This window comes from Castellaniella sp. S9, from assembly GCF_027257175.1.
Classification (GTDB): domain Bacteria; phylum Pseudomonadota; class Gammaproteobacteria; order Burkholderiales; family Burkholderiaceae_B; genus Castellaniella.
In genome coordinates this window covers 55,125-110,946 of the sequence record NZ_JAPFGD010000007.1, presented here as the reverse complement: position 1 = coordinate 110,946, position 55,822 = coordinate 55,125, and the positions used below count along the sequence as shown (strand labels likewise).

Genomic DNA, 55,822 nt, shown 5'->3' with positions numbered 1-55,822 from the left:
GCTCGCCGCCCTGGGCGTCCAGCAGCGCGATGCCTTCGCCGGACGCGGTGATCGGGAAGGCGCGCACCGGCGTGATGGGGACGATGCACCGCCCGTCGCGCACCATGGCCAGACGCCCGAAGGGATCGCGCTCGAGGCGGTATGCCGGTCGGCAGGGTGGTTCAGGCGCGTCCATGGTCCTCCTCCAGCCAGTCGCCGTCCCCGACGGCGGAGGCCGGCGCCGCATCGCCGCGGGCCTGCGCGTGGTAGAGCCGCGCATAGGCGCCTTTGCGCGCCAGCAGCTCCTCGTGGCGGCCGATCTCGACGATGCGGCCGCGATCCAGCACCACCAGCCTGTCGGCCTGCCGCAAGGTGCTCAGGCGGTGCGCGATCGAAATCGTCGTGCGCCCGCGCACCAGGTTGTCCAATGCCTTCTGGATTTCGTTCTCGGTCGTCGTATCCACCGATGAGGTGGCTTCGTCGAGGATCAGGATGCGGGGATCGATCAACAGCGCCCGGGCGATCGAAATGCGCTGGCGCTCGCCTCCCGACAGGGCCTGGCCGCGTTCGCCGACCAGCGAATCATAGCCGTGCGGCAGTCGCAGGATGAATTCGTGGGCATGGGCCGCGCGTGCCGCCGCGATGATGTCGGCGCGCGTGGCCGAGGGCTTGCCGTAGGCGATGTTCTCGGCGACCGTGCCGAAGAACAGGAAAGGCTCCTGCAGCACCAGGCCGATGTGGCGCCGGTATTCCGCGACCGGCAGCGCGCGGATGTCGACCCCGTCGATCCGGATCGCGCCTTGATATACATCGTAGAAACGGCAAATCAAGTTGACCAGTGTGCTCTTGCCCGATCCGCTATGGCCCACCAGGCCGATCATCTCGCCCGGCGCGATGTCCAGGCTGATGTCCTGGATGACGTGGCGGTTGCCATAGCGAAAGCCCACGTGGCTCAGTTCGATGCGTCCGCGCACCTGCTCGAGGTGTTGCGGCCGCTCGGGCTCGGGCACGCTGGATGTGTGATCGAGGATGTCGAAGATGCGCTTGGCGCCGGCCGCCGCCTGCTGGGTGGAGGACACGATCCGGCTCATCGAGTCCAGCCGGGTGTAGAAGCGGCTGATGTAGGTGAGGAACGCCGTCAGCACGCCCACCGTGATCGATTCGTGGGCGACCAGCCAGATCCCGAAGACCCAGACCACCAGCAGGCCGATCTCGGTCAGCAGGGTCACGCTGGGCGAGAACAAGGACCACAAGGCATTGACGCGGTCGTTGATCGCCAGGTTGCGGTCGTTGGCCTCGCGAAACCGCGCGACCTCGCGGCGTTCCTGGGCGAAGGCCTTGACCACGCGTATGCCGGGGATGGTATCGGCCAGCACGTTGGTGATCTCGGACCAGACGCGGTTGGCTTTTTCGAAACCATGACGCAGGTGGTCGCGCACCAGGTGGATCAGCCAGACGATGAAGGGCAGGGGAGCGAGCGTGGCCACGGCCAGCAGCGGGTTGATCGACAGCAGCACCGCGGCGGTCATGGCGATCATCAGGACGTCGGTGATGAAATCCAGCAGGTGCAGCGACAGGAACAGGCAGATCCGGTCGGATTCCGAGCCGATGCGGGCGATCAGGTCGCCTGTGCGCTTGCCGCCGAAATACTGCAGCGGGAGCTGCTGCAGATGCTGGTAGGTGGCGGTGCGCATGTCGGCGCCGATGCGCTCGCTCACCCACGCGAGGATCACGCTGCGGCCCCAGCCCAGCACCCAGGCCAGCAAGGAGGCGCCCAGCAGCGCGCCCAGGTACCCCGAGACCAGCGCGTAGTCGATGGGCTTGCCGTTCTGGAACGGGATCAGCACGTCGTCCATCAGCGGCATGGTCAGGTAGGGGGGAACCAGCGCGGCCGCCGTCGACGCCATGGTCAGCGCCAGGCCGGCCAGCAGGCGTCCGCGGTATGGGCGTGCGAAGCGCCACAGGCGCAGCAGCGACCCCGCGGAGGGCGGCGTGCGGCCTGCGGCGGGCGGCACCTCGGGGGCGGCGGCACCCGGCGGTCCGGGGCGGCAAAGCGCCTCGTGCCGAGCCGCCAGGCGCATCGCCGCCGGGTGCAGTCCCATGGTATAGCGCCAGAGGGCCAGGCGGGCGTGGGCATCGCGCAGCTCGAGGCTGCCCACGCCCGCATGATCCCGCAAGCGTAATTCGAGGTCCGGCCGCAGGGGCCACGCCCGCCAGTTCGCCTGGTCGCCCAGACGGGCGAGCCAGCGCCGATCCGTCAGGACCACCAGGCCGCTGCCGTACTGCAGTGCCGTGTCCAGGTCGACCTCCATCCAGTCGAGGAGCGTCTCGCCCGGGGCGAGGCAAGCCAGCAAAGCCGTGCGCCATGGTTCTGGCGGCGGGTCTGCGCTGGGAGCAAGGAAGGGGGCGTCGGCGTGGGGACCCTGCATGAACCGTTCCCGTACCAGGGAAGTGGAGGAATCGGGCGGCGTGATGTTCGTCCAGGGTGATTGTGCGGCGCGCCGGAAACGCCCGGCCGGCGCTGTGGCGCCTTTTATACAATTTTCGACGTTTTTTTCGTGCTTCGCAACAGGCGCGAGATTATGATATGCGTGCCACGCGCGACAGAATTCGACTTGCCGAGCGTGCCGGTCGAACGATTGTCAGGTCCTCCTTACGCAGGGTGCCAGGATGAACAGGAAATATATTGATTTCATCAATATGGTGCATCTGCGCGGGCCGAATATCTGGGCCTATCGGCCCGTCATCGAGGCGCTGGTCGATATCGGCGGCCTCGAGGACTGCCCCTCCAACACCATCCCCGGTTTCGCCGAGCGCTTGAGCGCCTGGCTGCCCTCCTTGATCGAGCATCGCTGCAGCATCGGCGAGCGTGGCGGGTTCCTGCAGCGGCTGCGCGAGGGCACCTGGGCGGGCCACATCCTCGAGCACGTGGCCCTCGAGATGCAAAGTCTGGCGGGCATGCCGGGCGGGCTCGGCCGGGCGCGCGAAACGCCCGTGCGCGGGGTCTATAAAGTCATCATCCGCGCCTGGCATGAGCCTCTCGCCCGTGCCGCCCTGTATGCCGCGCGCGATCTGGTCATGGCGGCCATCGAGGATCGCGCGTACGACGTGCAGGGCGCAGTGGATCGGCTGCGCGGACTGGCCGATGGGCTCAATCTGGGTCCCAGCACCGCGTGCATTGTCGATGCGGCCGATGACCGGGACATCCCGGCCATCCGGCTGAGCGAGGCCAATCTGCTGCAATTGGGCTACGGCGCCGGCCAGCGGCGGATATGGACTGCCGAGACCAGTTGCACCAGCGCCATCGCCGAAGACATTTCGCGCAACAAGGATTTGACCCGCCGCTTGCTGTCCGCCTGCGGCGTGCCGGTTCCGCGAGGACGGCTCGTCGGCAGCGCCGGCGAGGCCTGGGAGGCGGCGGAATCGATCGGGCTGCCGGTGGTCCTCAAGCCCTCGGACGGCAATCATGGCCGCGGCGTCTTCACCAACCTGGGTTCCCGTGCCGAAGTCGACGCAGCCTATGCGGTCGCGGTGGACGAGGGCAGCGGTGTGATCGTCGAGCGCTTCGTCTCCGGCGACGAGCATCGTCTGCTGGTGGTGGGCGGGCGGCTGATCGCCGCGGCACGCGGAGAGACGGCCGGGGTGGTCGGGGACGGCCATTCGACCGTGCGCCAGCTGATCGAGTCGCAGATCAACTCCGATCCCCGGCGCGGCAGCGACGAGGATCACCCCTTGAACCCGATCCGTCTGGATTCCGCCGCGCGCCTGGAGCTGGCGCGCCAAGGCATGGACGGCGATACCGTGCCGCCCGCCGGCGCCGAGGTCATGGTCCAGCGCAACGGCAATGTGTCCCACGACGTCACCGACCGCGTCCATCCTCAGGTGGCCGAGCAGGTGTCGCTGGCCGCGCGGGTCGTGGGCTTGGACATTGCGGGGATCGACCTGGTGGCGAGGGACATCTCGCGTCCCTTGGAAGAGCAGGACGGCGCCGTCGTCGAGGTGAATGCCGGCCCCGGCCTGCTCATGCATCTGAAACCGGCCAGTGGCACGCCGCGTCCGGTGGGCCAGGCCATCGTCGAGTATCTATTTCCCGACGGCGGCGACGGGCGCGTGCCGGTCGTCGGCGTCAGCGGCACCCGAGGCAAGACCAGCGTGGCGCGCCTGGTGGCCCATTTGCTGCAACTGGGCGGATGCCCGGTCGGACTGGCCTGCAGCGATGGCCTGTTTTTCGGCCAGCGGCAGGTCGAGCGCGCGGATTGCGCGACCTGGGAGGCCGGCCGTCGCGTGCTGCTCAACCCGGCGGTCCAGGCGGCGGTGATCGAGAACGGCGGCCGGGTCATCCTCGGCGAGGGCCTGTCCTATGACCGTTGCCGGATCGGCGTGGTGACCGCGATCGATCCGGCCGGAACCTGGCCCGAGTTCCATATGACACAGCCGGAGCAACTGTGCCAGGTGTATCGCACCCAGGTGGACGTGGTCCTGCCGGGCGGTGCCGGCGTGCTCAATGCCGATGATCCTTTGGTGGCCGGTCTGGCGCCTTTGTGCGACGGCGCCGTGGTGTTCTACAGCACCGATGAGGCATCGCCGGTCGTGGCGGCGCACCTGGCGGCCGGCGGCCGCGCCGTCGCGGTGCGCGACCGGCACATCGTCCTGGCCGAGGGCGGCATCGAGATCCCGGTCCTGGCCTGTGCCGAGCTTGGGCCGCCGGCCGGCGGCGTCGAAGGCGGACTATCGCACCTGCAGGCCGCGCTGGCGGTCGCCTGGATGCTGGATATCGACGTGGACATGATGCGCGCCGGGGTGCGCGCCTGGTGGGCCGCCAGGCAGCCTCCCGCCCATGAAGCCCGGGGCTCGGCCGTTGCCGTGCAGTCCTGATTCGCCCCCATTCCGATCCAGAAAGGAAAGAGCCCTCATGGAAGTCTCCCGTTTGCGCGCCCTGCGCGGCCCCAACCTGTGGTGCCGGCGAACGGCGATCGAGGCCATCGTGGCCTGTTCCGAGAGCGAACGCGCCATCGGCGACATGGACGCCTTCGAAACCCGCCTGCGCGCCCGTTTTCCCGACATCGACATTCTGCGTCCGGTCGGCCACGATGGGGTCAATTCGCTGGCGCACATCCTGTCCTACGCGGCCTTGCGCCTGCAGTCCCAGGCGGGTTGTCCGGTCGCGTTCAGCCGCACGGCGGCGACCCTCGAGGCGGGCGTCTATCAGGTGGTGATCGAATATACCGAGGAGGCCGTGGGACGGCTCGCCTTCGAGCTTGCACGGGCCCTGTGCATCGCGACGATGCAGGACGAGCCGTTCGATCTGGACCAGGCCCTGGCGCGCCTGGCTGCGCTCAACGAGGACGTTCGCCTGGGGCCCAGCACCGGCGCCATCGTGCAGGCCGCCGAACGTCGCGGCATTCCCTGGCGGCGCTTGACCGCGGGCAGCCTGGTCCAGTTCGGCTGGGGGTGCCGCCAGCGCCGGATCCAGGCGGCTGAAACCGATGCCAGCGGCGCCATCGCCGAGGCCATCGCCCAGGACAAGGCCTTGACAAAGGTCCTGCTGGCGGCGGCCGGCGTATCGGTGCCGGCCGGGCGCTGCGTGCAGGATGCCGAGGACGCGTGGCGCGCGGCGCGAGAGATCGGCGGACCCGTCGTGGTCAAGCCGCGGGACGGCAACCAGGGCCGCGGCGTGACCGTCGACGTCCAGGGCCGGGAGCAGGTGGCGGCCGCCTATGCCGTGGCGCGGGCGCAGGGCGATGGCGTGATCGTGGAGCGCTACTTCCCCGGCCATGACTTTCGCCTGCTGGTCGTGGGCGACCGGCTCGTGGCGGCGGCGCGCCGCGATCCGCCGCAGGTCGTGGGCGACGGTGCGCGCAGCATCGCCCAACTCGTGGACTTGATCAACCAGGATCCCTTGCGCGGAGAGGGGCATGGTTCCTCGCTCACCCGTATCTGCCTGGACGACATCGCCCTGGCGACACTGGCCGCGCAGGGGTGTACGCCGGACTCGGTGCCCGCCCCCGGCGTGTGCGTCGTCCTGCGCAACAACGCCAACCTGAGCACCGGCGGAACCGCCACCGATGTCACCGACCACGTGCATCCGGACCTGGCCGCCAGCGCCGTCGCGGCGGCGCAGATGGTCGGGCTGGATGTCTGCGGCATCGACCTGATCGCCCGCGACGTCTACGAACCGCTGACCGCCGACGGCGGCTGCATCGTCGAAGTGAACGCCGCGCCAGGATTGCGCATGCATCTGAACCCGTCTTTCGGGACGGGGCGCGACGTGGGCGCGGCCATCGTCGACAGCCTGTTCCCGCCGGGCGAGGACGGCCGCATCCCGGTGGTCGCGGTGACCGGCACCAACGGCAAGACCACGACGGTGCGCCTGATCGCGCACCTGTGCGCCGGACAGGGGCTGTGCGTGGGCATGGCCAACTCCGATGGCGTGTACATCGGTGGGCGCCGCATCGACACCGGGGATTGCAGCGGCCCCCGCAGCGCGCGCAACGTCCTGCTGCATCCCGACGTCCAGGCGGCGGTGCTCGAGACCGCGCGCGGCGGTATTTTGCGCGAGGGACTGGGCTTCGACCGCTGCGACGTGGCGGTGGTCACCAATATCGGCGTGGGCGACCACCTGGGGCTGAGCTACATCAGCACCGTCGAGGACCTGGCGATCGTCAAGCGCGTCATCGTCGAAAACGTGGCCCCGGACGGCATGGCCGTCCTGAATGCGGATGATCCCATCGTCGCGGGCATGGCCGGGAACTGTCCGGGACGGGTGACGTTCTTTGCCAGGGACGGCCGCAATCCGGTGATCGCCACCCATAGGGCCCAAGGCGGCCGGACCGTGTGCGTGGATCAAGGCGACATGGTGTTCGCCGAAGGCGGCTTCGAATACCGCATCGAACTCGGCCGCGTGCCGATCACGCGCCTGGGTACGATCGGCTTCCAGGTCGACAATGCGATGGCGGCGGCATCCGCCGCCTGGGCGCTGGAGGTTCCCTGGACCGGGATCGAAGCCGGCCTCGTGTCCTTCGTCAACGATGTGCGGGCCGCGCCCGGGCGCTTCAATGTGTTCGATTACCGTGGTGCGACGCTGATCGCCGATTACGGCCACAATCCGGATGCGATCCTCGCCCTGGTGCAGGCCGTGGAGGCGATGCCGGCGAGGCGGCGCAGCGTGGTGATCAGCGGGGCCGGGGATCGCCGCGATGCGGACATCCGGCGCCAGACCGAGATCCTGGGCGATGCGTTCGATGAGATCATCCTCTATCAGGACCAGTGCCAGCGCGGCCGCGCCGACGGCGAAGTCCTGGCGTTGTTGCGCGAAGGCCTGGCCTGCGCGCGGCGGATGACGGACTTGCGCGAAATCCATGGCGAGTTCCTCGCCATCGACGCCGCCCTCGGGCGGCTGGGCCCGGGCGACCTGTGCCTGGTGCTGATCGATCAGGTGGAGGAATCGCTCGCGCACATCGCGAACCGGATTGCCGAGGCGCGCACGCCCGCGCGTACCGCGGCATGCGCATGAGGCCCGCGGCGCCGTGTTCTGGCGCCCGGCGGGCGCGGCGTCCTGCGGTAATATAGGGGCCATCGATGGATAGCGCAAACCGGATCCGCATTCAGAATGGACATGCCCGCACGCCCGTACGTGTTTTCCCAACGCGCACAACAGCTCACCAGCTCGACGATCCGCGAGATCCTCAAGGTCACCGAGCGGCCGGAGATCATCTCGTTCGCGGGTGGCCTGCCGTCGCCGCAAGGGTTTCCGATCGCCCGGATGCGGGCGGCCTTCGACCATGTGCTCGACACCGCCGGCGCCGCCGCCCTGCAATACGGCCCCACCGAGGGCTATGCGCCCTTGCGGGCCTGGGTGGCCGAGGACATGCGCCGCCATGGCGCCCAGGTCGAGCCCGACGAGGTGCTGATCGTGTCGGGGTCGCAGCAGGCCCTGGACATGCTCGGCAAGCTGTTCATCGACCCGGGCTCGCGCGTGCTGGTCGAGGCGCCCAGCTACCTGGGCGCCTTGCAGTCGTTCTCGCTGTGCGGACCCGAGTTCGCCGCGGTGCCGACCGACGAGGGCGGCCTGATCCCCGAGGCCATCGATGAAAGCCTGGCGGCCGGCGCGCGTTTCGTCTATGTATTGCCGAACTTCCAGAACCCCACCGGGCTGACGCTGGACCTGCCGCGCCGCGTGGCGCTCGTCCAGCGCTGCGCCCAACTGGGCCTGCCCGTCATCGAGGACGATCCGTACGGGGAACTGCGCTATGTCGGCGAGGCGCTGCCCAGCCTGCTGGGCCTGGGCCGTGCCGCCGGCGCCACCGTGATCCGCCTGGGGTCCTTCTCCAAGGTATTGGCGCCCGGCCTGCGCCTGGGATATGTGGTGGCGCCGCGCGAGATCATCGCCAAGCTCGTCCAGATCAAGCAGGCCACGGACTTGCATACCGCCACGCTGACGCAGATGGCCGTCTACGAAACCGTGCGTAGCGGTTTCCTGGACGAACATCTGCCCCGGGTGCGCGAGCTGTATCGCAGGCAGTGCGGCTACATGCTCGAGGCCATGCGCGCGCATTTCCCCGACACGGCGCGCTGGACGCAGCCCGAGGGCGGCATGTTCATCTGGGTGACTCTCGCCTCCGGTGTCGATGCCGGGCGGCTGCTGCAGCAGGCCGTGGCGCGCAACGTGGCGTTCGTGCCGGGGGCGCCTTTCTTTGCCGGGGTGGCGCCATGGGCCAACACCCTGCGCCTGAGCTTCGTGACGGTGCCCGAGCCGAGCATCCGCGCCGGCATCGCCGTGCTGGGCGATCTCATCCGCCATGCCGATGCGGCCTGATACGGCCGATCCCGCGTCGGCGGCCCGGCCCGGCCCGGGCCGCCGCCCCGACCTGTCGGACATGCGCCACGACGACTGGGTGGCGCGCTGGCTGCCGGCTGCCTGGGGGCCGTATGCCCGGCTGTGCCGGCTGGATCGGCCGGTGGGCACCTGGCTGACGCTGTTGCCCGCGCTGGCGGCGCTGGTGCAGGCCGCCGACGGTTGGCCGACGCTCTGGCGGGTCTTCATTTTTTCCTTGGGCGCCTTGCTGATGCGCGGGGTCGGCTGCACGTTCAACGATATTTTCGACCGGAACTTCGACCATCGTGTCGAGCGCACGCGCTTTCGGCCCCTGACCAGCGGCCAGCTCACGCTGCGGGCCGCCTTGTGGTTCGCGTTCGCGCAGTTGCTGGTGGCGGCGACCCTGCTGCTGGCGATCAACAGCATGAGCCGTTGGCTGGCCCTGGCGCTGGTTCCGCTGGTGGTGATCTATCCGCTGTGCAAGCGCTACACGTACTGGCCGCAAGTGGTGCTGGGCATCGCCTTCAACTGGGGCATGCTGATGGCCTGGTCCGATACCCGCGACGTCGTACCCTGGACCGCCGTGGCCATGTGGGTGGGCGCGGTGGTGTGGCAAGTGGGCTATGACGCCATCTATGCCTACATCGACATGCGCGACGATCGCATGCTGGGCCTGCGTTCGGCGGCCATGCGTTTCGGCGACCGGGGCAGGTTCTGGATCGGGCTGCTGTACGCCGTTGCCGTCGCGCTCTGGTTCGCGGCGGGCGCGGGCATGGGCCTGGCCTGGCCCTATCACCTGGTGATGGCCGGGATCGCCGTGCACCTGGCCTGGCAGGTCAAGACATTCGACGTCCATCGCCCCGAGGGCAGCCTCAAGCTGTTCCGCTCCAATATGCAGGTCGGCGTATTGCTGATCGTCGCGGCCCTCGCGGGGACGGTATTGCCGGCGGGCTGAGGGCAATCGTGCGGCCTGCAAACGAATGCGGCTAGAATGAACGCACTAGAAAAATGTGTCGAGGCCCGACGACGGGGCGCCCGGCCGGGAGACATGCATGGCCCAAGGGTCCGCAGCCACAGAGCTGGAATTCGATTATGTCGTGGTCGGCGCCGGCTCCGCCGGCTGCCTGCTGGCCAATCGCCTGTCGCGCGATCATCGCGTGCTGCTGCTCGAGGCCGGCGGCCGCGACGACTGGCGCTGGTTCCGCATTCCCGTCGGCTATCTGTACTGCATCGGCAATCCCCGCAGCGACTGGTGCTATCACACACAGCCAGATCCCGGCCTGAACTATCGTTCGCTGGGGTACCCGCGTGGCCGGGTCCTGGGCGGTTCCTCGTCGATCAACGGCATGCTCTACCTGCGCGGGCAGGCCGCCGACTATGACGGCTGGGCGGCCATGGGCAACACGGGCTGGTCCTGGGACGAGGTGCTGCCGCTGTTTCGCGACGTCGAGGACCATCACGGCGGCGAGACCCCGTTCCACGGCGCCAGCGGGACTTGGCGTGTCGAGCCCCAGCGCCTGCGCTGGGACGTCCTCGACGCTTTCCGCGAGGCGGCGGCGCAGGCGGGTATCCCGCGCATCGATGATTTCAATCGCGGCGACAACGAGGGCTGCAATTACTTCGAGGTCAACCAGCGGCGCGGCGTGCGCTGGAGCGCCGCCAGGGCCTTCCTGCGCCCGGTCGAGTCGCGCACGACGCTGACCGTGCTGACGGGCGCGCGCGCCGAGCGCCTCACGTTTTCGGGGCGGCGCGCCACCGGGGTCGTGTTCGTCCAGGACGGCGTCCAGCGGACGGCGCGCGCACGCCGCGAGCTGATTCTGGCCGGCGGCTCGATCGGCTCGGCCCAGCTGCTGCAGGTCTCGGGGATCGGGCCGGGCCCCCGCCTGCACGCGCTGGGCATCCCCGTGGTGCATGACCTGCCGGGGGTGGGCGAGAACCTCCAGGATCACCTCCAGCTGCGCATGATCTTTCGGGTCCGCGGCGCGCGCACCCTCAATACGCTATCGAATTCCTGGATGGGCAAGGGCTGGATGGGGGCGCAATACGCCTTGTGGCGCAGCGGCCCGCTGTCGATGGCGCCTTCCCAGCTCGGAGCCTTCGCGCGCTCCGACCCCGATCAGGACCGCGCCAACCTCGAATACCACGTGCAGCCCCTGTCGCTGGACAAGTTCGGCGATCCCCTGCACACCTTTCCAGCGATCACCGCCTCGGTCTGCAATTTGCGCCCCACCAGCCGCGGCCACGTGCGCATCACCTCGCCCAATGTGGCCGAGGCGCCGGCGATCCTGTGCAACTACTTGCAGACTCCCGAGGACCGCGCGGTCGCGGCCGACAGCCTGCGCCTGACGCGGCGTATCATGTCGCAGCAGGCCATGGCACGCTACACGCCCGAGGAATACAAGCCTGGTGCCGCCGTGCAATCCCAAGAGGACCTGGAGGCCGCCGCGGCGGATATCGGCACCACCATTTTCCATCCCGTCGGGACTTGTAAAATGGGCGTCGATCCGATGGCGGTGGTCGACCCGGCCCTGCGTGTACACGGCATCGAGGGATTGCGGGTGGTCGATGCCTCCGTCATGCCGACGATCACGTCGGGAAACACCAATTCCCCCACCATCATGATCGCGGAAAAGGGGGCCCGGATGATCCTGGCGTCCGTCGGCACGGGATGAGAGGCTCGTGCTTGAGGTCCCAAGGAATGTCTGATTCGTTCACCAGTTTCGTTCACGAGGTTTTTTGATGCCCAGTCATATCGAGGTCGTGGCGACCGCATTGTTCGCGCTTGCCGTCATCCACACGTTTTCCGTGCCGGTGTTTGCGCGGATGGCCAATCGCGGCGGCACGCATGCGGGCCTGTGGCACATGCTGTCCGAGGTGGAGGCGGTATTCGGGGTCTGGGCCTGCGCGCTGTTCGTCTGGATGTCCATGACCGTGAGCGTCCAGGACGCGGTCGAGTACCTCGATACCCGCAATTTCACCGAGCCGGCCTTCGTGTTCGTCATCATGGTGGTGGCCGCCAGCCGGCCCATCATCGAACTGGTCAAAATCTGCGTCCATGGTTTGGCGGGAATGCTGCCGGTGCGCCGCGAGCTGGCGCAGTTCTTCGTCATCATGTTCCTCGTCCCGCTGGCGGGTTCTCTGGTGACCGAACCGGCCGCCATGACCCTGGCCGCGCTGTTGCTGCGCGATGCCTATTTCCGCCGCCCGGGCCAGGACGGCTTCAAGTACCTCGCCATCGGCGTGTTGTTCGTCAATATCTCGATCGGCGGCGTGCTGACCGCCTACGCGGCGCCCCCCGTGTTGATGGTCGCCCATACCTTCGGTTGGGACTCCGCCTTCATGGCCACCCATTTCGGCTGGCGCGCCGTGCTGGCGGTCCTCATCAACAGCCTGGCTCTGACCTGGATCTGCCGGCCCTTCCTGCTGGACGGCAGCATCGGCGGGCGGCCCGAGGGCACGCCCGAACAAACGCGCCCGCCCGTGCCGGCGGTGGTCATGGCCGTGCATGTGCTGTTCATGCTGGCCATCGTGCTGTCGGCCCACCACATCAAGATCTTCCTCGGGCTGCTGGTGCTGTTCATCGGCTTTGCGCATGCCTACAAGCGCCACCAGTCGCCTCTGCTGATCCGCGAGGGCTTCATGGTGGGCTTCTTCCTGGCGGGGCTGGTGGTGTTGGGGGGGCTGCAGCAGTGGTGGCTGCAGGATCTGCTGGCGGGCCTGTCCCCCTTCGTGCTGTATGTGGGTGCGATGGTGCTGACGGCGATCACGGACAATGCGGCATTGACCTATCTGGGATCGCTGGTCGAGGGCACGGGCGATCTGTGGCGCTACATGCTGGTCGCCGGCGCGGTGACCGGCGGCGGCTTGACGGTCATCGCCAATGCGCCCAACCCGGCGGGCTTCTCCATCCTCAAGGGCTGCTTTTCTGACGGATCGATCTCGCCGTTGCGGCTGCTGGGGGCAGCCAGCATCCCCACGCTGGTGGCGGCGTGCATGTTCCTGCTGCCCAACTCCTTCAGCTGAGGGTGGGCGGACCCTTTTTGCCTGGGGACGGCCTCAGGCAAAAAGGGGCTAAAATCCCGGTGGAACAAGCCTACGGGAATGCGTTGTGCCTATTTATGCCTATCGTTGCAGCGCCTGCGGCCACGCGCAGGATGTGCTGCAGAAACTCTCCGATCCTTTGTTGACGAGCTGCCCGGAATGCGGGCGCGACACCTATGAAAAACAGGTGACCGCCGCGGGATTCCGCCTCAAGGGCTCGGGCTGGTACGAGACCGATTTCCGCGGCAAGCGGCCGGCCGAACCCGCGCAGTCCGCGCCGGCGGCCGAATCGTCCGCGGCCGCTACATCCACTCCGACGCCCTCAGGGACGTCCGCGCCCGCCTCTCCTGGCTGATCGCGCCACCGGCTTCGCGCCCATGCGTTTCTTCAAGCGTTACTTCGTCACCGGCCTGCTGATCTGGATACCCCTGATCGCCACGTTCTGGGTGCTGGCCATGTTGGTCGAGACCCTCGAGGGTCTGGTGCCGGCGTTCCTGTCGCCGCAGGCCCTGTTCGGCATGCACATACCCGGCTTCCAGTTCGTCCTGGTGCTGGGGGTGATCCTGCTGACGGGGGTGCTGTGCGCCAACTTCATCGGCCGCGCGCTGCTGGACCGCTGGGAGCGCCTGCTGGGGCGGATTCCCCTGGTGCGCTCCATTTATAATGCCGTCAAACAGGTCAGCGACACGATGTTCGCACCCAATGGCCAGGCCTTTCGCGAGGCGGTGTTGGTGCAGTATCCGCGGCAGGGCCTGTGGACCATCGGCTTTCTCACGGGCGTGCCCTGCGACGAGGTGGCGGGCATGCTGGGCGAGGACCACGTCAGCGTCTACGTGCCCACGACGCCGAACCCGACGTCGGGGTTCTTCCTGATGCTGCCGCGCGCCGACGTGCGTGTGCTCGAGATGTCGGTCGAGGCCGCACTCAAGCACATCATCTCGATGGGCGTGGTGGCACCGGCCTATCCCCCGCCGCCGACGCAAATGGGCCTGCCGGCCGTCGAGCCGGCCGAGGCGCCGCCGCAGTCCTGACCTTCGATCATTCAAAATCTACGGAGTCATCCTTGATGCGCACTTGCTATACGGGCGAGGTTTCCAGAGCCCACCTCGACCAGACCGTGACCCTGTACGGTTGGGTGCATCGCCGCCGGGACCACGGCGGCGTGATCTTCATCGACCTGCGCGACCGCGCGGGCCTGGCCCAGATCGTCGTCGATCCCGACAATCGCGAGACCTTTGCCACCGCCGAGCGCATCCGCAACGAGTACTGCCTGCGGGTGACGGGCCTGGTGCGGCTGCGGCCCGAGGGCACCGCCAATCCCGACCTGCATTCCGGCGAGATCGAGATCCTCTGCCGCGAGATCGAGATCCTCAACACCTCGGTGACGCCTCCCTTCCAGCTGGACGATGACAACCTGTCCGAGACCACCCGGCTGACCCATCGGGTGCTGGACCTGCGCCGCCCCCAGATGCAGCGCAACCTGCTGCTGCGCCATCGGGTGTCGATGTCGGTGCGCAAGTACCTGGACGCCCTGGGCTTCATCGACATCGAGACGCCGATGCTCACGCGCAGCACGCCCGAGGGCGCCCGCGACTACCTGGTGCCTTCGCGGGTGAATCCCGGGGAATTTTTTGCGCTGCCGCAATCGCCGCAGCTCTTCAAGCAGATGCTGATGGTCTCGGGCTTCGACCGCTATTACCAGATCACCAAGTGCTTCCGCGACGAGGACCTGCGCGCCGACCGGCAGCCCGAGTTCACCCAGATCGATTGTGAGACCTCCTTCCTGGACGAGGCTCAGATCCGCGAGATCTTCGAGGGCATGGTGCGCGAGGTGTTCCGCGAGGTGCAGGGCGTCGAGCTGCCCGATCCCTTCCCCGCCATGAGCTGGAGCGAGGCCATGCGCCGCTTCGGCTCGGACAAGCCCGACTTGCGGGTCAAGCTCGAATTCGTCGACGTGGGCGATCTGATGCGCGACGTGGACTTCAAGGTGTTTTCCGGACCCGCCAACGATCCGGCAAGCCGTGTCGTGGCCCTGCGCGTGCCCGGCGGCGGCAGCCTGCCGCGCAGCGAGATCGACGCCTATACCAAGTTCGTCGGCATCTATGGCGCACGCGGCTTGGCCTATATCAAGGTCAACGACGCCGCCTCGGTGCCCGAGGGGCTGCAGTCGCCCATCGTCAAGAATATCCACGTCGATGCGCTGCGCGCCCTGATCGAGCGCACCGGCGCGGCCGACGGCGACCTGATCTTCTTCGGCGCCGATCGGACCAAAGTGGTCAACGACGCCCTGGGCGCCCTGCGCGTCAAGCTCGGCCTCAGCGATTTCGGCCGCGAACACGGCCTGTTCGAGCCCGGCTGGCAGCCCCTGTGGGTCGTCGATTTTCCCATGTTCGAGTACGACGAGGGCGAGGGCCGCTATACGGCGGCGCACCACCCCTTCACCTGCCCCAAGGCGGGGCACGAGGATCTGCTGGAAACCGATCCCGGCCAAGCCCTGGCGCGTGCCTACGACATGGTGCTCAATGGCTGGGAGATCGGCGGCGGCTCCGAGCGCATCCACCGCGCCGACGTGCAGCGCAAGGTCTTCAAGGCGCTGAACATCGACGAGGACGAGGCGCGCCTGAAATTCGGCTTCCTGCTCGATGCGCTGCAGTACGGCGCGCCGCCTCATGGGGGGCTGGCCTTTGGCCTGGACCGGCTGGTGACGCTGATGTCCGGGGCCGAGTCCATCCGCGACGTCATCGCCTTTCCGAAGACGCAACGCGCCCAATGCCTGTTGACCCATGCGCCCTCGGCCGTGGATGAAAAGCAGTTGCGGGAGCTGCACATCCGCGTGCGTCAGGCGGAGGCCAAGTAGGGCGGGGCCCGGCATGTCGATCATCCGGGTCGTCAGCTACAACATCCACAAGGGACGTTCGGCGACGGGCGGCCGGGAGTCGCTCTCGGACCTGCGCCTGGGCCTCTACGGGCTGCGTCCCGATCTGCTGTTCCTCCAGGAGGTCCAGGGGCGCAACCAGGTGCGTGGCAGCCTGGATGCCCAGCACGAATCGCTGGCGGCGGTGCTGCGCATGGAGGCCGCCTACGGCTGCAATGCCGTGCGCGCGGCCACGGATCACGGCAATGCCCTGCTGTCGCGCTATCCCATCCTGCAGTATGAAAACCAGGATATTTCCGATCACCGGCTGGAGCAGCGAGGCCTGCTGCATGGGGTGGTCGAGGTCGACGGCCAGTCGGTGCATTGCATCGTGGTCCACCTGGGGCTGTTGGCCCGCGGGCGTTCGCGCCAGGTACAGGCCCTGGTAGAGCGCATCGGGCGCCTGGTGCCCGACGACGAACCGTTGTTGATCGCCGGGGATTTCAACGATTGGGGGAATCGCCTGGCGCCCTTGTTCGTGCGGCAGTTGGGCCTGTACGAAGTGTTTGCGGTGGCCCCGCAAGGCGGCGATGAAGTCCACCGCCTGCGGCGGACCGTCGCACGCTTGCGCGCGCAACTGCCCTGGGTGGTCGGGCGCGGCGGCATGCCCACGCCCGAACTCGGTTTCAATGGTGGCGCCCGTCTGACGCCGCCGCCGCGGACCTTTCCCTCGGCATTCCCCTGGCTGCGCCTGGACCGTATCTATCAGCGAGGCTTTGCGGTGCGCAGTGCCCGCGTCCTGTACGGCGCGCCCTGGCGACAGCTCTCGGATCACGCGCCCTTGATGGCCGAGCTCGAGTTGCCTTGAGCCCGGCGGTGGGGCGCACGGCGGGCTATAGGGCCGCGATCAGTGCGCGCAGCGCCTCGGTCTCGTCTTCGTCCATGTCCCGCAATGGGGGGCGCACCGGGCCGCCGGGGTGGCCGACGATGCGGGCGCCTGCCTTGACGATGCTGACGGCGTAGCCGGCCTTGCGGTTGCGGATGTCGAGGAACGGCAGAAAGAATTTGTCCAGCAGTGCGTTGGTCGTGGCCTCGTCGCCGGCCTTCAGGGCCGCGTAGAACGCCATGGCGGTCTCGGGAATGAAGTTGAACACCGCCGACGAATACACCGGCACGCCCAGTGCGCGATAGGCCGCCGCATAGACTTCGGCCGTCGGCAGACCGCCCAGGTACGCCAGGCGGTCGCCCAGCAGGCGGCGCACCCGCACCATGTTCTCGATGTCGCCCACGCCGTCCTTGAAGCCGATCAAGTTGGGACATTCGTCCGCCAGCTGGACCAGCCGATGCGCCTCGAGCCGGCACTGGCCGCGGTTGTAGACGATGACGCCGATGTCGACCGCCTGGCAGACCTCGCGGATGTGCGCGGCGATGCCGTCCTGGGGCGCCTCGGTCATGTAGTGGGGCATCAGCAGCACGCCGGCCGCGCCCAGGCGCTGGGCCTCGCGGGCGTAGTCGATGGCGACCCGCGTGGGTCCGCCGGCGCCCGCCAGGATGGGGGTGTGGTTCCTGCAGGTGTCCACGGCGGTGTGCACCACCTGCGTGTAGTCCTCGGGGGTCAGCGAAAAGTATTCGCCTGTGCCGCCTGCGGCGAACAGGGCGCGGGCGCCGTAGGGAACCAGCCATTCCAGGCGAGCGCGATAGCCGTCGGCGTCGAAGCTGCCGTCCTCATGGAAATCGGTGATGGGGAAAGACATCAGGCCGTCCGAAAGGACGTCCTTGAGTTCCTGCGGCGTGGTGGTGGACATTGGGCTTTCCTTAAAGGAGTGGGGCGGCGGCACGCGCAGCCATCCAGGTCTGGGGTGTAAAGTTATATGTTATCGTATAACATGAGTCGTGAAACTACAAGCAGCCTGGGCGTAATGAGGGATATCCCTTCAAAAGCCCTGTTTAAAAGGGATTGGTCTCGGTGCAAGCGTCGTTCTTGCCTGCGCCTCCAGAGTCATGTTAGTCATATGATGACTAAACAGGGCACAGCACCAAAAGGCCGGTGGGTGCAGCCGGCATCCCTTGCGGTGGCTGGGGTGCCGCTGGATCAGCCCTTGCGGGCGAGCTCCTGTGCCTTGCGCAGCCGCTCGCGGCTGTTGGCCAGGTGGGTGCGCATGGCGGCGCGGGCGGCGTCCGGGTCCTTGCGTGCGATGGCGTTGTAGATGTCCTCGTGTTCGAGGTGGACGCGGTTCAGATAGGTGTCGCGGTCGTTGTCCGCGAGCGCGGCCGAATTGATGCGGGCGCGCGGGATGATGGTTTTGCCCAGCTGCTTGAGGATGTCGTGGAAATAGCGGTTGCCCGTGGCCGTGGCCACCAACAGGTGGAAGGCGATGTCGGACACGACCGCGTTGCCGGTTTTCTTGTGGACATGCTGGGCGAACTCGTCGAGGATGCTGCGCAGCTGCTGTACGTGCGCCTCGGTGCGCCGCTGGGCGGCGAGGCCGGCGGCCTCGGTCTCGAGGCTGATGCGCAGCTCCAGGATCGCCATGAGGTCGAGCATCGTGAGGATGTTCTCGGCGTTGATGCGCAGGTGCTGTTCGCTCTGGGGGTCCAGCAGGAAAGTGCCGATGCCGTGCCGGGTCTCGACCAGGCCGGCCGCCTGCAGCCGCGAGATCGCCTCGCGGATGACGGTGCGGCTGACGCCGAAGGCCTCCATCAGCTCGGATTCGGTGGGGAGCTTTTCACCGACGTGGAATTCGCCGTTGCGGATGCGCTCGGACAGCGCGGCAACGACGTTCTTGGTCAGGTTGCGCGAGCGGCGTTCGGGGATGGCGGCGTGTGTCGGAGTCATGGGCTTTTCTTTTCAGGCGGGCTCGTACATTCATCATACTGCATCCTTTCTTTCAAAATAAGACGTATGACGACGTGAGGGCTAGATACAACAGCACGGCGCCTGTGCTCGCTCTGATCGGCGTGTGCCGGACGGGATTCCGGCGCGGTCTTGATTGCCCCGAGAGCCCAGTGGTTGTAAGATGAATCGCCTCTGCGCAACGATTGCCGGGCCCACTGAACAGCCGGAAATCGTCTTTTCATTTATACGATGACATATAACAACAGGACTCCAGACGTGACCGTCGACAGCGCCTTCATCAAGATTCCACGCCATATCCGCATGCACCAGGACGACAATGTCGCCATCGTCGTCAATGATCGCGGCCTGCCCTCCGGCGCGTGCTTCGAGTCGGGGCTCGTCCTGCGCGAGCACGTGCCGCAGGGGCACAAGGTCGCCCTGGTCGATATCGCCGCGGGGGCGCCGATCCTGCGCTATGGGGTGGTCATCGGCTATGCCGCGCGCGACCTGCCGGCCGGCAGCTGGGTCTATGAAGCCGTGATGCGCATGCCGGAGGCGCCGGGGCTGGACGATCTGCCGGTGGGCACCGCATTGCGTCCGGCGGGCCCGGCTCTGGAAGGCTACACCTTCGAGGGTTATCGCAACGCCGACGGCTCGGTGGGCACGCGCAACATCCTGGCCATCTCCACCACGGTGCAATGCGTGTCCGGGGTGGTCGAGTATGCCCTGGCGCGCATCCGCAAGGATCTGCTGCCTCGCTATCCGAACGTCGACGGCGTGGTGGCGCTGCGCCATGGCTATGGCTGTGGCGTGGCCATCGATGCGCCGGGGGCTTCGGTGCCGGTGCGCACCCTGCGCAATATCGCGCGCAATCCGAACTTCGGCGGCGAGGTGATGCTGGTCAGCCTGGGTTGCGAGAAACTGCAGCCCGAGCGCCTGATGCCCGAGCGCTTCCGGCGCGACGAAGCAGGCCATACCGATCTGGTACGCCTGCAGGACGAGGCGCATGTCGGCTTCCAGGCCATGATCGACTCCATCGTCGAGACCGCCGACCAGCATTTGCGGCGCCTCGACCGGCGGCGCCGCGAAACGTGCCCGGCTGCGGAATTGGTCGTGGGCATGCAATGCGGCGGCAGTGATGCGTTCTCGGGGGTCACCGCCAATCCCGCGCTGGGCGCCGCCGCGGACCTGCTGGTGCGCGCGGGTGCCACGGTGATGTTCTCGGAGGTGACCGAGGTGCGCGACGGGATCGGCCAGTTGACCGCGCGTGCCGCCACCCCCGAAGTGGCCCGCGCGCTGGTGCGCGAGATGGATTGGTTCGACCAGTACCTGCGTGCCGGCCATGCCGACCGTAGCGCCAACACCACGCCGGGCAACAAGCGCGGGGGCCTGTCGAACATCGTGGAAAAGGCGATGGGATCCATCGTCAAGTCCGGCAGCAGCCCCATCCAGAGCGTGATCGGGCCGGGCGAACGCGTCGAGGGCAAGGGTTTGGTCTACGCAGCCACGCCGGCGGGTGATTTCGTCTGCGGCACCTTGCAGTTGGCCGCGGGCATGAACGTGCACATCTTCACCACGGGCCGCGGCACGCCCTACGGTCTGGCCGAAGTGCCGGTCATCAAGGTCGCCACGCGCACCGAGCTGGCACGGCGCTGGCACGACCTGATGGACGTCGATGCCGGGCGCATCGCCACCGGCGAGGCCACGATCGAGGAGGTGGGCATGGAGGTTTTTCGCTTGATCCTGGACGTGGCCAGCGGCCGCCGGACCTGGGCCGAGCACTGGGGCATCGCCAACGACCTGGTGTTGTTCAATCCCGGGCCGGTGACCTGAAAGCGGCGATGCGCAGCGCGCTCGCATCCCGCCCGGGATCACCGCGCCATGCAGGGTCCCCGGGGGATCGGGCACCTCAGAAACGCGGCGGCTTGCCGCTCCAGTCCGGCTGGTACTTGCGCATCTGCGCGCTGTCGTCGCGGGTGCGGATGCCGCAGGTCTGGTATTGCCGGTGCAGCCGCGCCAGCACGTCCTGGTCGATCTCGACTCCCAGCCCGGGGGCGTCGCTGATGCGCACCGCGCCGTTCTCGAAGGGAATGCGGCCGCCGACGAGGAGTTCTTCGTCGTCGGCCAGCCAGGGGTAGTGGGTGTCGCAGGCATAGCTCAGCGTGGGCACGCTGGCGGCCAGGTGGGTCATGGCCATCAGGCTGATGCCCAGGTGCGAATTGGAATGCATGGACAGGCCCAGCCCGAACACCTCGCACATGCGCGCCAGCAACTGCGTGTCGCGCAGGCCGCCCCAATAATGGTGGTCGGACAGGATGATTTGCGCCCCGTTGACGTGCACGTTCTTGCGGAACTGCTCGAGGTCCGTGACGACCATGTTGGTGGCCAGCGGCAGGCCGGTCGCGCGGTGCAATTCGGCCATGTCCTCCATCGTGGGGCTGGGGTCCTCGTAGTACTCCAGGTGACCGTCGAGCTTCTTGCCCATGTCCAGCGCGGTCTGCAGCGACCAATTGCCGTTCGGGTCGATGCGTAACGGCATGTCGGGAAACCGCGAGCGCAGCGCCTCGATGCATTCCACCTCGACGTCGGGCTCCAGCACGCCGCCCTTGAGCTTGATGCTTTGGAAGCCGTAGCGGCCGATCATGGTCGCCGCCTGCGCGACAAGCTGCTCGGCCGTCACGGCCTCGCCCCAGGGGTCGTCCGGGTAGTCCGGGCCGGTGTCGATGTGGCGGGCATACTTGAAGAACAGGTAGGCGCTGAACGGCACGGCATCGCGCACCGCCCCGCCCAGCAGCGTGACCAGGGGAATGCCCAGGTAGCGGGCCTGCATGTCCAGCAGCGCGACTTCCAGCGCGGAATAGAGCTTCTGGAGGTTCTTTTTGGGATCGGTGCCGGGGGCCAGCAAGTATTCCGTATTGCCGCTGATCCGGGTCGAGGACACGACTGCGCGCACGCGCGTGCGCAGGCCATTGAGGTCGAAGGGATCGAGGCCCGCCAGTGCAGGGCGCAGGGCCTCCAGCAGTTCGATGACCGGCGCATCGCCGTAGGTTTCACCCAGTCCTATGGTGCCGTTGTCGCTCTCGAGTTCGATGATGGTGCGCAATGCGAACGGCTCGTGGATCCCGGCCGCGTTCAGCAGTGGAGGATCGCGAAAGGCGATCGGGGTGATCTTGATGGTCTTGAGTTTCATGGAAATTTCCCGATGAATTGACTTATGTTGTCGTATAACATGAGCGAATTTAGGGGAAGCCCTTATCTCGCAGCTACTAGGGAATTCACCTAGAAAATTTTCAGATTTCAATAAATATCCTTTTTATTCAATAATATAAGTAAATAATCGAATTCCGCGAGAGTGGGGGGAATCCCAGGAAAAAGCATGATTGACGATTGTCAAATTCCGGTCCTTAGTTATATGATGACTTATGAAGACGCCGGCCCGCCCGGGTCTGCGGAATCATCGAGAATCACGCGATCCAACAACGCTTACTGAAAGAGCAAGGAGACGACACATGAACGCACTCAAGAGCGCCCGCCACGGCCGGCTGCGCACCTTGGCGAGCGCGCTGGCGGTGGCATGCGCCGCGGCGACCGCACAGGCCGCGCCCGTGGACATCAACGTGGTCGACGTGGCCGGGAACCTGGCCCTCACCCAGAAGGCCATGGAGAACTTCCGCGATGAGAATCCCGACCTGGTGGGCCGCATCACGTTCACCAAGGCGCCGTCGCCCCAGCTGCCGGGCAAGATCAAGGCCATGCAGAACGCCGGCCGCTCGGACATCGACCTGGTCCTGACCGGGACCGACGCCCTGTCCGCCGGGATCGAACAAGACCTGTGGTTGCAGCTGTTTCCCAAGTACGAGACCGAGTTCAAGGGCATCCTGACCCAGTATGACCGCGGCCCGGCCCGCATGCAGGAGCTGGCGCAAGGCTACGGGCTCGAGGTCACTTTCATGCCCGCCGGCCCCTTCCTGGAATACAACCCCGCCAAGGTCGACAATCCGCCCAAGACGCCCGCCGAGTTGCTGGCCTGGTGCCAGGCGAACCCGAACAAGTTCATCTATGCGCGCCCGGCGAACTCCGGCCCGGGGCGCACCTTCCTGATGGGCCTGCCCTATCTGCTGGGCGACAAGGATCCCTACGATCCGGTCAATGGCTGGGACAAGACCTGGGACTACCTCAAGAAGCTCAACGAGTGCGTGCCCTACTATCCGGGCGGCACCGGGGCCGTCATGAAGGAACTGGGCGAGGGCAGCCGCGACATGACGGTGACGGTCACCGGCTGGGATATCAATCCGCGCGCCCTGGGCGTGGTGCCGGCCGAGTTCAAGATCCAGGCCTTCGACAACTTTACCTGGGTGAACGACGCGCACTACATGGTGATTCCCAAGGGGGTGTCCGAGGAAAAGCGCCAGGTCCTGTTCAAGCTGCTCAAGTACATGATGCAGCCCAAGCAGCAGGCCATGACCTATGACGCCGGCTACTTCTATCCCGGCCCGGCGATCCGCGACGTGCCGCTGTCGGCCGCGCCCAAGGAAAGCCAGGAAATCATCGAGAAGTTCGGCCGTCCCGAGTACGCCGAGCTGATCGCCCGCCGCCCGCATGCGGTGCCGCTGGATCCCAAGACCATGGTCGAGGCGTTCCGCAAGTGGGACACTGAAGTCGGCGCGCTCAAGAAGTAAGCGCCACCGGCGCAGCGCGGGCGGCTTGCCGACCGTGCCGCGCCGTGGGGCTGCGCCCCGAAACCAATGGAACCGACAGAATATGAACCAGAATTTCCAGCAGCTGCGCCTGGACGCCGTGGGCCGCAGTTTCGAGACGGCCTCGGGCGGCGCCGTAGCCGCCCTGAGCGGCCTGGACCTGACCATCCGGCGCGGCGAATTCATTGCCCTGCTCGGCCCCTCGGGTTGCGGTAAATCGACCGCGCTCAACTGCCTGGCGGGCCTGACGACCCTGACCTCGGGGGCGATCTGGCTGGACGAGACGCGTATCGACGTGCTGCCCTCCGAGCGCCGCGGCTTTGGCATGGTCTTCCAGAACTATGCCTTGTTCCCCCATATGACCGTGCTCCAGAACGTCGGCTTCGGCCTGCGCATGCGGCGTGTGCCCAAGGCCGAGATCGCGCGCCGCGCCCGCGAGGCCCTGCAGCTGGTGCAGTTGATCGGCCATGAGAACAAGCTGCCCGGGCAGCTGTCGGGCGGCCAGCAGCAGCGCGTGGCCATCGCGCGCGCCATCGTCATCGAGCCGCCGGTCATCCTCATGGACGAACCCCTGTCGAATCTGGATGCCAAGCTGCGCATCGAGATGCGGGCCGAGATCCGCCGGATCCACACCCAGCTCGAACGTGCCACCATCTACGTGACACACGACCAGGACGAGGCCTTGTCGATGGCCGATCGCATCGTGGTGATGCGCGCCGGGACCGTGCAGCAGGTCGGTACGCCGCGCGAGGTCTATGGCCGGCCGCGCAACCTGCACGTGGCGCGCTTCATGGGCTATCGCAATGTCCTGCCGTTTCGCGTCGTCGGCCGCGCGGGCGAACGGTTGACCGTGAACCGCGCGGGCGTACGCCTCGCGGGACAGGCGCTGGACGTCGCCGACGGCCAGGCCGAAGTCTCGGTGGCCATGCGTCCGGACGACTTCGAACTGGCGGGCGAGGCCGACGACAACACCTTCGAGGCCACCGTGCGCACCGTCGAGTTCGGCGGCCGCGATTCGCTCTTGTTCGTGTCCTCGGCGCTGGGCGACCTGTACGTGCGCCTGCCCGGCGCGGCCAGCCCCGGCGACCGGGTCCGGCTGCGCATTCCCGCCGAGCGCGCCCTGGCCTATGCGGAGGCGGCATGAGCGTAGGCGCGCTGACTCTGAAGCCGCCGCGCGACCGGCGCGGCTGGCTGGTGGCGCCCGCGGTCCTGCTGCTGCTGGCGCTGTTCATCTATCCCTTTCTCTACGGGGTGGGGATCTCTTTCCAGCCGCTGGACAATCCCAGCGTCTGGTACAACTATGTGCACTTTTTTACCGACCCCACCCAGTGGGGCACCCTGTGGGTGACGCTCAAGCTCGCGGTTCCGGCCACGATCATCAATGTGGGGGTGTCCGTGCCCGTGGCCTTCGCGCTGCGCCGCAACACGCCCGCCCAGCGTATCGTCACGACCTTGCTGGTGATCCCGATCACCTTGGGCACCGTGCTGATCGCCGACGGCATGTTGACGTTCTACGGCCCCTCGGGCTGGTTCCCGCAGGCCCTGCAAGGCTTGCATTTGTACATGGACGAGGTCCGGCTGACCCATAACTTCTGGGGCGTGCTGATCTCCCTGATCATTTCGGGCTTTCCCTTTGCCTTCCTGCTGACGCTGTCGTATATCTCGGGCATCGATCCGACGCTGGCGCGCGCGGCCGGCACGCTGGGTGCAAATTCCTGGAATCAGTTCCGCCTGATCTACTTTCCCTTGCTGGTGCCGGGGCTCACCATGGCGGCCGCGTTGTCCTTCGTGCAGGCTTTCGCGGTGTTCCCGTCCGCCATCCTGCTGGGCGCGCCGGCGGGGCCCACACGGGTCATTTCAATCGCGGCCTACGAGGCGGCCTTCGAGCAATACGACTACGGGATGGCCTCGGCGATCGCCATCGTCATGGGCTTCGTCCAATTGCTGATCATCTGCGCGATGTTCGCCTTCCGGCGGGCGTTCTACAGCGGCCCGACGACCGGAGGCAAGGGATGAGCGCGCTCGAGCAAACCCTCGAGGGGGAGACGGCCGGCGGGCCGGCCAAGGGGAAAGCAATGACACGAGAAACGACGAACGGCGCGGCGAGCCTCAAGGGCGGGCAGGGCTGGAACCGGGTGTGGCGTTTCACCATCTGGTCCGTGATGGGGTTCTTCCTGCTGAATGTGGTGTTCATGATCGCGACGGTGGCCGTCAATTCGGTGGCCACGCGCTGGTTCGGCACGCCCTTGCCCGAAGGCGTGACGCTGCAGTGGTATGGCCGGGCCTGGGACGAATTCCAGCTGGCCCATGTCTTGTGGGTGACCATCCAGGTGGTGGTGTCGGTGGTGGTCCTGTCCATCGTCCTGGGCGTACCCGCGGCCTATGGGCTGGCGCGCGCGCGATTTCCGGGCAAGCGGCTGGTCATGCTGCTGGTCCTGCTGCCCATGATGGTGCCGCCGGTCACTTACGGCATTCCGATGGCCACGGCCATGTACGAGATCGGCGTCGGCGGGACGCTGGCGGGCGTGATCCTGTCGAACCTGGTGCCCGCGCTGCCTTTTGTGATCCTGGTGATGACGCCCTTCATCGAGCAGATCGATCCGGGACTGGAGTCCGTGGCGCGCATCTTCGGCGCCAATACGGCCCAGTACTTCCGCCACGTGCTGCTGCCGCTGCTGGTGCCCGGCATGCTGGCGGCGGGGCTGCTGGTCCTGGTGCGCACCATCGGCATGTTCGAGTTGACGTTCTTTACCGCGGGGCCGTCCTCACAGACCTTGGTCGTGGCGCTGTACTACGCGGTGTTCTCGACCGGTGTGCGGGCGCCGCAGGCGATCGACGCCATGGCCATGATCTACATGGCCATCACGCTGGTGTGGGTACTGATCGCCCTGCGTTACGTCAGCCCGACCCAGCTCGTGAGCCGCGTCAAGGAGGCGCCGCGTGAGGCCTGAGGCGGGCGGCGGAGCGGCCCGGGGATGATGCCGGGCTGGATGGATGCCCGGGCCGAGGCCCGCATCCGCCTGGATTGCGGGCCGCATTCGGCGGTACTGGCGCCCGATGCGGGCGGCCGCGTCCTCAGCCTGTCCAGCGAGACCTCCGCCGGCCGGCGCGACTGGCTGGTGCCGGTCCAGGCGGACGGCTGGCCGGCGGACGCCTGGCCCAAGGGCGGCATGTTCCCCCTGGCGCCCTTTTCCAATCGCATCCGCGACGGGCGCCTGCATTGGCGGGGACGCGTCCTGCGGCTGGATCGGTATCCCGGCCAGGCACACCCCTTGCACGGTCATGCGCAAGCCGGCCGCTGGCATGTGCTGACGGTCGGTGGGAACCATGTGGACATGCGCTACGAGCATCCGCCGGGCGCCGCGGGCTGGCCCTGGGCGTGGCGGCTGGATCAGGCGGTCCGCCTGGCGGAGTCGGGACTGACGGTGGGCTTGGCGCTCACCAACCAGTCGGCGGAGGCGATGCCGGCGGGCCTGGGCCTGCACCCGTATTTCACCGCCTTGCAGGCTCGGCTGCGGGCCGCGACCCTCTGGGAGCACGAGGAGGAAATCGCCGTGCGTCCGCGTCCGAACACGCAGACCACGTGGGCCCGGGGGGCCGACACCTGGACCGCCTATCTGGCGGATTGGGACGGGACCTGCGAGCTGGCGTGGGAGGCGGGACCGGGGCTGCGGATCGACACCGATCTGCACCAGGCGGTGCTGCATGCGCCTCGGGGACGGTATCTGTGCGTGGAGCCCGTCAGTCACGTCAGCAACGCCTTCAACCTGGCGGCTGCCGGCGCAGCGGGCACCGGATGGCGGATCCTGGAACCGGGCGGGGTCATGAGGGCCCAGGTGACGTTGGCCTGGATGCGCTAGGACCCCGCGGAAGGAAACTTTTCGGCGCCGACGCGGTCTCATGGTATGTCAGGCAGGGATTAGCACTCCTCCCTATAGAGTGCTAACATATCTCTGGGAATCTCCCTTCGAGGACTATCCGAACATGAGCAATTCTTCGCAATCCCTGGCGCTCGCACCGGCCAACCTGGCCGTGGCGATCTCCAATCCGGGTGCGTTGGGCACGATCGAGGCCTATATCAGTGCCGTCAATCGCCTGCCGATGCTGAGCGCCGAGCAGGAAGCCGATCTGGGCCGTCGCCTGCGCGACCAGGACGACCTGGACGCTGCCCGGCAACTCGTCATGTCGCATTTGCGGCTGGTCGTGTCCGTCTCCCGGCAATACCTGGGATACGGCCTGGCGCATGCCGATCTCATCCAGGAGGGCAACATCGGCCTGATGAAGGCCGTGCGGCGCTTCGACCCCAGCCGAGGCGTGCGGCTGGTGTCTTTTGCGGTCCACTGGATCCGTGCCGAGATCCATGAATACGTCGTGCGCAACTGGCGGCTGGTCAAGGTCGCCACCACCAAGGCGCAGCGCAAGCTGTTCTTCAACCTGCGCCGCATGCGCCCGGACGGCCAGACACTGGCCCCGGGTCAGGTCGACGACATTGCCCGCGAACTCAAGGTGCGTCCCGAGGACGTCTCCGAAATGGAGGTCCGTCTGTCGGGCGGCGATTGCGCCCTCGAATCGCCCCAAGGCGACGAGGATGCGTTCACGCCGATTTCCTGGCTCTCGGCCGAGGGGCAGGAGCCCACCCAGGTGTTGGCTCGCCGGGATCGCGACGCCCTCCAGGGGGTCGGCCTGGAACAGGCCATTGAGTCCCTGGATCCGCGTTCACAGCGCATCGTGCGCGCCCGCTGGCTGCGCGATGAGGGCGGCGCCACGCTGCACGAACTGGCCGAGGAATACGGCATTTCTGCCGAACGCGTGCGCCAGATCGAGGCCGCGGCATTCAAAAAACTGCGCGCAGCACTGGCCGAGCAGCACGAGGCACTGGCGGCCTGACCGCCGACGAGCACCCAACAGGCCGGTGACCGGCCCGTTGACGCGCATCTCAGCAACGTCATAATTTTTTGCACTTCAGCGCGGCCCTGGCGGAAACTTTCAGGTCCGCGGGCGGACTAATCCATCATGGACTCACCAGCGGCCCCACGGGCTGCAAGGGTCTTGTCGTCCGCTTCAGCTTCTCCTCTTCCCCTCCCTATCGAAGCGGATGTTCACGGGATACCCGCATGGGTATCCCTTTTTTTTGGTCTGGCCGCGGCTTGGACCAGCCAGAGCGTGATGGCGACCGATGCCGCGAGCGCGATTCCCAACGCCGCCTGCCATGATCCCTGCGTGATCGCGAGCGCCGGCGCTGCCGATGCGCTGGTGGATCGTCACTGCGATCACGGTATAGCTGATCGGAAAGGCCAACAGCAGCCCCGATCCGGCTGCCCCCAGCCGCTGGCTCAGGGTGGTCACGGCGGCCACCAGCACGCCGGCCAGCAGACCCCTCAGGAGCAGCAGGCCCGTACCGCCGACCTTGCCCTTGGCCGTGGGAACCAGGGGCAGGAAGCGTGCGCCGAGAGACCAGCAGGCCCATGTCGTCAGGACGAACAGACCCGCCGCCAGCCAGACCTCGGCGGGCAGGAGGCGCAGCAGGGCCGCCGCCAGCAGCCAGACGGCGAGGGCGCCGGCCAGGGCCGCCCAGGGCCTCGCCCGGTACGCCGCCGCCAGGTAGGCCAGCAAAAAAAGCTGGGTGGCGCACAGCGACAACAGGGCGTATGTGGCGGCCTGGGCGATGAATGGCGCGGAAGCCTGGGCGCCGAGGAAATAAAAGCCGGGACCGAGCACGATCGGCAAACCCGCCAGTGCCCCGCCGATGCGCGGCCCGAACGCGCCCACCGACCAGGTGACGGCGATCACGACGAAGGCCGTCGCGATCATGCGGATGATCAGGGCGCCGATCGAAACGTCCGTTAGCAGCGATGCCGACATCACTTCATATCCAAGCTTCATTCAGAAGCGCCATCGTACGCCAATCACGGGCAAGCCTTCCAACGCATCGCGCCGGTTTTTTTACATCCTCTCCGCCGGACCGACCGCAAAACCGCTATCCTTTTAGGGCATCCCTTCTCATCGACCACCGCTCATGAAAGTAGGCCTCCTGGTATTCGGCCTCGCGGGCCTCTTGGCCCTGGTGTCCTTCATGCCGCCGCTGGCGGGCCGCCTGCGCCTGCCGTATTCGGTGCTGCTGGCCATCGTGGGTTTCATCCTCGGGGTCATCATCCACGTGCACGATTGGGCGCCGGCCGTGATGGTGGATTTCCTCGACACGCTCGAGCACTTCGAGATCTCGTCCGAGACCTTCCTGTACGTGTTCCTGCCGGTGCTGCTGTTCGAGACCGCGCTGTCCATGAACGTGCGCCGTCTGATGGACGACATCAGCCCCATCCTGGTGATGGCGATCGTCGCGGTGGTCGTGTGCACGCTGGCGGTGGGATTTTCGCTGGCGGCGGTTTCGCCGTACAGCCTGGTGGTGTGCCTGATGCTGGGCGCCATCGTGGCGACCACGGACCCGGTTGCCGTGGTCGGCATTTTCCGCGAGGTCGGCGCGCCGCGCCGCCTCATGAATCTGGTCGAGGGCGAGGCGCTGTTCAACGACGCGGCCTCGATCGCCCTGTATTCCGTGCTGCTGACGGTCATGTTCCAGGGCGGCACACCGTCGGCGGCGGCGGTCCTGCAGGGTTTTCTGATCAGTTTCCTGGGCGGCGGCCTGGCAGGATTCGTCATCGGCAAGGTGACGACCAGCCTGTTCATCTGGCTGCGGGGCTGGCCCACCGCCGAGGTGACCCTGACCGTGGCCCTGGCCTACCTGACCTTCTTCGTCTCCGAGCATTACCTGGGGGTCTCCGGGGTGGTGGCCACGGTGATCGCCGGCCTGGTCGTGAATTCGACCGGCCGCACCCGCCTGTCGCCCACCACCTTCGAGCAACTGTCCAGCGCCTGGGCGCAGTTCGGTTTCTGGGCGAATTCGCTGATTTTCGTGTTTGCCGCCATGCTGATCCCGCGCATGATGGCGGAGATCACCTGGATCGAGGTTCTGCTGATCCTGGTCCTTTTCATCGTGACCTTCCTGGCGCGTGCGGTGATTGTCCATGGCCTGCTGCCCTTGCTGGGATGGATGCGCCTGAGCACGCGCGTCAGCCGCCCCTATCGGGACGTGATGCTGGTCGGGGGGCTGCGCGGCGCGGTGTCGCTGGCGCTGGCGCTGGCCGTGACCGAACAGCCCGCCGTGCCGCACGATGCACGTCAGTTCATCGCGGTGGCGACCACGGGCTTCGTGCTGATGACCCTGTTCATCAATGGCCTGACCCTGCGGCCCTTGATCTTTCGCCTCGGCCTGAACCAGTTGTCGCCCGTGGACCGCGCCTTGCGCGATCAGGCGCAGGCCGTCGAACTCGAGGCGCTGCGCGCCAAGACCGACGAGATCGCGCGCAACGAGCACATCGCCCACGAGGTGATGGAACGCATCCACAATGTGTTCGACGCCGGCCAGGCGGGCGTCGGCGCGGCCCAGGTGCAGCAATTGACCCGCGAGCAGAAGATCGCCGTCGGGATGGGGATCCTGGCGGGGCGCGAGGAGGAGATGTTCTTCGAGACCCTCAAGGCGCGGGTGGTCGACTGGCGGACCGCCGAATCATTGCTGGCACGTGCCGAACGTCTGGGCGATGCCGTGCGTGCCGGCGGCCTGCGCGGATTCCAGGATGCGATCGATCGCGATCTGCATTATTCGCTGGGCCTGCGCATCGCCTTGCGCCTGCACCACTTGCCCGGCTTTCAGCGCTGGCTCGAGCGCGAGCTCGCCCGCCGTTTCAACAACCTCATGTGCAAGTGGTCGGTGGCGCGTCGCCTGATCCATTTCGCCGAAACCGACGTGCAGCCCCTGCTGGGCGCCGACGTCACGCAGGCCATCATCGCCGCGCATCGCCAGCGCCTCGATCGCCTCGATACCGCCTTGCAGGCGCTGGGCCTGCAATATCCTGTCTATGCGCAGTGGCTGCAGGAGGTCTACCTGACGCGGATGGCGCGCTCGATGGAGCGCCTGCGCTATCGCGAGATGCTGGCCGAGAACCTCATCAGCGGCGAGACCTATTCCGACCTGATCGACCAGGCCGAGCAGCGCTGGGACTATCTGGACGATCGCGGCGTGCTGGACATCGCCCTGACCGCCGAGGTGCTGATCCAGCGAGTGCCGCTGTTCGAGGGCCTGGACGAGTCCACGCTGGCCGCCATCGGGCGCCTGCTCAAGCCCCGCCTGGCGCTGCCGGATCAAGAAATCCCGATGAAGGTCGGCCGCATGCGGGCCATGTATTTCGTCGCCTCCGGCGCCGTCGTCCTGGACCTGCCCGATGGCACCACCGCGGAATTGGGCAGCGGCCAGATTTTTGGCGAAATGGCCTTGGCCGAAGGCGTGGATTTCGAGGCGCGGGCGCACTCGCTGGGCTATAGCCGCCTGCTGTTGCTGCAGGAAAAGGACTTCAAGACGCTGCTGGAGGGCAACCAGACTTTGCGCGAAAAAATCGAGGACGTGGTGCGTCAGCGCATGCGGGCGGTCGAGGTCTGGCAGCAGTTCCAGTCGGGCGAGCGCCAGCACGAGCCTTTGCCCGACCTCGGGCCGCCCGTGCCGGCATCGCCCGACGCTTAGCCTCGGCGCCCTGTTCGGGGGGCCTAAAGCAGCAGGCGGATGTCGTGCGCCATGTCCTCGGGCGTGCTGTCCGCGCGGACCAGGGCACGCGCCTCGCCGTCGCGGTCCATCAGGTAGAACGACGAGGAATGATTCATCGCATAGTGTTCCGGCGTGGGGCCGGGTTCCTTGGCATAGAAGGCCTTGAAGGATTTCGCGGTCTTGTCGAGCTGCTCGGGGGTGCCGGTCAGGCCGATGAACGCAGGATCGAAGGCGTGGACGTAGGCGCGCAGCACCGTCGGCGTGTCGCGCGCGGGGTCCACCGACACCATGATCACGCGGACATCGGCGGCCTCGTCGCCCAGCAGTTCCATGGCTTGCGACACCTGCGCCAGGGCGGTGGGGCACACGTCCGGGCACTGCGTGTAGCCGAAGAACACCATCAGGACCTTGCCCTGGTAATCGGCCAGCGTGCGTTGCCGGCCCTCGGTATCGATCATGTCGAGATCGCGACCGAGGTGGGATCCTGTGATGTCGCTGCCGTGGAAATCGAGAGGTTCGGCCGTGCTGGGGGAGCACCCCATCAGGACGGCGGGCAGTGCGCAGGCGGCACCGGCCACCAGGAGGCGGCGTACGGGGGAAAACGAAGGCTTCATGACATCCTATGGGCGCCGCGGGCGGGCGCCCTGTTCAGTGGGGTCCCGATTGATCGGACGGGGCTCAGACGAGCAGTCCGATCCAGTGATCCACGAGCAGGGCGGCGAACAGCAGGGCCAGATATATGATCGAGTAATGGAACAGTTTACGCGCTCGGGCGTCGCTGTAGTTTCGATAGAGCGCAAGGGATTGCCACACGAAGCGGCCGCTGAGCGCGCAGGCGGCCACCAGGTACGCGGGGCCGCTCATGCGGATGACGAACGGCAGCATCGTGGCCGCGAACAGCGCGATGCTGTAGAGCAGGATGTGCAGCCGGGTGAAATGCTTGCCGTGGGTCACGGGCAGCATGGGCAACCCGGATTCGACGTAGTCCTTGCTGCGGTACAAGGCCAGCGCCCAGAAATGGGGCGGCGTCCAGATGAAGATGATCAGCACCAGGATCCATGCCTCGGCGGGCACCGCGTCGGCCATGGCGGCCCAGCCCAGCGCCGGCGGCATGGCGCCGGAAAACCCGCCGATGACGATGTTCTGCGGAGTGAGGGGCTTGAGCAGGGCGGTGTAGATCAGCGCATAGCCGACGAAGGTGGCGAAGGTCAGCCACATCGTCAGGGCATTGACCCACCAGTACAGCACCAGCATGCCCATGCCGCCCAGGATGCCCGCCATCAGCAGCACCTGCTGGCTGGAGATCACGCCGCTGGCCGTGCCCCGGCGGGCGGTGCGCAGCATGAGGGCGTCGGTCTCGCGCTCGATCAGGCAGTTGATCGAGAAGGCCGCCGCGGCGAGCAGCCAGATCCCCGCCGTGGCCGCCGCCAGGCGCAAGGGGTCGGGCATGCCGGGCGTTGCCAGGAACATGCCGATGACGGCACAGAAGACGGCGAGCTGCGTGACGCGGGGCTTGGTCAGCGTCAGGTACTGGCGCAACAGCGAATGGGGCGAGGCGGTGGTGGAACTCATGGGGCTATTCTAGACGGTTTGCCGGCCTGCGATAAGCGCAGCAACATGGTGACGCCGACCAGCACCAGGCCGGCTGCGCCGCCGTTGTGCAGGACGGCGATCAGCAGCGGCCACTGGAAGAAGATCGTCGTCAGGCCCGTCAGCAACTGCAGGGCCAGCAGGGCCAGCAGCAGGCGGGCGGGCCCGGCCAGCCCGGGCACGGCGCGCAGGCGCCATCCCAGCACGCCCAACAGGGCGAAGACCGCGATCGCGAAGTTGCGGTGCGTCCAGTGGATGGCCGTCAGGGCCTCCTGGGAGATCATTTCCCCCGAGGGCAAGTGGCCGAGTCCGCGCACCAGCGAATAGCCGCCGTGGAAATCCATAGGGGGCAGCCATTGGCCGTGGCAGGTCGGAAAATCCATGCAGGCCAGGGCCGCGTAGTTCGTGCTGACCCAACCGCCCAGCGCGAGCTGCACGAACAGGATGCCCAGGCCCAGGATCATCCAGGGCCGCCATCGGGCCGCGTCGGCGGGGACCGGCGCGTGGGCCTTTTCGCGTGCGGCCAGCCAGGTCATCAGCGCCAGCAGGCCCATGCCCAGGACCAGGTGGGTGGTGACTACCAGCGGCATGAGGCGATGGGTCACCGTCCAGGCGCCGAACGCGCCCTGCACGCACACCGCGACCAGGATCACCGTGGCCAGCCGGGGTGTTTGTCCCAGGATGCGGCGATGCCGCCAGGCCATGACGGTGATGCCGATGATGAGCATGCCGAGGATCATGCCGATATAGCGGTGGACCATCTCGATCCAGGCCTTGCCCACGCTGACCGGGCCGTAGGGCATGGCCTCCAGGGCGCGTTCGATGTGCGCGCTGGCGCCCAGCGGGCTGAGGTGCCCGTAGCAGCCCGGCCAGTCCGGACAGCCCAGTCCGGAGTCGGTCAGGCGCACGAAGGCGCCGAACATGATCAGGTCCAGCGTCAGGAACCAGGTGAGGAAGACCAGTTTCCGGTAGCGGGCATGGGAGCGGGAGGGCGAGGTCATGGCGGTCATGGGCTAGCCGATACGGGAGTATTTCAGCAGCGTCCGGATGTCGTCGCGCACGTGCTCGGGCTCGTTGGCGTCCGGAAAGGCCATCATGAGGTTGCCCAGCGGATCGACCACCCACATGCGCTCGAGCAGGCTGGCCTGCGGATCGGCCTCGTCCTGGGTCAGCCAGGCGGCGAGCTGCGCCGGATCCGCCCGCAGGGCGATCGTGCCCTGATAGGCGGAGTCGACGACGGGATTCAGCGGCGCGGCGTCGGTGACGAACCAGATGCGGTTCAGGCGCTCGACCGCCTTGCCTTGGCTGGCGTGCGAATTGCGCAGGACGAAGAGCTTGCGGATACAGCTCTCGGGGCAGGCGCCGGGGCCGGCGCTGATCAGCAGCCATTGGCCCTTGAGGGCGTTCAGGTCGTAGGGCTGTCCGTCGGCGTCGGTGAGGACGAGGTCGGCGGCGGCCGGCATGGGCCGCTGCGGCTCGATCAGGCGCCCGTAGTTCGAGGTGCCTTCCGGCCGCAGCCCGAGGGCGGGCACATAATAGGCCAGCACGGCGAATACGACCGGCGCGAGGCAGACGGCCACGATGGCCAGCAGCGGCAGCTTGGAGCGTGATTGGGGGGCTGGAGTCGTCATGGTGCGGTGTGGTCTTCGTGGGCGGGATGAGGCCTGGGCGGGCGAGGGCGGATCCAGGTGCGCCAGACCAGGACCAGGGCGGCGATCAGGGCAATGGCGGCAAAGCTGAACCATTGCAGGGCGTAGCCGTAGTTCTGTCCGGCGTCCAGGGACGGGCCCGGCCATTCCTGAACCAGGGCCGAGTCTTTCACGGGAGCCTGTTCGAGGATGACCGGCAGCAGTGTCAGGCCGCTGGCGCGGGCCAGATCGGATAATGCCAGATTTTGCACCCGCGGGGGTTCCCCACCCGCTGCCGGGAAGCTTGGCGGGGGTTCCTCGCGCCCCGTGAGCGAGCCCAGATCGAAGAGCCGCGGCACCCGGTGCAGCAGTGTACCGCTGACCTCGACCGTGCCCCGCGGCGGTGCGAGGTCGGGCAGCGGCTCGGACGGCAGCGGACGGGGCGTCCAGCCGCGCAGCACCAGCACCGCCCGGTCTGGATCGTCCCGCAGGCGCAAGGGTGTGGCCACCCATAGGCCGGGCTGGCCTTTGAGGTTGCGATTGTCAAGGAGTACAGTGAAGTTTTGCAGCCATGTGCCATGGACGCGCGCGGGATGCCAGTCCGGGCCGTCCTGCGTCGAGGCGTCGAGGGTGATGGGCGCCGCCGCCCGGCCCGCCTGCATCGCGGCCTCCAGGGCTTCGCGCTCGGCGCCGCGGCGCAGCTGCCACTGGCCGGCCATCGTGCAGGCGATGGTCAGTGCAGCCAGCAGCGCCAGGGCGATGGCCTGGCGGTAGGGAAACTGTGGTGCATTCATTTGCGATAATTCCGGTTGGAGGCGTCGGCGCCCCGCCGATCCGCGCCTTGTCGGCAAGTCCGGCCCTGGAGGGTCCATGAAGATCGTGATCGTCTTGTTGTTCCTGGGGGTGGTGGGCAGCCTTGCCTCCGCCCTGGTGTATCTGATGCAGGATCATAGCCGCAGCGATCGCATGGCCTGGGCGCTGACCTGGCGCATCGGCCTGTCGGTCCTGCTGTTCCTGTTCGTGCTGGTGGGCCACGGCCTGGGCTGGATCGACAGCACGGGCCTGCGGGCCGTGTCCGGATCCTGAGCCGGTTCCCGACCGCTGGGGCTGGGTCCGCTCAAGGCAAAAAGGCCGGCAAGCCGGCCTTTTTGTCGACGGGGCGTGTGCCGCCTCAGAACCAGTAGACGAACAGGTACAGACCCAGCCACACCACGTCGACGAAGTGCCAGTACCAGGCGGCGCCCTCGAAGCCGAAATGGTGGTCGGCGGTGAAATGCCCCCGCACCAGGCGCAGCAGGATGACGGTCAGCATGGTGGCGCCCAGGATCACGTGGAAACCGTGGAAGCCCGTCAGCATGTAGAACAGCGCGCCGTAGGCACCGGACGTGAAGCGCAGGTTCAGCTCGGTGTAGGCATGATGGTATTCATAGGCCTGGCAAGCCACGAAGGTAAAACCCAGGATGACGGTCAGGGCCAGCCAGAGGATCGCCTTGTTGCGCTGCGCGGCGCGCAGGGCGTGGTGGGCGATGGTCAGGGTCACGCCGGAACTGAGCAGCAGGGCGGTGTTGATGGTCGGCAGCCAGAACGGGCCGACGGTCTCGAAGGGGGCGATCGTGCCGGCCGGCCCGAGGTTGGGCCAGGTGCCTGCGAAGCTCGGCCACAGCAGGGTCTGGTGGTCGAGGTTGCTGAGCCACGGCGTGGTGACCTCGCGGGTGTACCACAGTGCGCCGAAGAACGCCGAAAAGAACATGACCTCGGAGAAAATGAACCAGGTCATGCTCCAGCGGTACGAGACGTCGACGCGCTGGCTGTTGATGCCGTTCTCGGATTCGCGGATGGCGTCGCCGAACCAGCCGTACAGCACGATGAACATGCACAGGATGCCGGCGAAGCACAGCCACGGGCCGACGGCATAGCTGTTGACCCAAAGGGCCGCCCCCACCAGGGTGGCCAGCATGCTGAGGCTGGCGCGGATGGGATGGACCGAGTCATGGGGCACGTAGTAGTAGGGCACCTTGCCACCATGGGCCACTTGACCTGCACTCATCTTGTTCTCCTGAGAATTCCAGTATGGTTTGCTTTTGTAGGGTTGCGGCTTAGGACGTCACCAGACTGACGGCCAGCACCAGCAGCAGCACGAATATCAATCCGCCCAGCAGGCCTGCGACGATCACGTGCGCGGGCCGCACACGCGACATGTCGTTGTCGTGTCCCGAGCGCTTGCGCAGGCCCAGGAACCCCCAGGCCACGGTGCGCACGGTGCTCAGGAAGGTCGAACGACCATCGGAGTCCCTGGGCGCGTTCACGGGGCGCCACCAAAGACATTGCCGCGCACGAAGGTCCAGACTAGGATCGCCACGGCGCATATGCCGAGGATCAGCCCGGTGCGGCGGTTGCGGCGGCGTTGCTCAGGCGTCATGGTCTGCATGCCGTGCCGGGATCAAGCCTTGCCGTCCAGGACCGGCGGCGTCTCGAAGGTGTGGTACGGGGCGGGCGAGGGCACGCTCCATTCCAGGCCTTCGGCGCCTTCCCAGGCGTTGGCCGCCGCACGCTCGCCCCGGCCGGCGTAGGCCTTGAGGATCACGTACAGGAACAGCAGCTGCGACAGGCCGAACCAGAAGGCGCCGATGGTGGCCACCTGATGGAAGTCGGTGAACTGCGCCGCATAGTCGGCATACCGGCGCGGCATGCCTGCCAGACCCAGGAAGTGCATCGGGAAGAACGTGACGTTGAACGAGATCATCGTCATCCAGAAGTGCCACTTGCCCAGGCGCTCGTCGTACATGGTGCCGCACCATTTCGGCAGCCAGTAATAGGTGGCGCCGAACAGGGCGAACAGCGAGCCCGCGACCAGCACGTAGTGGAAGTGCGCCACCACGTAGTAAGTATCCTGCACCTGGATGTCGATGGGGGCGATGGCCACCACCAGGCCGGTGAAGCCGCCGATGGTGAACACGAAGATGAAGCCGATGGCGAACAGCATCGGGGTCTCGAAGGTCAGCGAGCCGCGCCACATGGTGGCCGTCCAGTTGAACACCTTGACCCCTGTGGGGATCGAGATCAGCATCGTGCCGTACATGAAGAACAGCTGTGCGGTCACGGGCATGCCGGTGGTGAACATGTGGTGCGCCCAGACCAGGAACGACAGGATGGCGATGGCGCAGATGGCGTAGACCATGGAGGCATAGCCGAACAGGCGCTTGCGGGCAAAGGCCGGCACGATCTGCGACACCATCCCGAAGGCCGGCAGGATCATGATGTAGACCTCGGGGTGGCCGAAGAACCAGAACACGTGCTGGTACAGCACCGGGTCGCCGCCGCCGGCGGCATTGAAGAAATGCGTGCCGAAGTGGCGGTCGGTCAGCAGCATGGTGACCGCCGCGGCCAGCACCGGCATCACGGCCAGCAGCAGGTAGGCGGTGACCAGCCAGGACCAGCAGAACAGCGGCATCTTCATGAGGGTCATACCCGGGGCGCGCATGTTCAGGATGGTCACGATGATGTTGATGGCGCCCATGATCGAGGAAGCGCCCAGGATGTGCACCGCAAAGATCGCGAAGTCCATGCCCGGGCCCATTTGCAGCGACAGCGGCGCGTACATGGTCCAGCCCGAGGCATTTGCGCCGCCGGGCACGAAGAACGAGGCCGTCAGCAGGATGCCGCCCACCGGCAGCAGCCAGAAGCTGAAGTTGTTCATGCGCGCAAAGGCCATGTCCGAGGCGCCGATCTGCAACGGGATCATCCAGTTGGCGAAGCCCACGAACGCCGGCATGATGGCACCGAAAATCATGATCAGGCCGTGCATGGTGGTGAACTGGTTGAACAGTTCGGGCTGGAAGAACTGGATGCCCGGCTCGAACAGTTCGGTGCGCAGCAACAGGGCGAGCGTACCGCCCTCGAGCAGCATCGCGAACGAAAAGATGAGGTACATCGTGCCGATGTCTTTGTGGTTGGTCGCAAAGACCCAGCGGCGCCAGCCTCGCGGCACGGCATGCCCGTGGTCGTCGTGACCGGTGTGGGGCGGAATGTGATCGGCAGTGACGCTGCTCATGGTGAACTCCTTCCTGCTGGTGCGCGGCGCGCCATGGGCGCCGCGAGGATACGGTTGTCTATGGTTGAACGGGCGCGCCTTTAGCGCAGCGCCTTGACGTCAGAAGGTTGCACGACCGGGTCAGGTCCCTTTCCGGCATTGTCCCACGCGTTACGCGTATAGGTGATGACCGCGGCGATCTGGGTGTCGCTGAGCTGGTCGCGGAAGGCGGCCATCGCGGTGCCCGGGTGGCCGTTGAGCACGGTCAGAATCTGGTCCTTCATCGGTGCCAGGACGAACTTGGTGTCGCCGTTCAGAGCAGGGAAAGTGCCCGGGATGCCTTCGCCATTGGCCTGGTGGCAGGCCACACAGGTCGACGAGAAGACGTCCTTGCCCTGCGCAACCAGGTCTTCCTTGGTCCAGACCTTGTTCGGATCCTCGGCGGCGGCCGCCATCTTGGATTTTTGTTCCTCGGACCACTTGGCGTAATCCTCGGCGGACACGACCTGCACCACGATGGGCATGAAGGCGTGGTCCTTGCCACAGAGTTCGGCGCACTGGCCGCGATACGTGCCGATCTTTTCAGCGCGGAACCAGGTGTCGCGCAGGAAGCCGGGCACGGCGTCTTGCTTGACGCCGAAGTCGGGCACCATCCACGAGTGGATCACATCGGCGGCCGTCAGCACGATGCGGACTTTCTTGTCGACCGGTACGACCAGGGGCTGGTCGACCTCCATCAGATAGGTGTCGCTGCGCGGCGCGCCGCCATGGATCTGCTCGCTGGGGGTGGCCAGCGTCGACAGGAAGTGAACGCCCGAGGCGGGGCCGTCCACGTATTCGTAGCCCCATTTCCATTGGTAGCCGGTGACCTTGACCGTCAGGTCGGCGCTGCTGGTGTCCTTCATGGCGACCACGGTGCGCGTGGCGGGAATGGCCATGCCGACGATGATCAGAAAAGGGATGATGGTCCAGGTGAGCTCGAGGCCGAGGTGCTCGTCGAACTTGGAGGCGACGTGGCCGCGCGATTTGCGGTGCATGACGATGGAGTACAGCATCACGCCGAACACGCCGATGAAGATCACGATACAGATGATCATGATGATCCAGTGCAGGGAATAGATTTCCCTGGCGATCGGCGTCACCCCCGTGTGCAGGTTCAGTTGGTTGACCGCCGGTCCGCCTGGCATGTCCTTGACTTGAGCACCGGCCATGGCTGCCCAAAACAGCGCTGACATGCCGAGCAAACCTCTCACCTTCTTCATGCTGACCCTCTAGTTGTTTTCGTGTGTTTCCGCACGTTGATTGACCTCGATCAAACAGTTGATCCAGGTCGACCGGGCGCGGGCACAATGATTGGATCGCAGGCGATAAAATGAATCGCGACGGTTGCCGCCTGCGAAAATTCCCTGGTACGGAATGCGGGAATTATAACGAAGGCCTGTCGCTTGTGTGGGATTGCCCATGCGGGTGCGCAGGGTTTTAGTTTAGGCTTCGGGTTTCCACCAATGTCTTCGAGGCTTCTACTACAATGGCCCGATGACCCTCCCTGCCACGGCCTTTGCGCCGGCCGACCTCGATGCGCGATTTGCGCGGATGCTGCGCCGCGCACAGCAACTGCCCCCACCCGGTTCGCGGCCCTTGACGGTCGCCGCGCGCGTGGCCGGCTGGATCACGCCGCGCGCCACCGACGCCATCGGCGGGCTGCCGGGCGTGCATGTCGAGGACGAGGCCGTGCATATTGCGGCGGCCTCGCCGCGGGGCCTGAACCTCGATGCCGTGTTGCGCGGCATCGCCGAGGCTTTGCGCGAGGCGCAGTGCCTGCGGGCCTGGCGCGACGAACTGCTGGACGTGGTCGGCGAGGGCCGCACGCTCGCCCGCATCGAACGGGCGGCCATGCGGCCGCTGGGCATGCTGACGCAAGCCGTGCATCTGAACGCGTGGGCGCCGGATGGGCGCTTGTGGATTGCGCGCCGGGCCCTGGACAAGCCCAACGACCCCGGCTTGTGGGACACGCTGGCCGGCGGGTTGGTGGCGGCCGGCGAGGATTGCGAAACGGCGCTGCTGCGCGAAAGCCGCGAGGAGGCCGGCCTGCAGGCCGTCGAGATCGCTGCGCACGGGCCGCTACGCGTGGCCCTGCGCATGCATCGCCGCCTGCCCGAGGGCTATCAGGTCGAAAACCTGCTGCTGTGCGATTGCGTGCTCGATGCCGCCGTGGCGCCGGCCAACATGGACGGCGAGGTCTGCGAGATCCGCTGCGTATCGGTGGCCGAACTCTGGGACATGCTCGGCCATGGCGCCTTCACCCTCGAGGCCGAGCTCGCCATCCTTGACAGCCTGCGCCTGCGCGCGGCTGGCGCGGGTCCGGCCGCCCACCTAAAATAAGGCGTCCGGCATGGGGCCGGCAGGAGGCACGTCATGGCGAAAGAATCCAGCAACCCCTTTGTGCTGCCCGGTTTCGGCCAGGATGGCGAAGCCGCGCGCAATCCCTTGTTCGCGGGCCTTGAGATGATGCGCCAGAGCTGGCAGGGCATGGCCGGTGGCGGGTTCGAGTCGCCGGCCATGCCGCCGATGTCGATCGAGGACCTGGACCGCCGCATCGGCGAGTTGCGCAGCGTCCAGAATTGGCTGCAGCTGAATGCCTCCATCCTGGGCAATACCATACAGGGGCTCGAGATCCAGCGGGCCACCCTCTCGACCCTGCGCGCTTTTGCCGAACAGGGCGTGCCGGGTGCCTTCGCGTCCGCGGCCAACGAGGCGGGGAAGGCCGCGCCGGCGGCCCCCGAGGCACCCTCGGGCGAGGCGGGCTTCGCGCGTACCGCGACACCTGGCGCCGCCGAGGCCGCGTCCGATGCCGGCGCGGATCCGGCCGCCGCCACCCAGGCCTACGCCCAGGCGGCAGGCGAGTGGTGGAACTTGCTGCAGCAGCAATTCCAGACACTGGCCGACGCCACGGCGGCCACGCTCCAAGGGACGGCGGAACCCGCGGACGAGGCGCCCGCCCCCAAGCCCGCACGCCGCAAGGCAAGCGCCAAGACCGGCGCATCCAAGGCCGCGCGGACGTCCGGATCCCGATCGGGGACGCGTACCGGCGCCAGCCGCGGCAAGCCGCGCACCTGATTCGCCAGCCTACTCATCATCCGTCAATCAAGGCCCGCATCCATATGCTCAACGTCATCATCCTGGCCGCCGGTCTGGGCAAGCGCATGCAATCCGACCTGCCCAAGGTGCTGCATCCGATCGCCGGGCGGCCCATGCTCAGTCATGTGCTCGAGCAGGCGCGCACCCTCGACCCCGACAGAATCGTGGTGGTGGTGGGGCACGGCGCCGACCGCGTGCGCGAGGCATACGCGGGCGAGGACCTGCATTTCGCCGTGCAGCAACCCCAGCGGGGCACCGGCCATGCGGTCATGCAGGCCTTGCCGTCGTTGCTTGACGGCGACCCGGACGACGCCTGCCTGGTGCTGTACGGCGATGTGCCCCTGGTACAGCCCCAGACCCTGGCGGCGCTGCTGGCCGCCCGCGGGAGCGGCCTGGCGCTGCTGACCGAGACGCCCGCGGACCCCACGGGTTACGGGCGCATCGTGCGTGACGCCGAGGGCCGCATCGCGCGCATCGTCGAACACAAGGACGCGACCGACGCCGAACGCGCCATCGGCGAGGTCAATACCGGCATCCTGGCCGCGCCCACCGCGGCGCTGCGCGACTGGCTGGGGCGCATCGACAACCGCAATGCCCAGGGCGAGTATTACCTGACCGACATCGTCGGGCTGGCGGTGGCCGACGGCGTCGCCGTCGGCCATGCGCAACCCGGCGCGCCCTGGGAAACCCTCGGGGTCAACAGCCGCGTGCAGCAGGCGGCGCTCGAGCGCGTCTGGCAGGCCGAGCAGGCCCGGCGCCAACTTGAACAAGGGGTGACCCTTGCCGATCCGGCGCGTTTCGACCTGCGCGGACGGCTGCAGTGCGGGCGCGATGTGTTCATCGACGTCGGCTGTGTCTTCGAAGGCGAGGTGCGGCTGGGCGACGGCGCCAGCATCGGCCCCTACTGCGTGATCCGCGATGCCAGCATCGGCCCGGGCACGCGGCTCGAGGCCTATACCCACGTCGAGGGCGCACAGGTCGCCGAGGACGCCCGCATCGGGCCGTATGCGCGTCTGCGGCCCGGCGCCGACATCGGCCCGCAGGCCCACGTCGGCAACTTCGTCGAACTCAAGAAAACCCGCCTGGGGCGCGCCTCGAAGGCCAATCACCTGGCCTACCTGGGCGACGCCTCGATTGGCGAGCGGGTCAATATCGGGGCCGGGACCATTACCTGCAACTATGATGGCGTCAACAAGTTCCAGACCGTGATCGACGACGATGCCTTCATCGGTTCGGACACCCAGCTCGTCGCGCCCGTGCGCGTGGGCCGCGGCGCCACCTTGGGCGCGGGCACCACGTTGACGCGCGATGCGCCCGCGCAGGCGCTGACGCTGTCCAGGCCCCAGCAAAAGACGGTCGAAGGCTGGAAGCGCCCGGTGCGCAAGTCCTAGTGTTTCTTTGATGCGCATCCTGCAGCTCAACCTCGAACGCGGCTGGCGCGGCGGCGAGCGCCAGACCTTGCTGACCCTGCGCGGCCTGCGTGCGGCCGGCCATGAGGCCGAGCTCCTGGCGCGCACCGATGGCCCCCTCGCGCGGCATGCGCGCGCCGAGGGCTTCGTCGTTCACGAGGCCGCAGGCGTACCGGGCATGGCGCTGCGGCTGCTGCGCCATGCCCGCCGTTGCGACGTGTTGCATGCCCAGACCGCCCAGGCCATGAGCCTGCTCGCGCTGCTGCGTCCCTGTCTGGGCCGTCCCGTGGTGTTCACCCGGCGCACCGCCTTTGGCCCGCGGCGCCATCCGGGCCGTGCGCGCTGGAAGTGGTTGCGGGCCGACGCTTTCATCGCGATCAGCGAGGCGGCCGCCCAGGCGCCGCGGGACCTGGGGCTGGACGTTCGCGTGATTCCCAGCGCCGTCGAGGCGCGGCCGGCGGACCCGCAAGGCGTGGAGGCATTGCGCGAACGCCACGCGCTCCAGGGTCGGACCGTGCTCATGACGGCGGCGGCGCTCAGCCCCGAAAAAGACCCCGGCACCCTGATCGAGGCGGTGGCGATCCTGGCGGCGGCCAGGCCCGACCTGGTCTGCCTGCACTGCGGCGCGGACGGCGCCGCCGGCGAGGCGGCGCGCGCCCGCGTCCAGGCGTTGGGCCTGGAGGACGCCTATCGGTTCGTCGGGTTCCAGCCGCGTATCGAGGACTTCCTGGCGTTGGCGCAGGTGTATGTGTCCAGTTCGCGATCCGAGGCCCTGGGCACCAGCGTGCTGGATGCCTGCCTGGCGGGCGTGCCGGTGGTGGCGACGGCGGTCGGCGGTCACCTCGAGACCCTGGCTCAAGGCCGCGGCCTGCTGTGCGAGCCTGGGGATGCCGACGCGATGGCCAGACGGATTGCCCGGGTGCTGGATCATCCCGCGCAGGCCGCTGCAATGGCCGAACGCGCGCGCGAACATGCCGCGCGCGCGTATTCCGTCCCCGCAATGGTGGCGGCGTACCTGGCCGTGTACCGTGCCTTGTAGGGCCCGCAGGCGCGAGCCCTAGACCTCGCGCAGCGTCTTGCGGAACAGGATCGCCCGGTCGCGGTAGGACTGGGCGCTGCGCGCGAGGCCCGCGACTTCCTCGTCGGTGAGCGTGCGCACGGCCTTGGCCGGCGCGCCGATGATCAGCGACCGTTCTGGAAAGACCTTGCCTTCGGTGACCAGCGCGCCCGCGCCGACCAGGCTGTGGCGGCCGATGACGGCGTGGTTCAGGACGATGGCCTGGATGCCGATGAGGCACCCGTCCTCGACGGTGCAGCCGTGCAGCATGGCTTGGTGGCCGATGGTGACATGGCGTCCGACGTTCAGGGGACAGCCCGGATCGACGTGCAGCACGGCGTTTTCCTGGATGTTGGAACCCTCGCCGATCTGGATCGGCTCGTTGTCGGCGCGAACCACCGCACCCGGCCAGATGCTGCTGTGGGCAGCCAGCGTCACGGCGCCGATCAGCGTGGATCCCGGCGCGGCATAGGCCGAAGGGTCGAGTTGGGGGATCAGGTCTCCCAAGGCGTAGCAGGGCATGGTGCCTCCTTTTGGTGGGCCGCGCACAACCGGCCCGCAATCCGTTTTCGTCCGATCGTAGCATGGGCGCCCGCATATAATCCCCGCCATGACCACGCGCATCCTCATCGTACGCACGTCCTCGCTGGGGGATCTGGTGCACATGCTGCCCGCCATGTCGGACATCGCCCGGCACGTGCCCGATGCACAGATCGACTGGATCGCCGAGGAGGGATTTGCTGAAATCCCATCGTGGCATCCCGCGGTGCGCGAGGTCATCCCCGTGGCGCATCGCCGCTGGCGCAAGCACTGGTGGAATGCCCGCACGCGCCGCGAGCGCGCCGAGCTGCGCGCCAATCTCGGTGCGCGCCGCTACGACATCATCCTCGACATGCAGGCGCTGATGAAATCGGTCTGGCTGGTGCGCCAGACACATGGGGTGCGCCATGGCCTGGATTGGAAATCCGCGCGCGAGCCGCTGGCCTCGCTGTTCTACGACGTGCGCCATCGGGTCGAATTCTGGCAACCCGCCGTCCGGCGGCAGCGCAGCCTGGCCGCGGCGGCTTTGGGATATGCGATCGAGGGTCCCCCGGACTTCGGCCTGGGCGCACTGACGGACGGGGTGCCGATCGAGGAGGCCGCCGTGATCATGCCTTCGGCCAGCCGGGACGACAAGCTCTGGCCCGAGGCCGATTGGCGCCACGTCTTCGATGCCCTGCAAGGGCGCGGCCTGGCGTTGCGGCTGTTGGCGGGCAACGAGGACGAGCGCGCGCGGGCCGCGGCCCTCATCCAGGGGCGCGCGGACGCCGCCGTGCTGCCGCGCATGACCCTGCGCGAGGTGGCCGGCCAGCTCGCCCGCGCCCGTCTCATGGTGGGGCTGGACAGCGGGCTGACGCACCTGAGCGCGGGCCTGGGCCGGCCGACCATCGGCATCTACAAGGCCTCGACACCCGTGCGCACGCCGCTCGAGGGGGCGGCGTACACGGCCAGCCTGGGCGAACGCGGCCAGGCCCCGACGGCGGACCAGGTGCTCGACGCCGTGGAACACGCCCTGGCGGCATCCTGAGCCGGCGGCCTCCGGATGCGTTCAAAGTCCGTGGGGAGCCTGAGGGCGCGCGATTCGGGAAAACCCCATAAAATGAAACGGACGACCTTTCGACGGTTGGCCGCTTGAACCGATTTCTCTATTCCGTGCTGATCCGCGTCCTGTCGCCGGCTTTGCTGGCGTGGATGGCCGTGCGCGCCCGCAAGGCGGGCGGGATCTGGGAGGTCTGCGGCGCGGCGCGCTTCGGCCGCTATGGCGGGCCGGCGCCCGCGCCCGGGGCGATCTGGATCCATGCCGTGAGCCTGGGCGAAACCCGGGCGGCCCAGCCTTTCGTGCGCGCCGTCCTGGACCGTGGCCATCGTGTCCTGCTCACCCATCTGACGGCCACGGGACGAGCCGAGGGTGCCCGAGCCTTCGCCGAGGACATCGCCCAGGGCCGCCTGGCCCAGGCGTGGCTGCCCTATGATTTTCCAGGCGCGACGCGGCGCTTCATGGCGCGCCATCGGCCCCGCGTCGGCGTGCTGATCGAGCGCGAAGTCTGGCCCAACCTGATCCATGCGGCCGGCCGCGCCGGTGTGCCGATGATGCTTGCCAGCGCGCGCATGTCCGATGCCTCCCTGCGCCAGAGCCTGCGCATGGGTCCGATCATGCGCGAGGCCTACGGCCGGTTCCAGGCCGTGTATGCGCAGTCCCTGCCGGATGCCCAGCGCCTGGAGCGCGCCGGCGCGGTCGCCGTGCGCGTCTCGGGCAACTTCAAGTTCGACCTGCGCCTGGATGGCGAGCGCGTCGCCCGCGGCCGCGCCTTCGCCGCGCGCCTGGGTCGCAAGGCGGTGGCCATCGCCAGTACGCGCGAGGGTGAGGACGCGCTATTCATCCAGGCCGTGCGCCACCAGATCGAACGCGCGCGCCAATCGGGGGCCGAGCCGGGCGAACAGGCGCTGTTCTATCTGATCCCCCGCCACCCGGCGCGTTTCGAGGAGGCGGCGGAGGGCTTGCGGCAGGCCGGCCTGCCGTTCGTGCGGCGGTCCGAGCTGATCGAACTGGGCGACGGCGGCACCTCCGCCGTGCAGGCCTGCCGGGATGTCCCGGTGATCCTGGGCGACACTTTGGGCGAGATGGCCTGGTATTACGCGGCCTGCCAGGTGGCGATCGTCGGCGGCAGCTTTGCGCCCTTGGGCGGGCAGAACTTCATCGAAGCCAGCGCGCTCGGGCGGCCCGTGCTGGTGGGCCCCCATACGGCCAATTTCGAGCAGGCGGTCGCCGATGCGCTGGCGGCGGGCGCGATCGAGCGCGTCGACGGTGCGGACCAGGCGGTGCAGCGCGCGCTGCATTGGCTGGAGGATGCCCGCTGCCTGGCCCGCATGGGGGACGCCGGCAGCCACTGGGTGCGCCAGCATGCGGGCGCGGTCGCCCGGGTGGTCAACGGCCTGGAGGACGTGCTGGGGCCTTGAGGGCATGGCGCGCGGCCGTGGCGCGTCCCGGATGGGCCTAGTCCGGCATCAGCCCATGGTACTTGCGACCCAACGCGGTGGTCGCCTTGAAGAATCCTTCCTTGTTGCCGCAGTCGTAGCGCTCGCCCACGTAGGCGTGGCCATAGACGGCGCGCGAGTCCAGCATGGCGGCGATCGCGTCGGTGAGCTGGATTTCGCGGCCGACGCCGGCGCGGGTGCGGCGCAGATGATCGAAGATCTCGGGCTCGAAGATGTATCGGCCCACGACCGCCTGATTGGACGGGGCCTCTTCGGGGGCGGGCTTTTCCACGATGCGCGTGACGCGCGTGTTGCGCTCGTCGATGGCCGTGCCGGCGATGATCCCGTATTTGCGGCTGTCCTCGGGCGCGATGGTCTGGATCGCGAGGATGCTGCCGTCATGGCGATGGGCGGCGTCCACCAGTTGACGCGTCACCGAGGTCGGCGCATCCAGCAAGTCATCGGCCAGCAGCACCGCAAAGGGCTCGTCGCCGATGATGGGCGCGGCGCACAATACGGCATGCCCCAGGCCCAGCGGGGCGGCCTGGCGGGTGTAGATGCAGTTCACGTGCGACGGGATGACATTGCGCACCATGTCCAGGAGGGGCTGCTTGCCCTTGGCCTCGAGCTCCGCCTCGAGTTCCGGCGCGCGGTCGAAGTGGTCCTCGATGGCGCGCTTGTTGCGGCCGGTGATGAAGATCAGCTCGGTGATGCCGGCGGCCAGGGCTTCCTCGACGGCATACTGGATGAGGGGCTTGTCGACGATGGGCAGCATTTCCTTGGGCATCGCCTTGGTGGCGGGCAGGAAACGCGTTCCCAGGCCGGCGACGGGAAATACGGCTTTGCGGATGGGTTTCATGGCTGGGCGGCCTGTGCCGCGATGGGAGGGCCTAGGGTCACGGCGGCCTGGTTGCGCTGCGAAAGCGGGCGGGGATCGCGGCCCTGCTCGACCGGTGGCGTGCCAAAGAAACCCTGGCCAAAGGCAAAGAGCGCGATATTGACCAGGATGGCGAGCGTCAGGAGCAGGTGCATGGATCCGGGATGATTGCGGAAAGCGTCCCAGTATATCAGTCGGCCGGCCCGCCCGCCCCCGGCTGGCGGGCCAGGTACGCCAGGCCGTCGAGCACCGGATTGGCCAGGTGCACGGCCGCCAGAGGCCGCAGGCCCAGGTCGTCCTGCGCGCGCGCCAGGGCGTGTTCGACCTCGGGTTGCACCAGCGGCCAGCCTCCGCCGCTGACGAAGACCTGGGTCGCCTGTCCGGCCGCGGCCTGCAAGCCGTTGCGCCACTGGCGCAGCAGGGCGCCCGCCTGTGCGGCGGCGATGCCGCTGCTGATGGCGTCGTGGGTGTCGACGGGATAGTCGGTGGGCTCGCCTTCCGCAAAGGGCAGATGGGCGGTGTGGTCGGCCAGCGCGCGGGCCATCAGCACCGGACCGGGGAGGATCAGCCCGCCCAGGAAGTGCGCCCGCTGCATGCCGTCCTCGGTGCGCAAGAGCAGGGTGTCCAGCGTGGTGGCGGTGCCGAACGTGGCCAGCAGCATGGGGGCGCCTCGATTCCAATCGGGCCGTTTGCGGACCCGGTTCAGCAGGCCGAGCAGGCCGATCCAGCGGTCCGCCCCCAGTTGGCCGGCATCCCGGTAGCGATTGTGCAGCAGATCCCGGCCATGGCGGCCGTCGAGCCACTGCACCGGCAGGCCGAAGTGCTGCTGGCAGGCGGCCTCCAGATCCCGGCCGACGCCGGGCCCCGCCACATTGGTGGCCAGGATGCGCCGCGGCCGCACGCCCAGGGTGTCCAGCCGTGGCCCCAGGCTGTCGATATGGCCGTAATCCAGGGCATGGGCCCGGCTCTCGCGCGTGCCGTCGCCCAGCTCGACCCAGCCGAACTTGGCGCGCGTATTGCCGGCGTCGATCAGCAGGATCGTGGAGGACGGATCGATCATGGGCGGGTCCTGACCGAGATCTCGCCCACCGACACGGCAATCTGGCCATGGGCGTTGCGCAGCAGCAGGCGTCCCTGCGCGTCGATGCCGCAGGCGATGCCGGTGTGCAGCAGGCGTCCGTCGTCCAGCACGTCCAGGTGTTGCCCTTCCAGGGCGTCGACCTTGGCATAGCGCGCCGGCAGGTCATCGAATCCGTGCGCAGTCGCGCGGTTCAGGCTGTCATACCACGCGCGTGCCAGGCGTGCCACCAGCGTCGCCACATCGATCCCGGCCGCGCGGGCATCGGCCGCGGCGATGCCCGCCCAGTCCGAGACCTGGCGGTCCAGCGATCGGCTCAGGGCGCGTGCATCGCGCAGGTTCAGGCCCAGCCCGATGATGACGATGAAATGGTCGGGCGCGGTGGCTGTGCCCGCCCGGGTGGTCTCGATCAGCACGCCCGCCAGTTTTCCCTGTTCCCACAACAGGTCGTTGGGCCATTTCATCAGCAGGCGCTTGCGGGTGTCCGGGCCGAGCAGGCCACGCAGCGTCTCGCACGAGGCGGTGCCGATCAGCGGCGCCAGAGTGGGTAGTTGCCGGGCCTGCAGGAAGACGTCGAAGGCGCAGGAAAACATCAGGTTGGCGCCCCGCCGGTTCTGCCAGGTGCGCCCGGCCCGGCCGCGTCCCTGCTCCTGCAGGTGGCTGCCCAGCAGCCAGGGCCTTGCAGGCACGCCACTGCCCCCGCGCGCGCGCGTCAGCAGGTCGGCATTGGTGGACCCGGTGCGTTCGACCCAGTCGATGCGCCAGGCGCTGGGCAGCGCCGCCCGCAGTGCCTCGGCCAGATCGCCGGGCGCGGGCAGGAATTCGGAATCTTCATGGTCCATCCGGTCGCCTGTCATATTAGAATGGGACGGTCTGTGTATCGTATGCCGGTCGGTGTAAAGGATTCTCGTCAAAATGTTGTTGCGTACCCAGAAAGCGACATTCCAGGGCGCAGCCGGCGCCATCGACTGCGTGCTGGACCTGCCGGGCGATGCGCCGTCGGGCTGGGCCCTGGTCCTGCATCCTCATCCACTGCATGGCGGTGCGCGTGACAACAAGATCGTCACCACCGTGGCCCGTGCCTGTGTGCAGCACGGGCTGGCGGCGCTGCGGCCCGATTTCCGTGGGGTCGGGGCCTCGGAGGGCTCCTTCGACCGTGCCGAAGGCGAGACCACCGACATGCGCATGCTGGTCGAGCAGTTTGCCCAGGCCCATGCCCAGGCCGCCGGCGGCCGTTGGGTGTTGGCCGGATTCTCCTTCGGGACGGCGGTCGCGGCCCAATTGTATGCCGAGCTTGCGGATCGCGGGATGCCTCTGCCCGATCGTTTGATCCTGATCGGCTGCGCGGTCGAACGCTTCCGTTTCCGTCCGGTCGAGGTGCCCGGCGATACCTTGCTGGTGCATGGCGAACTCGACGAGGTCGTGCCGTTGGCCGAGGCCATGGATTTCGCCAGGGCCCGGCAACTGCCGGTGACGGTGGTGCCCGATGCCGGCCATTTCTTTCATGGCAAGCTCCTGATCCTGCGGGACATCATGGAGTCCTCGCTGAACAGCCTGGCCGGGGGGCGTGCATGAGCCGCACTGCCGGCGCCCGCTCGCCGGCGGGTCCGCGACGACCGTGGCATCATTCGGGGCTCGACGGTGGTTTCCGTTGCAGTTGCTTGCTTTTTGTCTCGATTTCGCGGCCCGTCCTCCCGCCGGGTCCGGAATGCCACTGCCTATAATGGCCGGTGTTTCTCCATCCGACCCCAAGGTCCCGCCCCATGCCCATGACCATGCCTTCGTTCCTGCCGACGTTCCGCCACCCCTTCGCGCGTCTCGCGGTCGCATGCGCCTTGTTCGCGCCCGCGCTGGCGCCGGCCCAGGGAGCGGACGCGGCGCCCGCCGCGACCGGGACGGTGGCCATGATCAGCGAACTCTCCAACATTCCGGCGCCCACGCTCGGCGCCAAGGCCTGGATGACGCTGGATGCCACCAGCGGACAGGTGATCGCGACCCAGAATCCTCAAGAGCCGGTCGAGCCCGCCTCGCTCACCAAGCTCATGTCGGCCTACGTGATCTTCGACGCCCTGGAAAGCGGCCGCCTGGCACTGGACCAGAAGGTGCACGTCTCGGAAAAGGCCTGGCGCACCGAAGGGTCGCGGATGTTCATCGACCCGAATACCGAGGTCAGCGTCGACGAGCTGCTGCAAGGCCTGATCGTGCAATCGGGCAACGACGCCACCGTGGCGCTGGCCGAGGCGGTTGCCGGCAGCGAATCGGCCTTCGCCGCCATGATGAACGAGCAGGCCGCCAGCATGGGCCTGACGCACACGCATTTCACCAATTCCACCGGTCTGCCCGACCCCGATCACATGACGACGGTCGAGGACCTGGCGAATCTGGCCCGGGCACTGGTGAATCGCTTTCCCCAGTACATGCACTATTACAGCCAGCGCGAGTTCACGTACAACAAGATCAAGCAAAGCAACCGCAACCGTCTATTGTGGGCCGACGCCACCGTCGACGGCCTGAAGACCGGCCATACCCAGTCGGCCGGTTATTGCCTGGTGTCGACCGCGCTGCGCGACGGCCGCCGGGTCGTGGCTGTGGTGGTGGGGGCGGCCAGCGATGCCGCGCGCACCGAGAACAGCCTCAAGCTGCTGAACTGGAGCTTCAAGAATTTCGATACCGTGCGGCTGCTGGCCCCCGGGCAGGCGGCCGTGCAGGCGCGCGTCTGGGAGGGCGAGGCCGATACGGTCGGGCTCGGGGTGCAGGGCGCGCTGTGGGTGACCGTGCCGCGCGGGCGCGCCGACGACATCCAGTCGGTCGCCCAGTACGCCCAACCCCTGCTTGCGCCGCTGGCCAAGGGCGACCAGATGGGCAGCCTGCGGGTGTCGCTGGGCGACGTGGTCCTGAAGACCGTCCCCCTGCAGGTCGAGGCGGCGGTTCCCGAGGCCGGTTTCTTCGGGCGGCTGGTCGACAAGGTGCGTCTGCTGTTCCAGTGATCTTTATCCAACCCTCATGAGGCTCCAGCCATGATTCCGGACGTCGACAACGACAGCATCGTATATTTGAACGGCGAGTACGTCCGCCTGGGGGACGCCCACATATCCGTGCTCGACCGAGGCTTTATTTTCGGCGACGGCATCTATGAGGTGGTGCCGGCCTATCGGGGCAAGCCTTTTCGCATGGAAGGCCACGTATCCCGCCTGCTGCGCAGCCTGGACACCATCGGCCTGGAGACCGGCTGGTCCCGCGACCAATGGGAGCGCCTGATCCTCGACATGCTGGCGCGCGAAAGCCGCGGCCGCGACGTCATGCTCTACCTGCAGGTGACCCGAGGCGTGGCCAAGCGCGACCACCCTTTCCCGGCGGGCGTGCGGCCGACGATCTTCTGCATGGTGGCGCCGTTCGCGCGCGTCGGCGAGGTTCGCGAGACCGGCTTGCGCACCATCAGCCTGGCTGACATCCGCTGGCATCGCTGCGACATCAAGTCCGTGTCCCTGCTGGGCAATGTCCTGGCCAAGCAAGCTGCCGTCGAGGCGGGCGTCGATGACGTGATCCAGTTCCGCGACGGGCTGCTCAGCGAGGCCTCGTCGGCCAACGTCTGGGTGGTGCGCCAGGGGATGCTGCTGGCGCCGGTCCGCGACCACCATATCCTCGAGGGCATACGCTACGGCCTGCTCGAGGAACTCGCCCAGGCGCGCGGCATTCCCTTCGAATCCCGGCCGATTTCCCGCGACGAGGTGGCGGGTGCAGACGAGCTCATGCTGACGTCGGCCACCAAGGAAATCGTGCCCATCCTGTCGCACGATGGACGTCCCGTCGGCACGGGACAGCCCGGGCCCGTCTATCGCGCGCTGCGCGCCGCCTACGACGAGGCGATCGCCGCGCTATGAAACCGATTCCGCCCGAAGAATCCCTCATCGTCTATCCCTGCGACTTTCCCATCAAGGTCATGGGACGCGCCCATGAGGACTTCGCGCGCGTCATGACCGAGGTGGTGCAGACTTTCGATCCGGCCTTCGACCCCGGCACCATCGAGGTCCGTCCCAGCGGCCGCGGCAATTACGTCGGCCTGACCCTGACCGTGCGAGTCGAATCGCGCGAGCAGCTCGATGCGCTCTATCGCGCGCTGCACGGGCACGAGATGGTGTCCGTGGTGCTCTGAGGGCGGCCCGGATGTCGACCCTGCGGATACGCCGCCTGCCGCGCCCGGCGGACTACCAGCCCGTCTGGCAGGCCATGCAGGATTTCACCGAATCGCGCGGGCCGGACACGCCGGACGAAGTCTGGGTGGTCGAGCACGCGCCGGTCTATACCCTGGGGCAGGCCGGCCGGCCGGAACACGTGCTCAACCCCGGCGGCATCCCGGTCGTGCGTTGCAATCGCGGCGGCCAGGTCACCTATCATGGTCCCGGGCAGGTCGTTCTGTACACCTTGGTCGACCTGCGCAGGCGGCATGTGTTCGTCAAGGAATTCGTGGCGCTGCTCGAGGACGTCGTGCTCGATCTCCTCGAGACGTATGGCGTATCCGCCTGCCGCAAGGCAGGGGCGCCGGGCATCTACGTGCCCCCGCAGGCCCTGCTCGAGCCGGCGGGCCCTGACCTCGCCAAGATCGCTGCCCTGGGCATCAAGGTGCGCAACGGTTGCGCCTACCATGGCGTGGCCTTGAACGTGGCGATGGACCTGCGGCCGTTTCTGGGCATCAATCCCTGCGGCTACGAGGGATTGCGGACGGTGGACATGGCGGCCTGCGGGGTTGCGGCCGATCCGGCCGTGGTCGGCGACCGCCTGGCGGAGGGGTTTCAGAGGGCCTGGGAACACATTCAGGCCGAGGCCTGATACCCTTGTGTACGAGGCGGGTGTGCGACCCGCCGCCACGAGACAAGGAGCCAAAGGCATGAATCAAGCGATGGAAGGCGCCGCGCCGCCGGACGAGGGGCGGGATCCCGTGCTGGTGGATCGCCATGCAGGGGTGTTGACCCTCACGCTGAACCGCCCCGAACAGTTCAATGCCCTGTCCGAGGACGTCCTGGAGGCCCTGCAGGCGGCGTTCGACGACTGCACGCGCGACGAGGATTTGCGGGCCGTGGTGGTGGCGGCGCGCGGCCGCGCGTTCTGTGCGGGGCACGACCTCAAGCAGATGCGCGCCCATGCCGGCGACCGTGACTACTACCTGTCGCTGTTCGGCCGTTGCGGCGGCGTGATGCAATCCATCGTGCGCTGCCCGGTGCCGGTCATCGCGCGGGTTCACGGCACGGCCACCGCGGCCGGCTGCCAGCTCGTGGCCAGCTGCGACCTCGCCGTGGCTTCGGCCGGCGCGCGTTTCGCCGTGTCGGGCATCAATGTCGGATTGTTCTGCTCGACGCCGGCTGTGGCCCTGACGCGCAACGTGCCCCTGAAGAACGCCTTCGAGATGCTGGTGACGGGCCGCTTCATCAGCGCCGAGCAGGCCCGGGCCTACGGCCTGGTGAACCACGTGGTGCCCGACGACGAACTGGATGCCGCCGTCGAGGGCCTGGTCGACGCGATCCGGGCCAAGAGCCCGCTGGCGGTGCGCATCGGCAAGTCCATGGTGCAGCGCCAGCTGGGCATGGATCTGGCACAGGCCTACGACTACGCCGCCGACGTCATGGCCGAGAACATGATGGCCGATGACGTCGGCGAGGGCATCGACGCCTTCATCGAAAAACGGCCGCCGCACTGGCGCGGCCGCTAGTGTCCTGTCTGGCTAATTTGGTCACTCAAATTCGGATGCATGGGCTTGTCAGGCAAGGCGCAAACCGCAGCGATAGCCGGTGCTATCGCGAGGATTTGCAACGCAGCATGGCGAGCCCAGGCGCCGAAGGTAAGGATCGAAATTAGCCAGACAGGACACTAGACCCGCAACAGGGGCGGGGCGCGGATCGATCCGGCCTGCGTTTGCGCTAGCACAAGGCGACCGTGCGCGAAAGCACGTTCAATGGAGGGGTACGACAAAGGACCGCTCCATGAAAACCTTGAAACGCACGCGAGGATTGCTCGGTGGCTGCGCGGCGGCCGGCCTTGCCGCCGTGGCGATGTCCCAGATGGTGCCTGCGGCGGCCACCCTTGCGCCGCCGGCCGCCCCGGCGGAATTGCGCCTGATCCCTATCCCGGGCGGTACGTTCCCGCTGCAGGTGCCCGGCGAGTTCCTGGACCGAGGCATGCCGGTCGATCCT

Annotated in this window: 53 protein-coding genes (2 of these 53 only partly in view); 32 read left to right on the top strand and 21 right to left on the bottom strand. The window is 67.5% G+C overall.

Going from position 1 to position 55,822, the window contains the following annotated elements; all coding sequences use genetic code 11:
- Window positions 1–175 carry the 5' portion of a cyanophycin metabolism-associated DUF1854 family protein gene (locus tag OOZ48_RS12775; RefSeq protein WP_269498906.1) on the bottom strand. 311 nt of this gene lie to the left of the window's left edge, so only the first 175 of its 486 coding nucleotides appear in the window; the start codon lies at window positions 173–175; its stop codon lies off the left edge, out of view.
- Complete coding sequence (locus OOZ48_RS12770; RefSeq protein WP_269498904.1) at window positions 162–2,408, bottom strand: cyanophycin metabolism-associated ABC transporter; 2,247 nt, start codon at window positions 2,406–2,408, stop codon at window positions 162–164. Before OOZ48_RS12770 ends, OOZ48_RS12775 begins: the two co-directional genes overlap by 14 nt.
- A gap of 241 nt (window positions 2,409–2,649) precedes the next feature.
- Here OOZ48_RS12770 and OOZ48_RS12765 point away from each other — a divergent pair, with 241 nt between their 5' ends.
- From OOZ48_RS12765 to OOZ48_RS12720, 10 genes are all read left to right on the top strand, one after another.
- Window positions 2,650–4,854 carry a cyanophycin synthetase gene (locus OOZ48_RS12765; protein WP_269498903.1) on the top strand — a complete coding sequence of 735 codons (2,205 nt, stop codon included), beginning with the start codon at window positions 2,650–2,652 and terminating at the stop codon, window positions 4,852–4,854.
- 37 nt (window positions 4,855–4,891) lie between these two features.
- Entirely contained in the window at window positions 4,892–7,492 is a 2,601-nt protein-coding gene (gene cphA / locus OOZ48_RS12760) for a cyanophycin synthetase (protein WP_269498902.1), read from the top strand.
- 96 nt (window positions 7,493–7,588) lie between these two features.
- Complete coding sequence (locus OOZ48_RS12755) at window positions 7,589–8,794, top strand: aminotransferase-like domain-containing protein (RefSeq protein ID WP_269498899.1); 1,206 nt, start codon at window positions 7,589–7,591, stop codon at window positions 8,792–8,794.
- Window positions 8,784–9,749 carry a 4-hydroxybenzoate octaprenyltransferase gene (gene ubiA / locus OOZ48_RS12750; protein ID WP_269498896.1) on the top strand — a complete coding sequence of 322 codons (966 nt, stop codon included), beginning with the start codon at window positions 8,784–8,786 and terminating at the stop codon, window positions 9,747–9,749. The genes OOZ48_RS12755 and ubiA overlap by 11 nt, the downstream gene beginning before the upstream one ends.
- A 97-nt stretch (window positions 9,750–9,846) precedes the next feature.
- Window positions 9,847–11,466, top strand: coding sequence for a GMC family oxidoreductase (locus tag OOZ48_RS12745; RefSeq protein ID WP_269498894.1), 1,620 nt, complete (start codon window positions 9,847–9,849; stop codon window positions 11,464–11,466).
- A gap of 67 nt (window positions 11,467–11,533) precedes the next feature.
- The gene (locus OOZ48_RS12740) at window positions 11,534–12,817 is read left to right on the top strand and encodes a putative Na+/H+ antiporter (protein WP_269498892.1); all 1,284 of its coding nucleotides are present in this window, start codon (window positions 11,534–11,536) and stop codon (window positions 12,815–12,817) included.
- 85 nt (window positions 12,818–12,902) lie between these two features.
- Window positions 12,903–13,190 carry an FmdB family zinc ribbon protein gene (locus tag OOZ48_RS12735; protein ID WP_269498890.1) on the top strand — a complete coding sequence of 96 codons (288 nt, stop codon included), beginning with the start codon at window positions 12,903–12,905 and terminating at the stop codon, window positions 13,188–13,190.
- A 22-nt stretch (window positions 13,191–13,212) separates the two neighbouring features.
- Window positions 13,213–13,866, top strand: coding sequence for a DUF502 domain-containing protein (locus tag OOZ48_RS12730; protein WP_269498889.1), 654 nt, complete (start codon window positions 13,213–13,215; stop codon window positions 13,864–13,866).
- A 35-nt stretch (window positions 13,867–13,901) separates the two neighbouring features.
- On the top strand, window positions 13,902–15,692 hold the full coding sequence (aspS, locus tag OOZ48_RS12725; protein ID WP_269498888.1) for an aspartate--tRNA ligase: 1,791 nt from the start codon (window positions 13,902–13,904) through the stop codon (window positions 15,690–15,692).
- Window positions 15,693–15,705: 13 nt separating this feature from the next.
- Window positions 15,706–16,557: an endonuclease/exonuclease/phosphatase family protein gene (locus OOZ48_RS12720; RefSeq protein WP_269498885.1), complete on the top strand. Its 852-nt coding sequence runs from the start codon at window positions 15,706–15,708 to the stop codon at window positions 16,555–16,557.
- 25 nt (window positions 16,558–16,582) lie between these two features.
- Here the strand turns inward: OOZ48_RS12720 and kdgD are convergent, their stop codons facing one another.
- Together kdgD and OOZ48_RS12710 are read right to left on the bottom strand one after the other, a co-directional pair.
- Window positions 16,583–17,494, bottom strand: a complete 912-nt coding sequence (gene kdgD, locus OOZ48_RS12715) for a 5-dehydro-4-deoxyglucarate dehydratase (RefSeq protein WP_269498883.1) — start codon at window positions 17,492–17,494, stop codon at window positions 16,583–16,585.
- A gap of 287 nt (window positions 17,495–17,781) precedes the next feature.
- Window positions 17,782–18,525 carry a FadR/GntR family transcriptional regulator gene (locus OOZ48_RS12710; RefSeq protein WP_269498881.1) on the bottom strand — a complete coding sequence of 248 codons (744 nt, stop codon included), beginning with the start codon at window positions 18,523–18,525 and terminating at the stop codon, window positions 17,782–17,784.
- 321 nt (window positions 18,526–18,846) lie between these two features.
- On the opposite strand from OOZ48_RS12710, the gene garD reads away from it, so the two are divergent.
- Entirely contained in the window at window positions 18,847–20,358 is a 1,512-nt protein-coding gene (gene garD / locus OOZ48_RS12705) for a galactarate dehydratase (RefSeq protein WP_269499146.1), read from the top strand.
- 76 nt (window positions 20,359–20,434) lie between these two features.
- Here garD and OOZ48_RS12700 read toward each other — a convergent pair whose 3' ends face one another.
- On the bottom strand, window positions 20,435–21,715 hold the full coding sequence (locus OOZ48_RS12700) for a glucarate dehydratase family protein (protein WP_269498878.1): 1,281 nt from the start codon (window positions 21,713–21,715) through the stop codon (window positions 20,435–20,437).
- A 319-nt stretch (window positions 21,716–22,034) separates the two neighbouring features.
- Between OOZ48_RS12700 and OOZ48_RS12695 the strand changes: the two genes are divergently transcribed.
- The 6 genes from OOZ48_RS12695 (at window position 22,035) to rpoH (ending at window position 28,109) form a co-directional block, all read left to right on the top strand.
- Window positions 22,035–23,204, top strand: a complete 1,170-nt coding sequence (locus OOZ48_RS12695; protein ID WP_269498876.1) for an ABC transporter substrate-binding protein — start codon at window positions 22,035–22,037, stop codon at window positions 23,202–23,204.
- 82 nt (window positions 23,205–23,286) lie between these two features.
- On the top strand, window positions 23,287–24,366 hold the full coding sequence (locus OOZ48_RS12690; RefSeq protein WP_269498874.1) for an ABC transporter ATP-binding protein: 1,080 nt from the start codon (window positions 23,287–23,289) through the stop codon (window positions 24,364–24,366).
- Window positions 24,363–25,238, top strand: coding sequence for an ABC transporter permease (locus tag OOZ48_RS12685; protein WP_269498872.1), 876 nt, complete (start codon window positions 24,363–24,365; stop codon window positions 25,236–25,238). Before OOZ48_RS12690 ends, OOZ48_RS12685 begins: the two co-directional genes overlap by 4 nt.
- On the top strand, window positions 25,235–26,173 hold the full coding sequence (locus OOZ48_RS12680; protein WP_442867585.1) for an ABC transporter permease: 939 nt from the start codon (window positions 25,235–25,237) through the stop codon (window positions 26,171–26,173). Before OOZ48_RS12685 ends, OOZ48_RS12680 begins: the two co-directional genes overlap by 4 nt.
- 24 nt (window positions 26,174–26,197) lie before the next feature.
- On the top strand, window positions 26,198–27,082 hold the full coding sequence (locus OOZ48_RS12675; RefSeq protein WP_269498871.1) for an aldose epimerase family protein: 885 nt from the start codon (window positions 26,198–26,200) through the stop codon (window positions 27,080–27,082).
- A 124-nt stretch (window positions 27,083–27,206) separates the two neighbouring features.
- Window positions 27,207–28,109 (top strand): RNA polymerase sigma factor RpoH, encoded by a 903-nt coding sequence (gene rpoH, locus OOZ48_RS12670; RefSeq protein ID WP_269498869.1) that lies wholly within the window; start codon window positions 27,207–27,209, stop codon window positions 28,107–28,109.
- Between the two features lie 174 nt (window positions 28,110–28,283).
- Here rpoH and OOZ48_RS12665 read toward each other — a convergent pair whose 3' ends face one another.
- Entirely contained in the window at window positions 28,284–29,084 is an 801-nt protein-coding gene (locus OOZ48_RS12665; protein WP_269498867.1) for a hypothetical protein, read from the bottom strand.
- Window positions 29,085–29,238: 154 nt separating this feature from the next.
- Here OOZ48_RS12665 and OOZ48_RS12660 point away from each other — a divergent pair, with 154 nt between their 5' ends.
- Entirely contained in the window at window positions 29,239–31,794 is a 2,556-nt protein-coding gene (locus tag OOZ48_RS12660) for a cation:proton antiporter (protein WP_269498865.1), read from the top strand.
- Between the two features lie 23 nt (window positions 31,795–31,817).
- On the opposite strand, the gene OOZ48_RS12655 is transcribed toward OOZ48_RS12660, so the two are convergent.
- From OOZ48_RS12655 to OOZ48_RS12635, 5 genes are all read right to left on the bottom strand, one after another.
- Window positions 31,818–32,429: an SCO family protein gene (locus OOZ48_RS12655; RefSeq protein ID WP_269498864.1), complete on the bottom strand. Its 612-nt coding sequence runs from the start codon at window positions 32,427–32,429 to the stop codon at window positions 31,818–31,820.
- Between the two features lie 64 nt (window positions 32,430–32,493).
- Entirely contained in the window at window positions 32,494–33,387 is an 894-nt protein-coding gene (cyoE, locus tag OOZ48_RS12650) for a heme o synthase (RefSeq protein ID WP_269498863.1), read from the bottom strand.
- Window positions 33,384–34,406 carry a COX15/CtaA family protein gene (locus OOZ48_RS12645; RefSeq protein WP_269499142.1) on the bottom strand — a complete coding sequence of 341 codons (1,023 nt, stop codon included), beginning with the start codon at window positions 34,404–34,406 and terminating at the stop codon, window positions 33,384–33,386. Before OOZ48_RS12645 ends, cyoE begins: the two co-directional genes overlap by 4 nt.
- 12 nt (window positions 34,407–34,418) lie before the next feature.
- The gene (locus OOZ48_RS12640) at window positions 34,419–35,036 is read right to left on the bottom strand and encodes an SCO family protein (protein WP_269498861.1); all 618 of its coding nucleotides are present in this window, start codon (window positions 35,034–35,036) and stop codon (window positions 34,419–34,421) included.
- The gene (locus OOZ48_RS12635) at window positions 35,033–35,827 is read right to left on the bottom strand and encodes an SURF1 family protein (RefSeq protein WP_269498858.1); all 795 of its coding nucleotides are present in this window, start codon (window positions 35,825–35,827) and stop codon (window positions 35,033–35,035) included. Before OOZ48_RS12635 ends, OOZ48_RS12640 begins: the two co-directional genes overlap by 4 nt.
- Window positions 35,828–35,903: 76 nt before the next feature.
- Between OOZ48_RS12635 and OOZ48_RS12630 the strand changes: the two genes are divergently transcribed.
- A complete protein-coding gene (locus OOZ48_RS12630) occupies window positions 35,904–36,119 on the top strand; it encodes a twin transmembrane helix small protein (protein WP_269498854.1) in 216 nt (71 codons plus the stop codon).
- A gap of 85 nt (window positions 36,120–36,204) precedes the next feature.
- Here OOZ48_RS12630 and OOZ48_RS12625 read toward each other — a convergent pair whose 3' ends face one another.
- From OOZ48_RS12625 to coxB, 5 genes are all read right to left on the bottom strand, one after another.
- Entirely contained in the window at window positions 36,205–37,080 is an 876-nt protein-coding gene (locus OOZ48_RS12625) for a cytochrome c oxidase subunit 3 (protein WP_269498853.1), read from the bottom strand.
- 49 nt (window positions 37,081–37,129) lie between these two features.
- The gene (locus OOZ48_RS12620) at window positions 37,130–37,339 is read right to left on the bottom strand and encodes a DUF2970 domain-containing protein (protein WP_269498851.1); all 210 of its coding nucleotides are present in this window, start codon (window positions 37,337–37,339) and stop codon (window positions 37,130–37,132) included.
- Window positions 37,336–37,452: a cytochrome oxidase small assembly protein gene (locus OOZ48_RS12615; RefSeq protein WP_269498849.1), complete on the bottom strand. Its 117-nt coding sequence runs from the start codon at window positions 37,450–37,452 to the stop codon at window positions 37,336–37,338. Before OOZ48_RS12615 ends, OOZ48_RS12620 begins: the two co-directional genes overlap by 4 nt.
- Window positions 37,453–37,473: 21 nt before the next feature.
- The gene (gene ctaD / locus OOZ48_RS12610) at window positions 37,474–39,084 is read right to left on the bottom strand and encodes a cytochrome c oxidase subunit I (RefSeq protein ID WP_269498847.1); all 1,611 of its coding nucleotides are present in this window, start codon (window positions 39,082–39,084) and stop codon (window positions 37,474–37,476) included.
- 80 nt (window positions 39,085–39,164) lie between these two features.
- On the bottom strand, window positions 39,165–40,325 hold the full coding sequence (coxB, locus tag OOZ48_RS12605; protein WP_269498845.1) for a cytochrome c oxidase subunit II: 1,161 nt from the start codon (window positions 40,323–40,325) through the stop codon (window positions 39,165–39,167).
- A gap of 274 nt (window positions 40,326–40,599) precedes the next feature.
- On the opposite strand from coxB, the gene OOZ48_RS12600 reads away from it, so the two are divergent.
- Genes OOZ48_RS12600 through OOZ48_RS12585 form a run of 4 tightly spaced genes read left to right on the top strand, consistent with a single transcriptional unit; the run spans window position 40,600 to window position 44,649 of the window.
- The gene (locus OOZ48_RS12600) at window positions 40,600–41,445 is read left to right on the top strand and encodes an NUDIX hydrolase (protein ID WP_269498843.1); all 846 of its coding nucleotides are present in this window, start codon (window positions 40,600–40,602) and stop codon (window positions 41,443–41,445) included.
- A 33-nt stretch (window positions 41,446–41,478) separates the two neighbouring features.
- Complete coding sequence (locus OOZ48_RS12595; protein ID WP_269498841.1) at window positions 41,479–42,180, top strand: PhaM family polyhydroxyalkanoate granule multifunctional regulatory protein; 702 nt, start codon at window positions 41,479–41,481, stop codon at window positions 42,178–42,180.
- A 44-nt stretch (window positions 42,181–42,224) separates the two neighbouring features.
- On the top strand, window positions 42,225–43,592 hold the full coding sequence (gene glmU / locus OOZ48_RS12590; RefSeq protein ID WP_269498839.1) for a bifunctional UDP-N-acetylglucosamine diphosphorylase/glucosamine-1-phosphate N-acetyltransferase GlmU: 1,368 nt from the start codon (window positions 42,225–42,227) through the stop codon (window positions 43,590–43,592).
- A gap of 10 nt (window positions 43,593–43,602) precedes the next feature.
- Complete coding sequence (locus OOZ48_RS12585) at window positions 43,603–44,649, top strand: glycosyltransferase family 4 protein (RefSeq protein ID WP_269498837.1); 1,047 nt, start codon at window positions 43,603–43,605, stop codon at window positions 44,647–44,649.
- A gap of 18 nt (window positions 44,650–44,667) precedes the next feature.
- Here the strand turns inward: OOZ48_RS12585 and OOZ48_RS12580 are convergent, their stop codons facing one another.
- Window positions 44,668–45,189 (bottom strand): gamma carbonic anhydrase family protein, encoded by a 522-nt coding sequence (locus OOZ48_RS12580; RefSeq protein ID WP_269498835.1) that lies wholly within the window; start codon window positions 45,187–45,189, stop codon window positions 44,668–44,670.
- A gap of 88 nt (window positions 45,190–45,277) precedes the next feature.
- Here OOZ48_RS12580 and waaC point away from each other — a divergent pair, with 88 nt between their 5' ends.
- On the top strand, window positions 45,278–46,234 hold the full coding sequence (gene waaC, locus OOZ48_RS12575) for a lipopolysaccharide heptosyltransferase I (RefSeq protein ID WP_269498833.1): 957 nt from the start codon (window positions 45,278–45,280) through the stop codon (window positions 46,232–46,234).
- Window positions 46,235–46,338: 104 nt separating this feature from the next.
- Entirely contained in the window at window positions 46,339–47,664 is a 1,326-nt protein-coding gene (locus OOZ48_RS12570; protein ID WP_269498831.1) for a 3-deoxy-D-manno-octulosonic acid transferase, read from the top strand.
- Between the two features lie 37 nt (window positions 47,665–47,701).
- Here OOZ48_RS12570 and galU read toward each other — a convergent pair whose 3' ends face one another.
- The 4 genes from galU to OOZ48_RS12550 are packed head-to-tail and all read right to left on the bottom strand — an operon-like array spanning window position 47,702 to window position 50,479.
- The gene (gene galU, locus OOZ48_RS12565; RefSeq protein ID WP_269498829.1) at window positions 47,702–48,541 is read right to left on the bottom strand and encodes a UTP--glucose-1-phosphate uridylyltransferase GalU; all 840 of its coding nucleotides are present in this window, start codon (window positions 48,539–48,541) and stop codon (window positions 47,702–47,704) included.
- A complete protein-coding gene (locus OOZ48_RS12560) occupies window positions 48,538–48,714 on the bottom strand; it encodes a hypothetical protein (protein ID WP_269498827.1) in 177 nt (58 codons plus the stop codon). The genes galU and OOZ48_RS12560 overlap by 4 nt, the downstream gene beginning before the upstream one ends.
- A gap of 35 nt (window positions 48,715–48,749) precedes the next feature.
- Window positions 48,750–49,619: a type III pantothenate kinase gene (locus tag OOZ48_RS12555; RefSeq protein WP_269498825.1), complete on the bottom strand. Its 870-nt coding sequence runs from the start codon at window positions 49,617–49,619 to the stop codon at window positions 48,750–48,752.
- Complete coding sequence (locus OOZ48_RS12550) at window positions 49,616–50,479, bottom strand: biotin--[acetyl-CoA-carboxylase] ligase (RefSeq protein ID WP_269498823.1); 864 nt, start codon at window positions 50,477–50,479, stop codon at window positions 49,616–49,618. Before OOZ48_RS12550 ends, OOZ48_RS12555 begins: the two co-directional genes overlap by 4 nt.
- A 73-nt stretch (window positions 50,480–50,552) precedes the next feature.
- On the opposite strand from OOZ48_RS12550, the gene OOZ48_RS12545 reads away from it, so the two are divergent.
- The 7 genes from OOZ48_RS12545 to OOZ48_RS12515 form a co-directional block, all read left to right on the top strand.
- Window positions 50,553–51,212, top strand: a complete 660-nt coding sequence (locus OOZ48_RS12545; protein WP_269498821.1) for an alpha/beta hydrolase — start codon at window positions 50,553–50,555, stop codon at window positions 51,210–51,212.
- Between the two features lie 188 nt (window positions 51,213–51,400).
- On the top strand, window positions 51,401–52,624 hold the full coding sequence (locus OOZ48_RS12540; RefSeq protein ID WP_269498820.1) for a D-alanyl-D-alanine carboxypeptidase family protein: 1,224 nt from the start codon (window positions 51,401–51,403) through the stop codon (window positions 52,622–52,624).
- Window positions 52,625–52,654: 30 nt separating this feature from the next.
- Window positions 52,655–53,518, top strand: a complete 864-nt coding sequence (locus OOZ48_RS12535) for a D-amino acid aminotransferase (protein ID WP_269498818.1) — start codon at window positions 52,655–52,657, stop codon at window positions 53,516–53,518.
- Window positions 53,515–53,790 (top strand): DUF493 family protein, encoded by a 276-nt coding sequence (locus OOZ48_RS12530; RefSeq protein ID WP_269498817.1) that lies wholly within the window; start codon window positions 53,515–53,517, stop codon window positions 53,788–53,790. The genes OOZ48_RS12535 and OOZ48_RS12530 overlap by 4 nt, the downstream gene beginning before the upstream one ends.
- 11 nt (window positions 53,791–53,801) lie before the next feature.
- Window positions 53,802–54,464: a lipoyl(octanoyl) transferase LipB gene (gene lipB / locus OOZ48_RS12525; RefSeq protein ID WP_442867584.1), complete on the top strand. Its 663-nt coding sequence runs from the start codon at window positions 53,802–53,804 to the stop codon at window positions 54,462–54,464.
- Between the two features lie 58 nt (window positions 54,465–54,522).
- On the top strand, window positions 54,523–55,341 hold the full coding sequence (locus OOZ48_RS12520; RefSeq protein ID WP_269498816.1) for an enoyl-CoA hydratase: 819 nt from the start codon (window positions 54,523–54,525) through the stop codon (window positions 55,339–55,341).
- 271 nt (window positions 55,342–55,612) lie between these two features.
- A protein-coding gene (locus OOZ48_RS12515) for a formylglycine-generating enzyme family protein (protein WP_269498815.1) crosses the window boundary here: on the top strand, window positions 55,613–55,822 show its 5' end (the start). Its footprint extends 630 nt past the window's final position; only the first 210 of its 840 coding nucleotides appear in the window; it begins with the start codon at window positions 55,613–55,615; its stop codon lies off the right edge, out of view.

Bases quoted from the DNA above. Each gene is read 5' to 3' on its own strand.
- OOZ48_RS12770 (WP_269498904.1), bottom strand. From the start codon at position 2,408: ATGCAGGGTCCCCACGCCGACGCCCCCTTCCTTGCTCCCAGCGCAGAC.
- OOZ48_RS12765 (WP_269498903.1), top strand. From the start codon at position 2,650: ATGAACAGGAAATATATTGATTTCATCAATATGGTGCATCTGCGCGGG.
- cphA (WP_269498902.1), top strand. From the start codon at position 4,892: ATGGAAGTCTCCCGTTTGCGCGCCCTGCGCGGCCCCAACCTGTGGTGC.
- OOZ48_RS12755 (WP_269498899.1), top strand. From the start codon at position 7,589: ATGGACATGCCCGCACGCCCGTACGTGTTTTCCCAACGCGCACAACAG.
- ubiA (WP_269498896.1), top strand. From the start codon at position 8,784: ATGCGGCCTGATACGGCCGATCCCGCGTCGGCGGCCCGGCCCGGCCCG.
- OOZ48_RS12745 (WP_269498894.1), top strand. From the start codon at position 9,847: ATGGCCCAAGGGTCCGCAGCCACAGAGCTGGAATTCGATTATGTCGTG.
- OOZ48_RS12740 (WP_269498892.1), top strand. From the start codon at position 11,534: ATGCCCAGTCATATCGAGGTCGTGGCGACCGCATTGTTCGCGCTTGCC.
- OOZ48_RS12730 (WP_269498889.1), top strand. From the start codon at position 13,213: ATGCGTTTCTTCAAGCGTTACTTCGTCACCGGCCTGCTGATCTGGATA.
- aspS (WP_269498888.1), top strand. From the start codon at position 13,902: ATGCGCACTTGCTATACGGGCGAGGTTTCCAGAGCCCACCTCGACCAG.
- OOZ48_RS12720 (WP_269498885.1), top strand. From the start codon at position 15,706: ATGTCGATCATCCGGGTCGTCAGCTACAACATCCACAAGGGACGTTCG.
- kdgD (WP_269498883.1), bottom strand. From the start codon at position 17,494: ATGTCCACCACCACGCCGCAGGAACTCAAGGACGTCCTTTCGGACGGC.
- OOZ48_RS12710 (WP_269498881.1), bottom strand. From the start codon at position 18,525: ATGACTCCGACACACGCCGCCATCCCCGAACGCCGCTCGCGCAACCTG.
- garD (WP_269499146.1), top strand. From the start codon at position 18,847: ATGCACCAGGACGACAATGTCGCCATCGTCGTCAATGATCGCGGCCTG.
- OOZ48_RS12700 (WP_269498878.1), bottom strand. From the start codon at position 21,715: ATGAAACTCAAGACCATCAAGATCACCCCGATCGCCTTTCGCGATCCT.
- OOZ48_RS12695 (WP_269498876.1), top strand. From the start codon at position 22,035: ATGAACGCACTCAAGAGCGCCCGCCACGGCCGGCTGCGCACCTTGGCG.
- OOZ48_RS12690 (WP_269498874.1), top strand. From the start codon at position 23,287: ATGAACCAGAATTTCCAGCAGCTGCGCCTGGACGCCGTGGGCCGCAGT.
- OOZ48_RS12685 (WP_269498872.1), top strand. From the start codon at position 24,363: ATGAGCGTAGGCGCGCTGACTCTGAAGCCGCCGCGCGACCGGCGCGGC.
- OOZ48_RS12680 (WP_442867585.1), top strand. From the start codon at position 25,235: ATGAGCGCGCTCGAGCAAACCCTCGAGGGGGAGACGGCCGGCGGGCCG.
- OOZ48_RS12675 (WP_269498871.1), top strand. From the start codon at position 26,198: ATGATGCCGGGCTGGATGGATGCCCGGGCCGAGGCCCGCATCCGCCTG.
- rpoH (WP_269498869.1), top strand. From the start codon at position 27,207: ATGAGCAATTCTTCGCAATCCCTGGCGCTCGCACCGGCCAACCTGGCC.
- OOZ48_RS12665 (WP_269498867.1), bottom strand. From the start codon at position 29,084: ATGTCGGCATCGCTGCTAACGGACGTTTCGATCGGCGCCCTGATCATC.
- OOZ48_RS12660 (WP_269498865.1), top strand. From the start codon at position 29,239: ATGAAAGTAGGCCTCCTGGTATTCGGCCTCGCGGGCCTCTTGGCCCTG.
- OOZ48_RS12655 (WP_269498864.1), bottom strand. From the start codon at position 32,429: ATGAAGCCTTCGTTTTCCCCCGTACGCCGCCTCCTGGTGGCCGGTGCC.
- cyoE (WP_269498863.1), bottom strand. From the start codon at position 33,387: ATGAGTTCCACCACCGCCTCGCCCCATTCGCTGTTGCGCCAGTACCTG.
- OOZ48_RS12645 (WP_269499142.1), bottom strand. From the start codon at position 34,406: ATGACCTCGCCCTCCCGCTCCCATGCCCGCTACCGGAAACTGGTCTTC.
- OOZ48_RS12640 (WP_269498861.1), bottom strand. From the start codon at position 35,036: ATGACGACTCCAGCCCCCCAATCACGCTCCAAGCTGCCGCTGCTGGCC.
- OOZ48_RS12635 (WP_269498858.1), bottom strand. From the start codon at position 35,827: ATGAATGCACCACAGTTTCCCTACCGCCAGGCCATCGCCCTGGCGCTG.
- OOZ48_RS12630 (WP_269498854.1), top strand. From the start codon at position 35,904: ATGAAGATCGTGATCGTCTTGTTGTTCCTGGGGGTGGTGGGCAGCCTT.
- OOZ48_RS12625 (WP_269498853.1), bottom strand. From the start codon at position 37,080: ATGAGTGCAGGTCAAGTGGCCCATGGTGGCAAGGTGCCCTACTACTAC.
- OOZ48_RS12615 (WP_269498849.1), bottom strand. From the start codon at position 37,452: ATGACGCCTGAGCAACGCCGCCGCAACCGCCGCACCGGGCTGATCCTC.
- ctaD (WP_269498847.1), bottom strand. From the start codon at position 39,084: ATGAGCAGCGTCACTGCCGATCACATTCCGCCCCACACCGGTCACGAC.
- coxB (WP_269498845.1), bottom strand. From the start codon at position 40,325: ATGAAGAAGGTGAGAGGTTTGCTCGGCATGTCAGCGCTGTTTTGGGCA.
- OOZ48_RS12600 (WP_269498843.1), top strand. From the start codon at position 40,600: ATGACCCTCCCTGCCACGGCCTTTGCGCCGGCCGACCTCGATGCGCGA.
- OOZ48_RS12595 (WP_269498841.1), top strand. From the start codon at position 41,479: ATGGCGAAAGAATCCAGCAACCCCTTTGTGCTGCCCGGTTTCGGCCAG.
- glmU (WP_269498839.1), top strand. From the start codon at position 42,225: ATGCTCAACGTCATCATCCTGGCCGCCGGTCTGGGCAAGCGCATGCAA.
- OOZ48_RS12585 (WP_269498837.1), top strand. From the start codon at position 43,603: ATGCGCATCCTGCAGCTCAACCTCGAACGCGGCTGGCGCGGCGGCGAG.
- OOZ48_RS12580 (WP_269498835.1), bottom strand. From the start codon at position 45,189: ATGCCCTGCTACGCCTTGGGAGACCTGATCCCCCAACTCGACCCTTCG.
- waaC (WP_269498833.1), top strand. From the start codon at position 45,278: ATGACCACGCGCATCCTCATCGTACGCACGTCCTCGCTGGGGGATCTG.
- galU (WP_269498829.1), bottom strand. From the start codon at position 48,541: ATGAAACCCATCCGCAAAGCCGTATTTCCCGTCGCCGGCCTGGGAACG.
- OOZ48_RS12560 (WP_269498827.1), bottom strand. From the start codon at position 48,714: ATGCACCTGCTCCTGACGCTCGCCATCCTGGTCAATATCGCGCTCTTT.
- OOZ48_RS12555 (WP_269498825.1), bottom strand. From the start codon at position 49,619: ATGATCGATCCGTCCTCCACGATCCTGCTGATCGACGCCGGCAATACG.
- OOZ48_RS12550 (WP_269498823.1), bottom strand. From the start codon at position 50,479: ATGGACCATGAAGATTCCGAATTCCTGCCCGCGCCCGGCGATCTGGCC.
- OOZ48_RS12545 (WP_269498821.1), top strand. From the start codon at position 50,553: ATGTTGTTGCGTACCCAGAAAGCGACATTCCAGGGCGCAGCCGGCGCC.
- OOZ48_RS12540 (WP_269498820.1), top strand. From the start codon at position 51,401: ATGCCCATGACCATGCCTTCGTTCCTGCCGACGTTCCGCCACCCCTTC.
- OOZ48_RS12535 (WP_269498818.1), top strand. From the start codon at position 52,655: ATGATTCCGGACGTCGACAACGACAGCATCGTATATTTGAACGGCGAG.
- OOZ48_RS12530 (WP_269498817.1), top strand. From the start codon at position 53,515: ATGAAACCGATTCCGCCCGAAGAATCCCTCATCGTCTATCCCTGCGAC.
- lipB (WP_442867584.1), top strand. From the start codon at position 53,802: ATGTCGACCCTGCGGATACGCCGCCTGCCGCGCCCGGCGGACTACCAG.
- OOZ48_RS12520 (WP_269498816.1), top strand. From the start codon at position 54,523: ATGAATCAAGCGATGGAAGGCGCCGCGCCGCCGGACGAGGGGCGGGAT.